This window comes from Roseococcus sp. SDR (assembly GCF_019083995.1).
In the GTDB taxonomy this organism is placed as follows: Bacteria; Pseudomonadota; Alphaproteobacteria; order Acetobacterales; family Acetobacteraceae; genus Roseococcus.
This window is the reverse complement of record NZ_JAHRCU010000006.1, coordinates 1-55,332: the sequence shown is the minus strand read 5'-3', so window position 1 is coordinate 55,332 and position 55,332 is coordinate 1. Positions and strand designations below refer to the sequence as shown.

The following is a 55,332-nucleotide window of genomic DNA, read 5'->3' as shown; positions in this document are numbered from 1 at the left end:
CTCGCGGTGCAGATGATCGCCTGAGGCCGCTTCACGCTTGCTTCACCATCCGCGTGGCAAGGTCCCGCTGGGGCCGGCCAGGCGCGGCCTGAAGCAGGAGGCTTGGGACAGGATGTCGCGCATCGCGGTCACGGGCTCGCTGCCCGGCTCGATCAACGAGAACACGCCCCTCTGGGACTGGATCGGTCATCTGCGCATCAGCATCGACCCCGCGCTGATCCGCTTCGTCGAGGTCTCCGGCTTCGGCGCGAACTTCTTCGATGTGTCGCTGAACCGCAGCACCGGCGTCCTCACCATCACGCCACTGGCACGCGCCGATCATGAATGGTTCGTGACCAACAACATCTCGGCGAACATCACCTTCGCGCTGCGCTTCTTCATGATGGATGGCAGCATCCTGGAGAGCAGCGGCAGCTACGCCGTCACGGTCCTCAACCTGGACGATACGCCGCCGCAGGGGCTGCGCTTCCTGACCGGCGGCACGGTCGCGGCGGGGGCGGCGGGGGCCACCATCGGGCGCCTCCAGGTCACCGATCCCGATACGAGCACGGGCTTCACCTTCACCATCCGCGAGGATGACGACTGGCTCTTCATGGTGGTGGGGGACACGCTGCGCCTGCGCCCCGGCCTTTCCATTCCGCTGGCCGACGGGCCGCAGCGCGAGCTGGTGATCACCGTCTCGGACGGGACCCAGTCCGCCGCCCTCACCCTCTCGATCGGCGTCACAGCGCTCGGCATCAACAATGGCGGCACGGTGGACCTGCTGGAGAGCCATGAATCGGCCAATGGCTTCCGCTGGGCCGCGCCGGGCAACCTCTTCTCCATGCGGATGAGCCATGAGATCGCCTCGATCCGAGACTTCGGCTCCATCATCCACCTGCAGATGCGCGACGGCAGCGGCGTGACGGTGGAGCAGCCCGCGGTGATCGACCTGATGGATGGCTACATCACCTTCTCCGGCGACGGGCTGCCCGGCCGGGTCTGGGCCATCTACGAGACGGTGCTGAACCGCGACCCGCGGCATGGCGAGATGGCGGCCGCCGTGGCGCGGCTCGCGGCCGGCGGGACCACCCAGGCCCTGGTGAGCGACCTGCTGGGCAGCGCGGAATTCGCGAGCCGCTTCGGCGCGCGCAGCAATACCGGCTTCGCCGAGCTGATGTACACCAACAGCGTCGGCTGGACGGATGCCGGCGGCATCAGCTTCCACGCCGGGCGCCTCGACCAGGGCCGCAGCCGCGTGGATCTGGTGGAGGATTTCGTGAAATGGCGCGTCGAATCGCTCGATCATGCCCGGCAGCGCGCGGAGAATGGCGGCATCTTCGTGCCGCGCGACTGGGTGGACCGCCTGGATGAGCTGACCGACCGTCAGCTCGACGCCATGGCCATCGGAAACTGGTGGGCGAACCAGATCCTCGCGGGCGACACCCGCATGCGCGACATGCCGGACGTGTTCAACCAGGTGATGGGCCCGCAGCCGCAACTCACGCTCTTCGGCAGCCAGCTCGAGCGCCTCTTCATGACGACCAGCGCCGCACCGGCCGCCTCGCGCTGGGCCGAGGCGCTGGGGGAGGAGCTGCTGAAGCGCGGCATGTCGCCCGCCGACTATCTGAGCGACTTCGTGCGTGGCCTCAATCTTGAGGAGACGCAGGCGCATATGCTCCCGCAGGGAATCGCCTTCCAGGCGGGCTGGTAGCGTTCGTCAGCGCGCCACGAGGTCCTTGTAGGCGTGCCAGGTGGCGTGGCCGATCAGCGGCAGTGCGATCACGAGGCCCAGGAAGAAGGGCACCAGCGCCAGGCCGGTGAAGACCACGATCAACCCGGCCCAGAGCGCCATGGCGCGCCAGTTCTCCATCACCGCCTGGATCGAGACCGTCACCGCCTCCAGGAAGCTGCAATCCGGCCGGTCGAGCAGCATGGGGACCGAGACGGCGGCGACCGAGAAGGTGACCGAGGCCAGGATGAAACCGAGGCCGGTGCCGATCACCAGGAAGGGAAACAGATCATCGCTGCGCAGCAGGGCGATGGGCAGCTCGGCGAGGGATGGCGCGAAGTTGATGCCGAAGAAGAGCGCGAAGAGCAGGCCCGCCACGCGCACCCAGAACAGGTGCAGCACCAGCAGCAGCACGCCGATCATGGCGATCTGCGTCGGGTTGCGGCGGAAACCGGCCATGGCCTCGGCCAGCGTGGTGCTCTCGCCGAGGGCGCGGCGACGGCTCGTCTCATAGAGGCCGGTGGCCAGCAGCGGGGCGAGGATGAAGAAGCCGGCCGTGGCGGGCAGGATGGCCCAGGCGGTGCCGACCTCGAACATGAGCCAGGCGAAGATCCAGCCGGCGAGAGCCAGCACCGCGCCATAGGAAAGGCTGACGGCCTTGTTCGCCATCATGTCCTGCCAGCCCAGCGTCAGCCAGGTCCAGGGGCGGTCGGTGCTGACATGGCGGATGCGACTCCGCCCGAAACCGGTGCCTTCGCCGATCGTTTCGGTGTTCATGCGTGACCTCCCGCGTTTTGCGCCGACCATAGCACCGCCCGATGCGGCCCGCGCAACTGAGCACCGCATTCCGCGCAACGCGCATTGATCCTGATCAAGGACGTTGCCCCCTTGGGATGCTTCCGTCCCGGCGTGGATAGGCAAGGCGCGCCGTTGCGCGCGCAAAAGGAAGGACAAGAACCGATGGCCCTGGCAGGTGCCGCCCCATCAGGCGCAATGGCTGTGCGCAGCCCTCCGGACTATGTCGAGGCGCCGATCCGCGCCTTTGCCATCGCCACCATGTTCTGGGGCGTGGTGGGCTTCCTGGTGGGCGTGGTCATCGCCTCCCAGCTCGCCTTTCCCCTGCTGAACCTGGACCTGGAATGGACCAGCTTCGGCCGGCTGCGCCCGGTGCATACCAGTGCCGTCATCTTCGCCTTCGGCGGCAACGCGCTGATCGGCACCAGCCTCTACATCGTGCAGCGCACCTGTCGCGCGCGGCTCTTCGGCGGCGAGGAGATGGGCTGGTTCATCTTCTGGGGCTACCAGTTCTTCATCGTCACGGCGGCGCTGGGCTACGTGCTGGGCGTCACGCAGGGCAAGGAATACGCGGAGCCCGAATGGTTCTCCGACCTGTTCCTGACGGTGCTCTGGGTGATCTACCTGGTGGCCTTCGGCGGCACGCTGGTGCGGCGCGAGGAGCCGCACATCTATGTCGCCAACTGGTTCCTGCTCGCCTTCATCATCACGGTGGCGGTGCTGCATATCGGCAACAACATCTCGCTGCCGCTGGCCTGGGGCAGCACCTTCTCCTACGCGGCACCCGCGGGCGTGCAGGGGGCGATGATCCAGTGGTGGTACGGCCACAACGCGGTGGGCTTCTTCCTGACCGCGGGCTTCCTGGGGATGATGTACTACTTCATCCCCAAGCAGGCGGACCGGCCGGTCTATTCCTACCGCCTCTCCATCGTGCATTTCTGGTCCATCATCTTCCTCTACATCTGGGCCGGCCCGCACCACCTGCACTACACCGCGCTGCCCGACTGGGCGCAGACGCTCGGCATGGTGTTCTCGGTGATGCTGTGGATGCCGAGCTGGGGCGGGATGATCAACGGAATCATGACGCTGAGCGGCGCCTGGGACAAGCTGCGCACCGACCCCGGCCTGCGCTTCTCGGTCACCGCCGTCGCCTTCTACGGCATGTCCACCTTCGAAGGCCCCGTCATGTCCATCAAGGCGGTGAACAGCCTGTCGCACTACACCGACTGGACGATCGGCCACGTGCATTCCGGCGCGCTCGGCTGGAACGGCTTCATCACCTTCGGCGCGCTCTACTGGCTGGTGCCGGTGCTGTGGCGCAAGCGCGCCATGTTCAGCGCGCGGCTGATCGAGTGGCACTTCTGGTTGGCGACGCTCGGCATCGTTCTCTACATCACGGCGATGTGGGTCTCGGGCATCATGCAGGGCCTCATGTGGCGCGCCTATGACGAGCTGGGCTTCCTGCAATACAGCTTCGTCGAGACCGTGGCGGCGATGCACCCCTACTACGTCATCCGCATGCTGGGCGGCCTGCTCTACCTGACCGGCGCGCTGCTGATGGCGTGGAACATGTTCAAGACCATCACGAGCGAAGAGCTGCGTGCGCCCGCCCCGGCGAGCGTGCCGGCCGGCGCCGTGGCCGCTGAGTGAAGGAGGCTCCCATGCTCAAGAAATTCTCCCATGGCATGATCGAGCGGAACGTCATCCTGCTCGGCGTGCTCACCCTGATCACCATTTCCATCGGCGGTCTCGCGCAGGTGGTGCCGCTCTTCACGGTGGAGAGCACGATCGAGCGCGTGCAGGGGGTGCGCCCCTACACGCCGCTCGAGCTGATGGGCCGCAACATCTATGTGCGCGAGGGCTGCTACGCCTGCCACAGCCAGATGGTGCGCCCCTTCCGCGACGAGGCGGAGCGCTACGGCCATTTCAGCCTCGCGGCCGAGAGCATGTATGACCGCCCCTTCCAGTGGGGCAGCAAGCGCACCGGCCCGGACCTGGCGCGCGTCGGCGGCAAGTATTCGGATGACTGGCAGGCGCAGCACCTGCGTGACCCGCGCTCGCTGGTGCCCGAGAGCATCATGCCGCCCTACAGCTTCCTCGACCGTCCGCTCGACTACCGGAACATCCAGTCGCACCTGCGCACGCAGCGGGCGCTGGGCGTGCCCTACAGCGAGGAGATGATCGCCAATGCGCGCTCGGACCTCGAGACGCAGGCGCGGCCGGATGCGGATGCGGCGGGCTTCTCGGGCCGCTACGCCCGGGCACGCCAGGGTGCCTTCGACGGCAACCCCGCCGTGATCACGGAGATGGATGCGCTGGTCGCCTATATGCAGATGCTGGGCACGCTGGTGCAGTTCCGCGACGTGACGCCCGAACAGCTGCGGCAGCAATGAGGAGGATGCGCGATGCATGAGTGGCAATCCCTCTTCAACTCGCTCTGGGTCGCCTGGTTCTTCCTGCTCTTCGGCGGGATCCTGATCTGGACGCTGCGCCCCTCCAAGCGGGCGGAATGGCAACAACGCGGAAGCATGATCTTCCAGGATGACGAAAGCAGGAGGCGCTGAGACATGCCCACCAAGATCGAAAAGGACAGCGTCTCCGGCCAGATGACCACGGGCCATGAGTGGGATGGGCTGAAGGAGCTGAACACGCCGCTGCCCAAGTGGTGGCTGTACACCTTCTATGCCTGCATCGCCTTCTCGCTGGTCTGGGTGGTGCTCTATCCCGCGCTGCCGATCAGCGGCGCGACCGGGCTGCTCGGCTGGACGGCGCGCGGCGCCTTGCCGGCCCAGCAGGCGGCGGAACGCGCGCGGATCGAACCGATGATGGCGCGGCTGCGCGCGGCGACGCCCGAGCAGATCGCGGCCGATCCGGAGCTGCGCGCCTTCGCCCTGGCCGGCGGGCGCGTCGCCTTCGCCAATAATTGCGCGGGCTGCCATGGCGCGGGCGGGCAGGGGGCGGCGGGCGGCTTCCCGAGCCTCGCCGATGATGACTGGATCTATGGCGGCAGCTTCGACGCCATCCAGCACACCATCCGGCACGGCGTGCGCGCGAATGAGAGCGATGACCAGCGCGGCGTGGCCATGCCGGCCTTCCAGGCGACCGGCATGCTCAATGCGGCGCAGGTGAGCGACACGGCGGAATTCGTGCTGAGCCTGACCGGCCGCAGCACCGATCCTGCCGCCGTGACGCGCGGCGAGGCGCTCTACGCCGAGAACTGCGCGAGCTGCCATGGCGATCGCGGCGAGGGCAATCGCGACCTCGGCGCGCCCAGGCTGAATGACCGCATCTGGCTCTATGGCGGCGAGAAGGCGGACATCATGCGCAGCATCGCCAATAGCCGCGCGGGCGTGATGCCCTCCTGGCAGGGCCGCCTCGACCCCGCCACCATCAACATGCTCACCGTCTATGTGCATGCGCTGGGCGGGGGGGAGTAAGGTTCCGCCATGTCCGTGATCCCGCCGCGCGCGCCGCAGCCCGAGGAGGCCTCGCTCTACGCCTCCCACCAGAAGGTCTATCCGCGCGCGGTGCAGGGCGCAGTGCGGCGGGTGAAATGGGCCGTGCTCATCCTGCTGCTGGGGCTCTACTACATCGTGCCCTGGCTGCGCTGGGATCGCGGGCCGAATGCGCCGAACCAGGCGGTGCTGGCGGATATGGCCAATGCCCGTCTCTTCTTCTTCTGGTTCGAGCTCTGGCCGCAGGAGATCTACTTCCTGACGGGGATCCTGGTGCTCGGTGCCATCGGCCTCTTCGCCGTGACGTCGCTGTTCGGCCGCATCTGGTGCGGCTTCACCTGCCCGCAGACGGTCTGGACCGATCTCTTCCTATGGATCGAGCGCAAGATCGAGGGTGACCGCAACGCCCGCATCAAGCTGGACCAGGGGCCGCGCAATGGCGCCTGGTGGCGGGCGAAGCTCTTCAAGCACGCGGCCTGGTTCGCCATCGCGATGGCCACGGGCGGCGCCTGGATCATGTATTTCAACGATGCGCCGACCGTCACCTGGGCGATGCTGACGGGCCAGGCAAGCCTCTCGGTCTATGGGTTCTTCGCGCTCTTCACGGCGACGACCTATGTGCTGGCGGGCGCGGCGCGGGAGCAGGTCTGCACCTATATGTGCCCCTGGCCGCGCTTCCAGGGCGCGATGCTGGACGAGAACAGCCTGGTCGTGACCTATCGCGACTGGCGGGGTGAGCCGCGTGGCAAGCCGAACGACCCGACCGCGGGCGATTGCGTGGATTGCAAGGCCTGCGTGCATGTCTGCCCCACGGGGATCGACATCCGCGACGGGCAGCAGCTGGAATGCATCGGCTGCGGGCTTTGCGTGGATGCCTGCGACGACGTGATGAAGAAGCTGGACCGCCCCACCGGGCTGATCGCCTTCGAGACCCTGAAGAACCTCGCCGCCAGCCAGGCCGCGACCAAGGGCATGGCGCCGGGGGCGGAGCGGCTGGCGCGCGGCATGGCGGTGCGCACGCGGCAGAAGGTCGTCCGCCCGCGCACGCTGGTCTATGCCGGCGTTCTCACCGCCGTGATCGTCGTGATGCTGGGCGCCTGGCTGATGCGCGAGACGCTGACGCTGACCGTGCTGCGTGACCGCGCGCCGCTCTATGTGCAGCTCTCCGACGGCGGGTTGCGCAACGGATACACGCTGAAGCTCGCGAACAAGCTGCGCGGCGAGCTCTCGCTGCCGATGGTGCTGGAAGGCCCGGCCGGCCTGCGCCTCACCGTGCAGGATGCCGCGCTGGATGCCGAAGGGCGCCCGCTGCTGACGACACGCGATGACGGCATCACGCAGTGGCGCGCCTTCGTGACCGCGCCCGAGGGGCTCCGGCTGCGCGGCAGCACACCCATCACCTTCCGTCTGCTCGATGCGCAGGGCCGCACAATCCTGCGCCATTCCACCGTCTTCTTGGGACCCGACCGATGAGAGACATCCAAGCGCATGACCCGAACCGCGGCCGCTGGATCCCCTGGGTCTTCGTCGGCGGCATGGCGGTGGTGGTGGCGGTGAACGCGGTGCTGATCACCCAGGCGATCGGCACCTTCACCGGCGTGACCGTGGGGCAGTCCTATGATCGCGGCCGCACCTACAATCATGTGCTGGCCGAGGCCGCGCGCCAGGATGCGCTGGGCTGGACGCTGAACACGCGGCTGGAAGGCGGCCGGCTGACGGTGAACGCGCGGGAGAACAGCGGCGCGTCGGTGCGCGGCGTGCTGGAGGGCCACATGCTGCGCCCGCTGGATGGCGAGCGCGTGGCCCTGCCGGACACCGCCGGGACGGGCCGCTTCACCATCGAGCTGCCGGAGTTGCGCGCCGGCCTCTGGGAGTTCCGCGGCCTGCTGGTCTCCGAGCAGGGTGCGCGGCACGACATCCGGCAGCGCTTCACGCTTCCATGAGCCATATCGGCCGCCCTGTCTGCGCGCATTGCGGCGCGCCGAGCGCCACCCGCTTCTGCTGCACGGGCTGCGAGGGCGCGCATGCGCTGGTGCAGGGGCTCGGCCTCGATGCCTTCTACCGCCGGCGCGAGGGGGCGGAGGGCATGCTCAAGCCGGAGGGGCCGCCGAGTGCCGATTTCACCGGCCTCGCGCAGCTCAACCGCGATGGCACGCACACGCTGGAGCTGATGGTGGCGGGGCTGACCTGCGGCGCCTGCATCTGGCTGGTGGAGCAGGCGCTGGCCGCCGAGCCCGACGTGACGCGGGCGCGGGCCAATCTCTCGACGCGGCGCCTCTCCGTGACCTGGCGGGGCGAGGCCTCGCGCGGGAATGATCTGGCGGCGGTGGTCGCGCGGCTGGGGTTCCGGGTGGCGCCCTTCTCGCCCGCCTGCCTGCGCGCGAGCGAGGATGCGGAGGGGCGCGAACTGACGCGCGCGCTCGGCATCGCCAGCTTCGGCGCGATGAATGTCATGCTCGTCTCCGTCGCCGTCTGGGCGGGCAGCGACATGGGGCCCGACACGCGCCACATGATGCATTGGCTGGCGGCGCTGATCGGCATGCCGACGGTGGCCTATGCGGGCATGCCGCTGTTCCGCTCGGCCTGGCGTGGGCTGCGCGCGGGGCGGCTGAACATGGATTGCGCCGTTTCGCTCGGCATCCTCGCCACCACGGCGATGTCGCTGAGCGAGACGATGCGCAATGGCGACTTCACCTGGTTCGATGGCGCGACGGCGCTGCTGGCGCTGATGCTGGCGGGGCGCGTGCTCGACCGCGCGGCGCGGCGGCGGGCGCGGCAGAGTGCGGCCGAATTGCTGGCCTTGCAGGAAGGCAGCGTCACCGTGCTGGGCGAGGCGCATCCGGTCCCGATGGAGCGCGTGCCGGTGGGGGCGCGCATCCTGGTGGCGAGCGGCGAGCGGTTGCGCCTGGATGCGGTGCTGGAGGATGAGACGGCGCTGCTCGACACCGCCGCCACCACGGGCGAGAGCCTGCCGCGATCCTTCGCGCGCGGTGAGGCGCTGGCGGCGGGCGGCGTGAACATGGGCGCCCCCTTCACGGCGCGCGTCACGGCCGCGGCGCGCGATGGCTCGCTGGCCGCCATGGCCCGCATGCTGGAGCGGGCGGAGCAGGCGCGCGGGCGCTACACCTCGCTCGCCGATCGCGCGGCGCGGATCTATGTGCCCGTCGCGCATGTGGTCGCATTCTGCACCTTCCTGGGCTGGTGGCTGCTGGCTGGCGTGACGTGGCAGGCGGCGCTGGTGCCGGCGGTGGCGGCGCTGATCATCACCTGCCCCTGCGGCCTGGCGATCGCCGTGCCGGCGGTGCAGGTCGTGGCCTCCGGCGCGCTGTTCCGGCGCGGGGTGCTGCTCTCCTCGCCGACCGGGCTGGAGCGGCTGGCGAGTGCCGATCATGTGGTGCTGGACAAGACCGGCACGTTGACGGAAGGCCGCCCGCGCCTGCTGCCCGGTGCTTGGAATGACGAGGATCTGCGGGTTGCCGCGAGCCTGGCCGCCACCAGCCGTCACCCCTTGGCGCGCGCGCTGACGCGGGCCTGCCCAGAGGTGGCGCCGGATGCGGGCGTGGTGGAGGTGCCGGGCGCGGGATTGGTGCGGGGCGAGACGCGGCTGGGTTCGGCCGCCTTCCTGGGCTTGGCCGAGGATGCCGGCATGGCGCTGCACCTGACGCGGCCGGGCCATGCGCCGGTCACCTTCCGCTTCGAGGATTCGCTGCGGGCCGATGCGGCCGCCGCCGTGCAGGCCTTCCAGCGCGCGGGGCTCGGCGTGGAGCTGCTCTCGGGCGATGCGCCCGAGGTGGTGGAGCGGCTGGCGCGGGAGGCGGGGATCAGCGTCTTCACCGCGCGCGCGACGCCCGAGGCCAAGGCGGCGCGGATCGCCGCGCTCACCGCGCAGGGCCGCCGGGTGCTGATGGTGGGCGACGGCATCAATGACGCGGCGGCGCTGGCGGCGGCGCATGTCTCGGCCGCACCCGCCGAGGGCACGGACCTCGCCCAGGCGGCGAGCGACTTCGTGCTGATGGGCGGCGGGCTGCTGCCGCTGGCCGAGGCGGTGGAGCGCGCGCGCCGGGCGCAGCTTGCGGCACGTCAAAACATCGCGCTGGCTTTCGGCTACAACATCATCGCGGTGCCGGTGGCGGTGGCGGGCTTCGCCACGCCGCTCATCGCGGCCCTGGTGATGGCGACCTCCTCGCTCGCCGTCATCGGCAACGCATTGCGGGTGGGACGATAGATGGACACGCTCGTTTGGCTGATTCCGCTGGCGCTGCTGCTGGGCGGCCTCGCCCTCATCGCCTTCATCTGGGCGATGCGCTCCGGCCAATACGAGGATCTGGACGGCGCGGCCGCCCGCATCCTCTTCGATGACGACCTCAAGAAAGGAGGCTGACCCCATGCCGATCTCTTCCGGCTTTTTCATCGCCCTGTATCTGGTCTTTGCGCTGGTCGGCCTGTTCGGCGCGGCGCGGGCGGATGGGTATCTCTATATCTTCTCGCTGCTGCTGATGGCCTTCGGGCTCTGGATGGCCTTCAGCGTCGTCAAGCGCCACTACGACGCGAAGGACGCGCATTGATGCGCTGAGAGGCTGATTCACCGCTTCGGCTGCGCCTCAGCGGATCAGACTCTGGGTCACGCGGCCTTCGCCGGCTGCACGATGCGCCCATCCTCCATCGCCACGATCCGGTCGGCTATGTCGAGGATGCGGGGGTCATGCGTGACCAGCAGGATGGGAACGCCGCGCGTCTTCGCGAGGTCCCGCAGGAGGCGCACCACTTCCTGGCCGCTGACCTTGTCCAGCGCGGCGGTGGGCTCATCGGCCAGGATCAGGCCGGGTTCGCCGGCCAGCGCGCGTGCCACGGCCACGCGCTGCCGCTGCCCGCCCGAGAGGCGTGAGGGCGGCTTTTCCGCGTGATCGGCGAGGCCGACCGCCGCCAGCATCTCGCCCGCGCGCGTGAGGCGCTCGGCCTCGCTCATGCCGCCATGCAGTTCGAGCGACATGGCGACATTCTGCCGCGCGGTGAGGAAGCCCAGCAGATTGTGGTTCTGGAAGATGAAGCCGATCCGCCCGCGCAGGCGCACGCGGTCGCTCTCCGATGCGCCCGCGAGTTCCTGCCCCAGCACGCGCGCCTTGCCCAACTGCATGGCCCGCAGCGCGCCGATCAGCGTCAGCAGCGTCGTCTTGCCCGAGCCGGATGGTCCCGTCAGCAGCACGATTTCCCCGGGCGAGATGGACAGATCCACCTCCCGCAGCACCTCCCGCCGCAGCGCGCCCTCGCCATAGGCGAAGGTGATCCCGGAAAGCTCAACAGGGTTCACAACGCACCTCGCAGCGAAACCACCCGAGCAGAACGGCCCGTGCCCTGCCCACTGGCCGCCCCCCGATGGGCGGCGTGGCTTCGCCACGCCAACCAGCCGACGCCCCCAGAAGCAGCGCCAACCGGGGCCCCCGCGGCGACGCAAAGCGGCGTCGTGGGGAACACGATCGGGGCCCCCGCGAAAGCGCGCAGCGATTTCGTGGGGAGCTTCAAAACATATCCGCCGGATTGGCGTCCCTCAGCTTGCGCATGGCGAGCAGGCCAGCGACGGCGCACATGGTGAAGATCATCAGGAACACCGTGACCGCGCGCTCGGGATACATGGCGAGCGGCAGGAAGGTCGCAGCCCCCACCCAGTTGTAGAGCCAGGCGGAAAGCAGCAGGCCCGGGATAAAGCCGATGATGGCGAGGATGAAGGCCTCGCTCATCACGACGCGCGAGAGATAGCCGTTGGAATAGCCCATGGCCTTGAGCGTGGCGTATTCCGAGATATGGCTCGCGATGTCGGAGAAGAGGATCTGGTAGACGATCACCATGCCCACCACGAGGCCCATCAGGCTGCCGAAGACGAAGATGAAGCCGATCGGCGTGCCGTTCTCCCAATAGGCGCGCTCATGCGCGACCAGCTCGGCATGGGTCATCACCATGACGTCGCCGGGCAGCAACTCGCGCAGGCGGGCCTGGACGGCGCGCGGGTCGGCACCCTCATGCAGCTTGAGGGCCACGAGGTCGGTGTTGGAGACGCGGCGTTCGAAGACGCGGCGGAAATTCGTCTCGCTGAGGACCACATTGCCATCCGCGCCGAAGCTGGGGCCGATCTCGACCAGGCCGACGAGGCGCATCTCGCGATGCCCCACCTGCACCTGGAAGGGGCCGCGCTCGGCGAAGAGCTGGCCGATGGGGCCGAATTCGGGGCGGGAGCGCACGTCGAAGGCGACGGTGTCCGGCTGCTTCAGCGCCTCGACCAGGGGTGCCAAGCCGGTGAAGCCGACCGCACCCGCCTCGGCATCCAGGCCGATGAGCTGCACGGCGCGGCGGCGGCCGGTCTCGGGGTTCCGCCAGGTGGCCTGGGCCAGGTAGATCGGCACGGCGACGGCGACATCGGGGTCGGCCAGCGTCTGGAAGGCGCGGGCGCGGGGCAGGGGCTCGGGGCGGAAGCTCGCATCCGTCATGGGGTGCATGAGGAAGAGGTCGGCCCGCATGGCGCCCAGCATGTTGGTCGCGCTGTCGAAGAGCGCGCCACGGAAGCCGAGCTGCATGAAAACCAGCACGCAGGCGAACATGACGCCGGCCATGGCGGCGAGCAGGCGGGATTTCTCGGCGCGCAGCTGCCGCCAGGCGAGGCGCAGCGGCAGCAGCAGGAAGGCGGCCGGGCCGGGCGCCACGCGCGGGCGGGGCGGAATGGGCTCGCCGGTCAGTTCCGGCGCCCAGGGGAGCAGGTTCTCGGTGCTGCTGATCTGGTTCATCGGGCGGCCACCGCGGGCTCCTGGGCGCGGATCGCGACCTGCACCTGCATGCCGGTGCGGCGGCGCAGCAGGGCCGCGCCGTCTTCGGAGAGGGTAAGGCGGACTTCCACGGTGCGGCTGTCCACCGCGGCCACCGGGTCTGTCCCCGCCTGGGTGGTGCGGCGCACCTGCCAGCCGATCTCGCGCAGCGTGGCCATGACGCGCTGGCGTTCGCCGGGGATGAGGATCTCGGCCGTCATGCCGGGGCGCAGGCGGGGCAGGTCGGTCTCGAAGACATCGGCCACCACGTCCATGCGGGTCAGGTCGGCCAGTTCCATCACGCCGTCATTGCCCACCTGGTCACCGGGGCGGGCGAAGATGCGCAGGATGGTGCCGGCGATGGGGGCGCGGACGCGGGCGAGTTCCGCATCGGCGCGGGCCTTGGCGAGGGCCGCTTCGGCGCCGGCGACGCGCGCCTCGGCGAGGCGGAGGTCCTCCTCGCGCGGGGTGGAGAGGGTCTGCAGATCGGCCTCGGCCTGGGCGCGCTCGGCGGAGAGGCGCAGCAGCAGGAAGCGGTTGCGCTCGGCCTGCGCCTCGGAACCGGCGCCGGAGGGGACGAGCCGGTCGGTGCGGTTGGCGTCGCGCCGGGCGATCTCCTCCTGGGCGGCGAGCGCGGCGATGCGGGCGCGCTGGGCGGCGATTTCGGTGGGCCGGCCCGCCTCGCGGACGCGGGCGAGTGCGGCGCGGAGTTCGGCGAGGCTCGCCTCGGCCTGCTGGGCGGCGGCGTCCTTCATCTCGGCATCGGCGAATTCGGCGAGGAGCTGGCCCTCGGTGACGAGATCGCCCTCGGTGACCAGCACGCGCGAGAGGCGCGTGACGGCCATGCCGCCCGGCTGGTTCAGCTTGCGGATGCGCGAGGCGGGCTCGACGCGGCCCAGCGCGCCGACGCCCAGCGGCACGGCGGGGGCGGTGACGATTGGGGCGGGGGCGGGCGGCGGCGCCTGGTTGGCATAGACATAGTAGCCCGCGCCGGCGGCGAGCAGGGCGACGCCGAGGAGGAGCTTGCCCTTCATGCGGCCTCTCCCCGCGCCAGGGTTTCGAGCGCGGCGCGGATGGCGGCCTGATCCTCCGGCGTCTGCTGGTACATGCCGAAGAGCTGGCCGAAGAAGAGGCCGTCGCTGGCGGCCATGATGGCCAGTGCATGGCCGGGGGGCAGCTTGTCGGCGCGCAGATGGTCGCGGATGCGGGCGAAGACGGCGCGGATGGGGGCGAGCATCGCCGGGTCATGGTGGAAGACGGCGAGGAAGACGGCGCCGGCGCGCTGATGCTCGTCGCAGATCTGCTCGGGGTGGTCGAAGACCCAGGAGAGGATGGCGCGGCTGGCGGGGGCCGGGCCGGTCTGGGCGGCGAGCACCGCCTGGAAGTCCCGCTCCACGGATTCCGCGAGGCGCGCGACCAGGCCGTGCAGCATCGCCTCCTTGGAGGCGAAGTGATAGAGCAGCCCGCCCTTGGAAATGCCGGCCGCGCGGGCCGCGGCCTCCAGCGTCAGGGCCGGCACGCCCTTGGCCTGCACGATCCGCTCGGCGGCGTCGAGGATGCGGGTGCGGACATCCGGGAGGGGCGCCGCCTGGGGGGCGTCATCGGGCATGGGCTGACAACTATACCGTCTGGACGGTTTGTCAAGAAATCACTGTACCGGCCAGACGGTTGGTGCGCCTTTCCGCTCGCCATCGCAACGAAACGGGCCTGAAGTGACGCGAGAAAAACGGGGGAGGGCAGGATGTTGCGTCGCGTGATCTGGGCTTTGGCGTTGCTGCCGGGGCGCCGCCCGCGGGGCAGCCGGCGCTGAGCATCCGCAACGGCGCGCCGCATGTGATCAACAATGTCTATGTCTCGCTGACCTCGCAGCAGAATTGGGGGCGGGACCAGCTCGGCCAGACCGAGGCGCTGCGGGCGGGTGCCACGCGCGCCTTCACCCTGCCGGCGGGTGGATGCCTGTCGCGAGCAGAACCTGGAATTGCCGCTGGCGGCGCAGCCCCTGCGGCGCTGAGGGTCGCAGGTTCCCGCCTCAAGGGCCCTGGTTCAGGCCCGCGCGCAAGGCGCGGCCTTCGTCGCTTTCCGGGTCGATCAGCCCTTCGCGGAGGAAGAGGTCGATCAGCACCAGGTTCACGTTGAACTTGATGCTCTCGGTCTCGCGCAGCGCCTCCAGCAGGCGCGGCGCGGGCCAGAGCTCGAAGGCCTCCACCTCGTCATCATTGGGCCGGGGGGTGAAGCTCTCGGGCAGGTCGAGGTCGAAGACGTGCAACACGTCCCGCCGGAGGCCTTCCTCGGCGGTCAGGATGTAGGAGATGCGGGCGGTGCGGCGGGCCGCCGCGACGAGCTCGGCGGGCAGCGAGGCTTCCTCGCCCGCCTCCTTCATCAGGCATTCCTCGGCATCCAGCCCGGCCGGGATGCCGCCGGCGACGAGATTGTCGAGCTGGCCCGGCGCCACGGCCTTGCTGCGGGAGCGGATGCCGACCCAGACGTGAAGGCCGTCGCTTCGGCGGACCAGGCCGTTCAGGTGCACGCCCTGCCCGATCACGCCGAATTGCGGGATCATGCCCCGGTCGAGCGTGCCGAGCACGGGGCCTTCCGCGGTGGCGCGGATGTCGAAGAGCTCGCCCCGCACGCGGCCGAAGCCCTGCCGGGCCAGCACGCGGGCGGCGGCGGCGAGCGCATCGCTGCGCTGCGCCGCGCCGCGCAGGCGCCCGGCCATGGCGACGCCGCGCCCGTCGAAGTGGAAGTCGCGCGGCAGGAAGGTCAGCGCCTGGGCGAGGTCGGCCGTCACCCAGCCCACCTGTTCCTCGCCGAAGCGGAAGGGCAGGAGATGCGCGGGGGAGGGCGTGTTGTTGCAGGCCTCGATGTGGCGATACAGCGGTTTGCTCATCGCTGGCATGTGGCAGGGACGAGGCCGGGCGGGAAGCCCGTGGTTCCCAAAACGCGCGGCACGCGCCACATGATGGACCATGAGCGCGAAGCAGCCGACGAACCATCTCCGCACCGTGCGGACCATCCTCCCCTATCTCTGGCCGGAGGGGGAGCGCGAGCTGAAGATCCGCGTGGTGCTGGCGGTGCTCTGCCTGATCGCGGCCAAGGCGGCCAATGTGCTGGTGCCGATCATCTATGCCCGCGCGGTGGATGCGCTGGCGCCGAAGGAGGGGGTGGGGGCGATGCTCGCCATCCCGGTGGCGCTGGTCATTGGCTACGGGCTGCTGCGCGTCATGGCCTCGGCGCTGGCGGAATTGCGCAACGCGGTCTTCGCCAAGGTGCAGGCGCGGGCGGCGCGGCGTGTGGCGCTCAGCGTGTTCCGCCACATGCATGCGCTCTCGATGCGGTTCCACATGGACCGGGCGACGGGCGGGCTCTCGCGCGTGATCGAGCGCGGCACGCGGGGCATCGCCGTCGTGCTGAACTTCATGCTGTTCAACATCCTGCCGACCATCGTGGAGATCTTCCTGGTCGCCGCGATCCTGTGGTGGATGTTCGCGCTGAGTTTCGCGCTGACCATCCTGATCACCATCGGCGGCTACATCACCTTCACGCTGCTCTTCACCAATTGGCGCCTCGCCTTCCGCCGCGTGATGAACGACACGGACCAGGAGGCGAACACCAAGGCGGTGGACAGCCTGCTGAACTACGAGACGGTGAAGTATTTCAACAATGAGCGGCATGAGGCGCGGCGCTATGATGAGAGCCTGACGCGCTACGAGGGCGCCTATGTGCGCTCCGAGACCACGCTGAACATGCTCAATGCCGGCCAGGCGACGATCATGGCGGCGGGCCTCACCATCGTCATGCTGCTGGCCGGGCGCGGGATCGCGGCGGGCGAGATGACGGTGGGCGATTTCGTCATGGTGAACGCCTATCTCATCCAGCTCTATCTGCCGCTGAACATCCTCGGTTTCGCCTATCGCGAGATCAAGCAGGGCCTGACCGACATGGAGGAGATGTTTCTTCTGTTGGACGTGCCGGCTGAGATCGCGGATGCGCCCCATGCGGCCGACCTCGTCGTGCGCGAGGGCGCCGTGGTGTTCGACGATGTGCGCTTCGCCTATCGGCCGGACCGCGAGATCCTGAAGGGTGTCAGCTTCGAGGTGCCGCCGGGGCGCATGCTCGCCATCGTGGGTCCCACGGGCGCGGGGAAATCCACCATCTCGCGCCTGTTGTTCCGCTTCTATGACGTGACGGGCGGCGCGGTGCGCATTGACGGGCAGGATGTGCGCAGCGTGACGCAGGACAGCGTGCGCCGCGCCATCGGCGTGGTGCCGCAGGATACGGTGCTGTTCAACGACACCATCCGCTACAACATCGCCTATGGCCGGCCCGGCGCCACGGATGCGGAGGTGGAGGAGGCCGCGAAGCTCGCCCAGGTGCATGACTTCGTGCTGAAGATGCCCGAGGGCTACAGGACGCGGGTGGGCGAGCGGGGCCTCAAGCTCTCGGGCGGCGAGAAGCAGCGCGTCGCCATCGCGCGGACCATCCTGAAGGACCCGCGCATCCTCATCCTGGACGAGGCGACCAGCGCGCTGGACACGCGGACGGAGCAGGAGATCCAGGCGGCGCTGCGCGACGTCTCGCGCGGGCGGACCACGCTGGTCATCGCGCACCGGCTTTCCACCGTGGTGGAGGCGGATGAGATCATCGTGCTGGAGGAAGGGCGCATCGCCGAACGCGGCACGCATGCGGCGCTGATCGCGGCCGATGGGCTCTATGCCGAGATGTGGCGGCGGCAGTCGGAAGCCGTGGCGGCGGCGGAAGCCGCGGCGCTGGCGCAGGCCCAGGCGGAATTCGGCAGCGGCGTCAGCGCGCGGGCGGCGGGCGAAAGGGGCTGAGCGCTGCCCGCCGGCCCGCATGACAAAGCCTTAATCTCGGCACTCTTCCCTGGCCGCGCTTTCGGCCCCATCTGGCTCGAAAGACTGGAGTTGCCGGACAATGCAAGCTGCGCACGGGGATGCCCCCGAGGATCTGAGCCACGCGGGCTCGGTGGTGGACAAGGCGATCGAGTACATGCTCGAGCAGCAGATCGCGCCCATTTCCGCTGCTTCCGCCCTGTTGGGCGGCGCGCTGGGGTTGCTCTCTCGCAGCATGGATGACCGCTCGATCGCCGGCGTGCTCCGCCAGGCGCTGGCGAGTGTGGAAGCGGGCGAGCTGCGCCAGCTGCCGACGCTGCCGAAGGGCTGAATCGCCCGCAGGGCATGGCGCGCGCGCTTGACTCGTGCGCCCGGCTGCCGCAAAAGCCGCGCTCCGATTTACCGCCGCGCCCGGGGGAACCCTTGCGCGCCCAGTTTGCAGGATCATCACCATGGCTCGCCGCTGCGGCATCACCGGCAAGGGCGTTCAGTCTGGCAACAATGTCAGCCACGCGAACAACAAGACCCGTCGGCGCTTCCTGCCCAACCTGCAGGAAACCTCCTTCTATTCCGACGTGCTGGCGACTTCGATCCAGCTGCGGCTGACCACCGCGGGCATCCGCACCATCGAGCACAATGGCGGCATTGACGCCTTCCTGCTCACCACCAAGCCGCGCAACCTGCCGCCCGAGGCCGCGGTGCTGAAGCGCCGCATCCTGCGCGCCCAGGCGAAGAAGGCCGCCGCGGCCTGAGTTGCCGGGCCGGGGCGGCGCCCCAGGCCTTGAGGTTCACAATGCCGCGAATCGAGCATCTGCCCGATTCGCGGCATTTGTGTTTCCGGGGGCGGCCGGTTCGGCATCTGGGTGAGACGCCGGTAAATCGTTATGTTTCCGGATCATAAAGGCCGGGTTCCAGACTCAGGCTTGTTTTTCGGGATTCGTCGCAGGGTCGTTTTAACCGGGTGTTAACCGAATCGGGCGAGAATCGTTCGCATGATGACCGACCCCCTCCCCGAAGTCCTCACCTCCGCCCTCCCCGCCGCCCTGGCCGTCCTCGCGGCCGCGGGTGGGCTGGCTGCCATCGCCGGGCTGGGCCGGGCGTCGCGCCTGGCGGCGGAACTCACCACGCTGCGCAGCCTGGCCGAGAGCCGGCGCCGCAGCTTCGGCCTGCTCTCGCGCGATCTGAACAGCCTGGGCCTGGGCCTGCTGGGCCGCGCCCAGCTTCTCGCCACGCAGTCCGGGGGAGAGGAAGCCGGCCGCGCCTTCGAGGGGGAGGCGCGGCATCTTCTCGCCCTGGCGGATGCCGCCGCCGAGGAGGCGGGCGGCGCCGTTCCCGCGCGCGGGCTGCAGGAGGAGCGCTTCCCGCTGGCCCCCATCCTGCGCGAGGCGGTGGCCATCGCCAGCGCCCAGCTGGGCCCCGGCAAGCGGCACTGGCGCATCTCGCCCGCGATCGAGAACCTGGCCGTGACGGCGGACCGGCGCGCTCTGCGCGGCGCTCTGGTGCAGGTGCTGGGCCGGGCCGCCCGCGCGACGGCCGAGGCCGACGTGATCGACATCCGGGCCGATCTCCGGCCGCATGCCGCCTCCATCATTGTCGAGGATGAGGGGGTGGGCCTCGCCATCGAGGATCTGGCGCCCATCGCCCATGATGGCGCGTCGGACCGCTCACGCGGGCTCGGCTTCGGGCTTTCCCTGGCGCGCTCGCTGCTGCGGGCCCATGGCGGCGAGCTGGTGATCGAGGCGGCGCCGGGCATCGGGGCGCGCGCCTTCCTTTCCCTGCCGCCGGAGCGGATGGCGGCCGTCGCCTGAGGCTACCAGCGACGGTACGGGCCGCCGCGCCAGGGCCGGTGGTAATAGCCGCGCGGCGGGCCGTAATAGACCGGCGGCGCGTAGAAGCGCGGCGGCGGCGGCGGCACGAAGACCACCGGTGGCGGCACGAAGAGCGGGCGCGGCGGCGCGTAATAGACCGGCGGCGGCGGGGCATAGGCGTAGCCCGGCTTGTCCCAGTACTGCGCCTGGGCGCCGCCCGGCAGCAACGTGCCGAAAGCCAGGGCGCCGGCCATGAAAAGCTTGTGGAACGGACGCATCGGAGAGACCTCCTTCACTCGTCACATGGAACCAAGCCACCATGGCCGAAGCATGGCGGCTTCATGGCCGCGTCGTCAGCGCCAATAGGGGCCGCGATAAGGGCCACGATAGGGCCCGCCATAATAGCGCGGCGGCGGCGCGTAGACGCGCGGGGGTGGGGCGTAATAGCGCGGCGGCGGCGCGACATAGACCCGCGGCGGGGGCGGCGCGACATAATAGCGCGGGACCGGCGCGTAGTAGCGCGGTGCGGGGGCCACATAGGCAGGGCCGACATAGCCGCCGCCATAAACCGGGGCGCAGGCGGCCAGCGACACCACCGCCCCCAGCATCACGCCCGGCTTGAGCCATCGCATGGCAAGTTCCTCCGCCGTAGCGGGGGCCACGGCCAACATGGGATGTGGGGCGACCGGACGGCGTGTCTTGCGGCGTCCGGTTGCGACCAGGCCTGATCAGGCACCCGGCTCATGGCGGAAGCAAGGCGAAAGCGGGGTGATTTCGGGCCCCTCATGCCAAGCGCGGCAAGTCCCGAATTCCGGCCCGCGGCTTATGCCCTGACGCCAAGCCGAGCGGACGCGCCGCGCCCGGCGTTTGAGGGCACAGAGGTGAAACCTGTGTGCGATGGATCTCAGAAACCGCCTGGGGGCACCCTCATCCGCGGTGGCTCCGGCCGCATCGCGGCGCGCAGCAGCGTGTCCAGTTCCGAGAGGAAGCGCGATCGGTCCTGCTGGGTCATGCCGGCCGGCCCGCCGGTGCGCGCGCCGGTGGAGCGCAGATGCTCCGCCACGGCACGGCCGGCCAAGGCATTGCCGATATTCTCGGTGGTCCAGCGATGGCCCTTGGCGTTGAGCGCGCGGGCGCCCTTCTCCAGGCAGCGCGCGGCGAGCGGGATGTCCTGCGTCACGCAGACATCCTGGGCGGTGATGCGCTCGGCGATCCAGTCATCCGCCACATCCGCGCCCTCGGTGACGATGACGCGGTGGATGAGCGGGCTCTCGGGCAGCAGGATTCCACGCGCGCCGTTGGAGACGACATGCGTGTGGACCTGCAGCCGCGCGGCCACCCGGAACGCTTCCTCGCGCACCGGGCAGGCATCGGCATCAATGTAGAGCGCGGTCACGCCCCTTCAGATTCCCGGGGTCCAAACACGCGCGCGAAGATGGTCTCGACATGGCGGAAGTCGAGCTGCGGGTCCATGACGCGGGAGAGCGTGGCCGCATCCATCACCGCCGCCACCTCGGGCCGCGCCAGCAGGTTTTCCGCGAAGCTCTTCACATCGGGCTGGCCGAGCTTGAGCCAGGTCGCCATCGCGGCCTGCTGGACGGCGGCGTAGCTGTCCTCGCGCGAGAGGCCGGCCTGGGTCAGCGCCAGCAGCACTTTTTGCGAATGCACGACGCCGCCGAGGCCTTCCAGGTTCTCCGTCATGCGCACCGGATAGACCGTCAGCTTCTCCATCATGCCGGCGAGGCGCATCAGCGCGAAGTCGAGCGCGATGGTGGCGTCAGGCCCGATCACGCGCTCCACGCTCGAATGGCTGATGTCGCGCTCGTGCCAGAGGGTGATGTTCTCGAGCGCGGGCATGGCATAGCCGCGCACCAGGCGCGCGAGGCCGGTGATGTTCTCGGAGAGCACCGGGTTGCGCTTGTGCGGCATGGAGCTGCTGCCCTTCTGCCCGGCGTGGAAGAACTCCTCCGCCTCGCGCACTTCGGAGCGCTGCAGATGGCGCACTTCGGTCGCCAGCCGCTCGATGGCGCCGGCGACGACGGCGAGTGTCGCGAAGAAGGCCGCGTGGCGGTCGCGCGGGATGACCTGCGTGCTGACCGGCTCGATGGCGAGGCCGAGGGACTTCGCCACATGCGCCTCCACGCGCGGGTCCACGCTGGCGAAGGTGCCGACAGGACCGGAGATGGCGCAGGTGGCGACTTCCGCGCGGGCGGCGATCAGGCGCTCGCGGTTGCGGGCGAATTCGCAGTAATGGCCGGCGAGCTTCAGGCCGAAGCTGGTGGGCTCGGCATGGATGCCGTGGCTGCGGCCGATGGTGGGGGTGAACTTGTGCTCCATGGCGCGCATTCGCAACGCCGCCATGACGGCTTCGACATCCGCGATGAGCAAATCTGCCGCGCGTGTCATCTGGACGGCGAGGCAGGTGTCGAGCACATCGCTGCTGGTGAGGCCCTGGTGCATGTAGCGCGCATCCTCGCCGATGCCCTCGCCAAGCCAGGTGAGGAAGGCGATCACGTCATGCCGCGTGACGCGCTCGATCTCATCGATCCGCTCGACATCGGCTGGGCCCATCGCGGCCACGCGGGGCGCGCCGCCCTTGCGGATGGAAACGGCCGCACTGGCCGGGATCGTGCCGATCTCGGCCATGGCTTCGGCGGCCAGCGCCTCGATCTCGAACCAGATGCGATACCGCGTCTCGGGCGACCAGATCTCGGCCATGGCGGGGCGGGAGTAACGGGGGACCATCGGAGCCTCTCAACAACGCTGGGCGGTGTTTGCCGCCTGCCGCCAATCCGGACAAGCGGGCTTGGCGCAGGGCGCGTCCTCTGCCACAAAGCCGGGAATGCCAAGGAAATCCTTGGATTACAGATAATTTATGTGGAAGGCCTCGCCCATGCCGGATTGGTTTGTACCACTCATGCAGGTCCTGATGATCGACATTGTCCTCGCGGGGGACAATGCGATCGTGGTCGGCATGGCCGCCGCCGGCCTGCCGCCCGACCAGCGCAAGAAGGCCGTGCTCTGGGGCATCGCCGCCGCGACGCTGATGCGCATCGCCTTTGCCAGCATCACGGTGCAGCTGCTCGCCATCACGGGCATCACGCTGGCGGGCGGCGTGCTGCTCGCCTGGGTGTGCTGGAAGATGTATCGCGAGCTGCGCGAGGGCGGCAGCCATGAGGCGCCGCCCGAGGGCTTCGACGAGACGACGACCAATCCCGACGGCTCGCCGAAGAAGACCATGCGCCAGGCCATCACGCAGATCCTGATCGCCGATGTGTCCATGAGCCTCGACAACGTGCTGGCCGTGGCCGGTGCGGCGAAGGACCATCCTTACGTTCTCATTGTCGGCCTCGCCATCTCGGTCATCCTGATGGGCGTGGCGGCGACCTTCATCGCGAACCTGCTGAACAAGCATCGCTGGATCGCCTGGGTCGGCCTGCTCATCATCGTCTATGTCGCGGGCGACATGATCTGGTCTGGCACGCATGAGGTGGCGGACAAGGTGCCCGGCTCCTACGCCTTCCTTCTGCTGCCGCTCGGCTATCTTGCCCTGCCGGGCGTCTTCCCGGCCTGGATCTGGGCCGGCGCGACGCTGCTGCATGTGGCGGTGATCGCGGCCTTGGCGGCGCTGATCGTCGAGGCGGTGCTGCGCGCCCGGCGCAGCGGCGCCCCGGCCGAGGGGCACGCGCATCCGAAGCACGAATGATGGCTGCGGAATGACGCGGATGGCATGAAGTGGGAATGACCATTCCGCAAAGACAGGCATAGGTCGGGCAGTCTAGTTTTCGTGCAATCCCCGTTGAGGAAAGCACGAAAACATGGATTTCGCCGCCTTCATGGCCGATTGGAACTGGGTCGTCCTGACCGAGATCCTCGGCGTCAATCTCATCCTCTCCGGCGACAACGCCGTGCTGATCGCACTCGCCGCGGCGGGCTTGCCCGCCGAGCAGCGCTCCAAGGCCATTCTCTTCGGCATGGTGCTGGCGGTGGTCCTGCGCATCGTGCTCAGCCTGGGCGCCGTCTATCTCCTCGCAATTCCCGGCATCATGCTGGCCGGCGGCCTGGTGCTGCTCTGGATCGCCTATGGCTTCTTCAAGGAGCTGCGGCACAAGGACAAGGAAGAGGCCGCCGGCCATGAGGCCGAGGTCGAGCCCAAGACCATGGCCGTGGCGCTGCGGCAGATCGTCATCGCCGATGTCTCCATGAGCCTCGACAACGTGCTGGCCGTGGCCGGGGCGGCGCATGGCAACATGTCCATGCTGATGATCGGCCTGCTCATCTCCATCCTGCTGATGGGTGTCGCCGCCACGCTGATCGCGCGGCTGCTCGAGAGCTTTCCGGTCGTCGCCTATATCGGCGTCGCGCTCATCGTCTACATCGGCGTCGAGATGGTCTATGAGGATGTCCATCGCTTCATGAGCGGGGGTGCAGCGCATGGTGAGTATCGCGAGGCACCGACGCCACTGGTACGGATGGGTTGATGCGCAAACTCTCTCTCCTGATGCTAGCGGGCCTCGCGGCCTGCGCGACCGAGGGCGCCGATGCGCCGGGGACCGCGCCCGCGGTGCCCGTCGTCTCCGCGCCGCAACGCCTGGCCGAGCGCCTGCCGGCGCAGGCGGGCAGCTTCCAGCGCGGCACGACGGCGAATATCGACCAGCCGCTGCCGGGCGTCGAAGTGCCCTATGCGACCTCCGGGCGCACGGCGGCGGGCTTCGTCCAGGTGCTGCGTCCGCCTTCCGTCACGCCGCCGGATGGGCCGGGCAGCCTGGTGGTGCAGGATGAGTATCAGCGCGTGGTGGCGGCGGCGCAGCGTGGCTCCGGCCCGCACCGCCGGCTGCGCCTGGTGCAGGAGAGCGAACAGCCGCCGGGCGCGCCGCTGTTCCGCTGCGCCGACCTCGAGGGCGCCTATGGCCGCACGGCGGTGACCAGCACCACCTGCGTGGGCGCCGCGGGCGGGCAATTGCTGCGGCTGCGCGTCTCCATGCCGCGGCGTGACCCGCCGGCGGCCGATCCGCGCGCCTTCATCCGCGACATCACCGAGGCGCTGCGCCGCGGCGGCTGATCGGGACGCCCGATCTTCCGGATCGAAAGCGCCAAATGGCGGTGGGCCGGATTTCGGCGATGATGTCTCCACCGGGGCCATGGTGGCCCCTCCACGGAGAGATCATCCCATGCCGAGCCCCCGCACCCTTCTCGCCGCCGCCACCGGCCTCGCCCTGGCCGGCCTGCTGCCGATGCAGGAGGCCTCCGCCCAGGTGGCGCGCTACTGCGGCGGCACGCTGAACGCCGTCGCCTTCTACACGAACATCAATTCGGACGGCCGCAGCTCCACCGCCGTGCATTTCGTGCAGCTGCAGAACATGGGTGCCCCGCGGCATATCCGCATCGCCTTCTTCAGCAGCGAGCCCGGGCTGACGCGCGGCGGCGGGAACTACCCGGTACATGCGGGTGTGGCACCGGCCTCGACCAGCGACATCGCCATCGCCAACCAGGGCTTCATCACCGTGCAGCTGGCGACGCAGCGGCTGAACAACCCGTCGGGCACCGGGGCCATCCCGGCCACCGACCCGCAGACCGGCCTGCCGCACTTCACCATGGTGACCTGCGCGCCCTGACGAGAGCAGATCCCGATCGGAGGGCCTCATCCGATCGGGTGAAGATGCTCGCAGAAAAGTCTCCGCGGCCCTACCAGCTCCTGATCCGCTCATAGAGCGGCTTCAGGAGGAAGGGGCTGAGGAACAACGGAAACTGGCAGAGCACGCAGAAGAGCAGGATGCCAGGATCGGTGTTGGCCGGCAGCACGGCGAGGTAGAGCGCCATGTTGCGGTTGCCAGCCAGCAGCCCGGCGGAAAGCGCCAGCTTCTGCCCGAAGCCGGTGAAGGCGAGCGCCGTCACGGCGTTCATCGCCAGCATGCCGCCGAAGGCCATGGCGACGCCGGTGAGGATGAAGCCCGGCTCGCGCAGCAGCCGGTCCAGCACGCCATCCATCACGCCGAAGCCGTAGAACACCACCAGCAGCACCACGGCGCCATCCACCGCACGGCCCCAATGGTCGAGCTTCGCGGGCGCCACGACGCGGCGGATCACCATGGAGATCAGCAGCGGCAGCAGGACGACGAGGCCGAGGCGCAGCATCAGCCCGGTCATGGAGATCGCCAGATCAATGCCCAGCAGGCCGAGGGCCAGCGGCGGCGCCGTCAGCGGGATCAGCAGGATGGAGAGCACGGCGACGACGAAGGCGATCTCGCCATCCAGCCCCACCATGCGGGCGAAGGCGGGGGATGAGGTGGCGGCGCAACCCGTCGCGACGATGACGAGGCCATTCGCCAGCGGCCCGTGGATGCCCAGTGCGGTGAGCAGCGCCCAGGCGAGCAGAGGTGTCGCGATCAGCAGCCAGGCGAGCAGGGCGGCGACCAGCAGCGGGCGGCGCAGATAGGCGATGACCTGCGCCGGGTCCACCCGCAGCAGAACCAGCACCATCAGGATGAAGACCACGGGCGTGATCACGTCCCGGAAGAGGGCGGCGAGCGGGGGCAGGAACAGCCCCGCGAAGATGCTGCCGGCCAGCAGCGCCGCCCCGTGCAGGGCGGACCATTCCAGGAAGCGGCGCGTCAGATCCAAGGGGCAGGCCGTGGTTGGTGGCGTTCGCCGGATGTTCTATAGCCCTTGGCGTGTCCCTGCCATCCACCCCCTCGCCCGAATATCTCGCCCGGCTGAACCCGGAGCAACGCGCCGCCGTCGAGACGCTGGACGGGCCGCTGCTGGTGCTGGCCGGCGCCGGCACCGGCAAGACGCGCGTGCTGACCACGCGATTCGCGCATCTCTTGATGACGGGCCGCGCCCAGCCGCATCAGGTGCTGGCCGTGACCTTCACCAACAAGGCGGCGCGCGAGATGCGCGAGCGGCTGGGGGCGATCCTCAACCGGCCGGTGGAGGGGCTGTGGCTCGGCACCTTCCATGCGCTGGCGGCGCGCATGCTGCGGCGCCATGCGGAGCTGGTGGGGCTGACCGCGAGCTTCACCATCCTCGACACGGATGACCAGACGCGGCTGCTGAAGCAGGTGATGGAAGCGGAAGGCGTGGACCTCAAGCGCTGGCCGCCCAACGGGCTGATGGGCATCATCCAGCGCTGGAAGGATCGCGGGCTGACGCCGGACCGCATCCCGGTGGCGGAGAGTTCGGACTACGCCAACAACCGCGCGGAGAAGCTCTACGCCGCCTACCAGGCGCGGCTGATCGCGCTCAACGCCTGCGACTTCGGCGACCTGCTGCTGCATGTGACCGAGATCCTGCGGACCAATCCTGAAGTGCTGGCGAGCTACCATCGCCTGTTCCGCTACATCCTGGTGGATGAGTATCAGGACACGAACCTGGTGCAGTATCTCTGGCTCCGGCTGCTCGCGCAGGGGCACAAGAACATCTGCTGCGTGGGCGATGATGACCAGTCCATCTATTCCTGGCGCGGCGCCGAGATCGAGAACATCCTGCGCTTCGAGCGGGATTTTCCGGGGGCGCAGGTGGTGCGGCTGGAGAGCAATTACCGCTCGACGCGGCCCATCCTCGCCGCCGCCGCGGGGCTGATCGCGCGCAATGAGGGGCGGCTCGGCAAGACGTTGCGGCCGGGGCGCGCGGATGCGTCCGGCGAGCGCGTGCGCGTGGTTTCCCTTTGGGACAGCGAGGAGGAGGCCCGCATGGTGGGCGGGCGCATCGAGGAGGCGCGGCGGGATGGCGTGCAACTGGGCGAGATCGCGGTGCTCGTGCGCGCCGGTTTCCAGACCCGCGCCTTCGAGGAGCGGCTGATCACGCTGGCCATCCCGTACCGCGTCTTCGGCGGGGCCAAGTTCTACGAGCGGGCCGAGATCCGCGATGCCATCGCCTATTTCCGCGCGATGTCGCAGCCGGCGGATGACCTGGCCTTCGAGCGCATCGTGAATACGCCCAAGCGCGGGCTGGGGGATACGGCGCTGGCTTCGCTGCACAAGCTGGCGCGGGAGCAGCAGATGCCGCTGCGCATCGCGGCCGAACGGCTGTGCCAGACGGATGCGCTGCGGCCGCGCCCACGTGCCGCGCTGCGCGAATTGCTGGAGAACCTGACGCGCTGGAATGCGGGCCTTGAGAAGGAGGGCCATGTCGTCATCGCCGCCCAGGTGCTGGAGGAGAGCGGCTATATCGAGATGTGGAAGAATGACCGCAGCATCGAATCCGCCGGCCGCCTCGACAATCTGAAGGAGCTGGTGCGCGCGATGGGCGATTTCGCGACGCTCGGCGCCTTCCTGGAGCACATCGCCCTGGTCATGGAGAATGACGACAATGCGGAGGGCCAGAAGGTCAGCATCATGACGCTGCATGCGGCGAAGGGGCTGGAATTCGACATGGTCTTCCTGCCGGGCTGGGAGGAGGGGCTGTTCCCCTCGCAGCGCAGCCTGGATGAGGGGGGCGCGAAGTCGCTGGAGGAGGAGCGGCGTCTCGCCTATGTCGGCATCACGCGGGCGCGGAAGCATTGCGTGATCAGCCATGCGGCGAACCGGCGCATCTACGGCAATTGGGTCAGCTCCATCCCCTCGCGCTTCCTGGACGAGCTGCCGGAGGGCGAGGTGCTGCGCGAGGGCGGCGTGACGCAGCAGCCCCGCATGCCCTCCAGCGTGTTCTCGGCCGGCCTGCCGCTCAGTTCGCAGCGCCGGCCGCGCGTGATCGAGGCCGGCGCCTGGGAGGTGGACCAGCGGCCGGAGCGCGAGCGCGCCTTCGCACGCGGCGCGCGCGTCTTCCATCAGAAATTCGGCTATGGCCGCGTGCTGGACGTGGATGACGACAAGCTGGAGATCGAGTTCGAGAAGGCGGGCGTGAAGCGCGTGCTGGACCGCTTCGTGGAGCCGGCCTGAGCGGGGCTTTGCGCGGAGCCTGATTGGCCGCCGCGGACCGCGCTCACCCCGGCCCGCCCGTCTTCTTCTGCCCGGCCACCCAGGTCTCGCTCACCTTGATGGCGGCGATCCTCGTCGCGTCCACGGTCAGCGGGTTGTCCTCCAGGATCGTGAAGTCGGCCTCCTTGCCGGCTTCCAGCGTGCCCAGGCGATCGGCGAGGCCGAGCTGGCGGGCGGCGTCCACCGTCACCGCCTCCAGCGCGCGGCGCACGGGCACGGCCTGGTCGGCGCCGATGACGGAATTGTCCACCTCGCAGATGCGCGTCACCGCCGTCTGCACCAGGCGCAGCGGGCCGAGGGGCGAGCAGGGGCTGTCGGTGTGGAGCGTGAAGCGCACGCCCTCCTTCGCGCAGGCGCCGGCAGGGTCGGTGAAGGCGGCGCGGGCGGGGCCGAAGATCTGGTCGCGATAGGCGGCGCCATAGAGCGTCACGTGGTTCATCAGGAAGCTGGGTTCGACATTGAGGCGCTTCATGCGCTGGATCTGGTCCTGGCGGACCATCGTCGAGTGCTCGATGCGGTTGATGCCGGTGGCGGTGGAATTGCCGTAGGCGGCCTCGATCGCGTCGAGCGCGAAATCAATGGTCTTGTCGCCGTTGCAATGGATCAGCACGGGCAGGCCGGCCGCCTTCACCGCCGCCACCATCTGCTTCATCTGGTCGGCGTTGAAATTGGGCGTGCCGGTCGCGGTGGTGTTCAGATAGGGCTGCGTCTGGCCGCCGGTGAGCGTCTGGTTCGAGCCGTCGCCCACGATCTTCACGCCGTAGAGCATGAGGAGCGAGTTGGGCAGCTGCGCCGCGCGCGCGCCGAGGCCGAGATGGCGATAGGGGGCGAAGCCCGCCATGTCCTCGTACATCAGGCTCGCGCTGAGGCGCAGCGGGGCGGTGGCCGAGATCTGGGCGAAGGCCTCGATCCACTCGGACTTCATCGTGCCCGGCTCGTGCAGCAGCGTGTTGCCCGTGGCCGCCGCCGCCTGCATGTAGCGGTTGACCGCCTGCGTCGCGAGCCGCGGCGTGATGCGCGGCAGGCCGACCTGGACGATCTTCAGCATGGCGCTGATCTCATAGACGCGGCCATCCAGCCTGCCATCCGGGCCACGGCCGAAATGCCCGCCGCCGGGCAGCGTGCCGATATCCTCGGGGATGTTCGCGGCCGTGAGCGCGGCGCTGTTCACCGCCGCGTCATGGCCATTGGTGTACCAGACGAAGATGGGCTTGGTGGTGGAGATGCCGTCCAGCTCCGTGCGCGAGAGATCGCCGCCCTGGAGCAGGTTGTCGAAGTTGGAGACCAGCACCCATTGGCCCTCCGGCGTGGCGGCGGCGAGCTGGCGGAGATTGGCCATCAGGTCCGCGCGGGTGCGGTTGCGCAGATAGCCGATGTCGGTCAGCAGCTCGAGATAGAGCGAGGAGAGGGCGGTGTGGTTGTGCGGGTCGATCAGCCCCGGCAGCAGCGTGCGGCCCTGCAGGTTCACGATCCGCGTGTCGCGCGTGGCGAGCGGCATGACATCGGCCGCGGCGCCGATGCGCGTGATGCGGCCGCCGCTGACGGCGATGGCCTCGGGCATCGCCTCGCCGGCCATGGTCACGATCCGGCCGCCGCGGAAGATGGTCTCCGCACCCGTCGGGGCGGCGGCGGCGGGCGCGCTGCCCTGGGCCTGGCCGGTGCCGGGCAGGCCGGCCGCGCCGGCGGTCGCCCCCGCGACGGCGACGGCCATGAACTCGCGGCGGTTCGGCCGGCGCGCCACGCCGGCATAGCCGCCGGGCTGCGCGAAGAGCGAGGGGTGGGCGATGAGCGAGCTGACGCAGGCGCGGCACATGGCGGTGCTCCTTCGACCGTTCTGGCGTTGGGGCTTGAGGCTAGGTCTTGCGGCGCGCGCCGCGCAACCGTCGCCTGCGATGCGTCGCATGACGGGCGCGTCAGGAAGGCGCCGGCACCGCGTGTCATGGGCAGGATACCGCGCGGCGGCATATGTCCGCCGCTTCATGCACCGGCAAAACTCCACAAAGCCGAGCGCCCGGTTGGGCCTCGCGGCAAACCGGTGTAGCGAGGACGCTCCTTCTGTCCCTGGAATGCCCATGAAGAAACAGCCCGCGCCGCTCGAGACCCTGGTGCTGGACCAGCTGCCGGATGACGCGATGCCGGCCTATGAGGCGGCGCTGGTCTCCGTCAGCGCCACCGTCGCGCTGTTCCTGGATGAGGAGACGGGGAACTGGCGCATCGAGGCGGTGCGCGAGGCGCTGGCCGACCAGAACGCCTTGCAGGCCGCGCTGGCGTTGGCTGCGGGGCTGACGGGGCATGAGGCGGTGTTGAGCCGGCATGCGACGGAATCCGAGGGCTGGCTCGCCCGCACGGTGGAGGCCTTCCCCGAGCAGGAGATCGGCCGCCGCTTCCTGATCCGGCCGACGCATGTGGAACCGCGCCCGACCTATGGGCGCATCGCGCTGACGCTGGATGCGGGGCTGGCCTTCGGCTCGGGCGAGCATGCCTCGACCCAGGGCTGCCTGATGGCGCTGGAGGGCCTGCCGCGCAAGGCAAGGCGCGTGCTGGATGTGGGGACGGGCAGCGGCATCCTGGCGATGGGTGCGGCCAAGCTCTGGCATGTCGGCGCCTTGGCGAGCGACATCGACCCGTGGTCGGTGCGCGTGACGCGGGAGAATGCGGTGCTGAACGGGCTGGCGCCCCGACTCAAGGCCGTGCTGGCGACGGGCTATGCCCACCAGGCCATCACGCGCGGCGCGCCCTATGACCTGATCTTCGCGAATATCCTGGCGCGGCCGCTTTGCGCCATGGCGAAGGACCTGGCCGCGCATCTGCGCCCCGGCGGGCGGGCCATCCTGGCCGGCTTGCTCGGCAAGCAGGTGCGGATGGTGCTGTCGGCGCATCGCCATGCGGGGCTGGTGCTGGAGCGGCGGATCAGCCTCGACCCCTGGGCGACGCTGGTGCTGCGGAAGCCGGGGTGAGGGGGCCACGCGCATGACGACCCGGACCCACACCGTCACCTGGGAGAGCCTGGACGGCCCCTCGCCCTATGCCGGGCTGCCGGGGCTGGAGGCGATGCAACGTTCCATCGCGGATGGCATCCAGCGCAGCCCGATGTTCGCCCTGATGGGCATCCGCCTGGTGCGCGCGGAGGAGGGCCTCGCCGTCATGGAGGGCGAGATCGGCGAGCAGTTCTACAACGGCATCGGCATCGCCCATGGCGGCTATGCGGCGACCATCCTGGATGCGGCGCTGTGGAACGCGGTGCGCACGGTGATGGAGGCCGGAAAGGCCCACACCACGCTCGACCTCAAGGTGAATTATGCCCGCCCGCTGACAGTGGCGAGCGGCCGCGTCTCCTGCGAGGGGCGCGTGGTGCATCGCGGCGGCCGCACCGCCATCGCGGAGGCACGGCTGACGGGGGATGGCGGTGCCAAGCTCTACGCCCATGGCACCTCCACGCTGATGATCCTGTAGTTCGCTGGGCGGCTGATTCACGCCTTTGGCAAAGCGCCAAAGGCGATCAGACGCCGGCCCGCGTCAGCCACTTCTTCGCCACCCGGCACGCCACAGTATAGGCCGGGTTGAAGACGTTGCCGACGTCATACTCCACCACCATGCCCATCAGATGCGCCGCCGCGCGGGGATCGAGGCCGTAATCCTCGCCCAGCCAGCGCTGCATCTCCGTCGTCGCGTGCTGCAGCGCCTGGTCCAGCGGGCGGGCATTGCCGATGGTGATGATCTCCTCGGCCGTTTCGGCGCGGGGCCAGGTGATCCTGCGCTTCAGGACGGAGAGGCGGACCTCCATCTCGAAGGAGGTCTCGATGCCCGTGCCGGTGATCTCGCCATCGCCCTGCGCGGCATGGCCATCGCCCAGGTAGAAGAGCGCGCCGGGGACCGCGACGGGGAACCACATGGTCGTGCCCGGGGCGCAGCGGCGATAATCCATGTTGCCGCCATGCGGGCCGCTGGTCGCGGTCGAGATCGCCTCCCCGCCCGCGGGTGCCACGCCGAAGCAGCCGATCATCGGCGCCAGCGGGGGCGTGAAGCCGGCGAGCGCGGCGGGCGCGTCCTGCAGGCGGACCGTGCCCTCATTGGCGTTGATCTCCCAGATCGCGCGCTCCTGCTTCGGGCGCTCCAGGATGGCGGCGGGGTCGAGCACGGTCAGCGCGAGCGGCGAATAGGTCCAGCCGGTGCGGCGGTTGGGGGTGAGGCGCAGGATCTCCACGGCCAGCGTGTCGCCGGGCTCCGCACCTTCCACGAAGAAGGGGCCGGTCATCGGGTTGGGGCGGCTTGCCACCGGCTTTTCGTGCGCGTCGAGGCCGGAGGCGTCCACCGTCTCGGCCACCACGATGTCGCCATCCGCCACGCGCAGGCAGGGTTCGGCGGTGCCGAGGGTGTTGTGGTAGCGGGTCGGGCGGAAGATGTGGCGGGCCATGGGCTCCTCGGGTGCTGTGCCCGGCGAGGCTAGGCCATGTGCGGCCCGGCGGGAACGTCGCTCACGGCTCGGTGTCCGGGCCTTCCCAGCGGAACAGCTCGCGCCCCGCCTTGCAGCGGCGCAAGGCCTGGCGGAAGCGGTCCTGCTCCTTGCGGCCGATGATCACGCGCAGGCTGCGGTGCAGCTCGGGCATGGCGGGGGGCGATCCGCGATCCGCCACGCCGTTCTCCAGGCCAAGTGGGACGGAGCGGGCCTCGCCCAGGCCGAAGAAGGCGAAGCCGCAGATCGCATGCGCCGGCGCCAGGCGCAGCAGCAGCGCCATGTGGTCGGCCATGGTCGGCTTGAAGCGGATGCGCTTGCCGAAATGCCCGGGGATGTGCTGCCCGTTCAGCGCCAGCGCGCTGTCGGCGTCGAAATAGGCGTGCTGGATGAGGACGAAGTTGCGTGCGGCCAGGATCATGCGCGCGACGGCCTGCTCGAAATCCGCGCGGTCGCCGATTTCGGGCAGCAGGTCGAAGGCGGTGGCGGCCAGCGCGGTGTTGCGGCCCTCGTAGCGCAGCAGGTCTCCGGTTTCCGCCGGGAGGCCGGCGGCGCGGCACCGGGCGACCGCCTCCGCCGAGATGTCGATGCCGAGGCCACGGCCGCCGAGCAATTGCCGCGCCGCCTCGATGGACGCGCCCGTGCCGCACCCGAAGTCGATGAAGTTGAGAAAACCCGCCGGGGGCGGCGGCTCGCTGGAATCCGCGGTGGCATCGGGCATGCGTGAGCCAGTCCGTTGACAGGCTTCATTCTATAGCATGTTGCGATGCGTGATGAAACGCGCCGTGCGAATGTCATGAATGTGCAAAATCCGGACAGCGGAGCGGACATGCCTCAGGGCCACGCCGCGGCCGGGTGGTCGTCCGGCTCGCCCGCTCAGAAATGCTCGGCGCGGAGCACCTGGCAATCGGTGATGTTCACGATGGCGGGGCGGGCGCCGAGCAGTTCCTCCCGCGCCTCGATCACGCGCTCGGCCACGGCCGCGCCGCAGATGCAGATGATGACGACGTTATCCAGCACGCCCGAGAGGTCGCCGCCGCGGCGCACGCCCTGGCGGCCGCGCCCGGCGAGGACGGGCAACTGCGTCCAGCCGGTGGCGCCGAGGCGGTCCAGCAGGTCCGTCACCTCGGCGGCGCGGACGGCCTCCACCACGATTTCGATGCGCTTGCGCTGATGCGTCATGTTCCCACCCCGGCGAGGCGAATCCACAGCGGGATGCCCACCAGGATATTGAAGGGGAAGGAGATGGCGACGGAAAGGGTGACGTAGATGCCCGCATCGGCGCGCGGCAAGGCAAGGCGCATGGCGGCCGGCACCGCGATGTAGCTGGCCGAGCCGGCGAGCACCGCCAGCAGCGCCACGCCGCCGGTGGACAGCCCGATGAACTGGCCGGTGACGAGGCCGGCCGCCCCGCCGATCAGCGGCATGAGCAGGCCGAAGCCGATCAGCACGGGCGGCAACCCCTTGCCGCTGGCGCGAAGCTGGCGGACGGCCATCAGCCCCATCTCCAGCAGGAAGAGGCAGAGGGCGCCGGGGAAGAGCGCCTCGGTGAAGGGGGCGAGTTGCCGCTTGCCGGGCTCGCCGGCCAGGTAGCCGATCAGGAAGCTGCCCATGAGCAGCACGACCGGGCCGTTCAGCAGCACCTCGCGCGCGAGTTTCCGGGCGTTGAGCTTGGGGGCGTCGGCGCTGCCGCCCAGGCGCGCCAGCAACAGGGCGGTCAGGATGGCGGGCGTTTCCATCACGGCCAGCACGGCGGGCATGAAGCCCTCCTGCGGGACGCCCAGGGTGACCAGCGTGCCCGAGGCGGCGGCGAAGGTGACCACGCTGACCGAGCCGTAATGGCCGGAGACCGCGGCGGCCGTCTCGCGGTCCAGCTTCGTGCCCAGGCGCAGCAGCAGGAAGGCGGGCAGCGGCAGCAGGAAGGAGAGCAGGATGCCGGCGATGAGCGCGGCCCAGAGCCCCTCGGAGGCGCCGGGCATGGCGAGTGCGGCGCCGCCCTTCAGCCCGATGGCGACCATCAGATAGAGCGAGAGGCTGCGCGCCAGCGCCTCCGGCACGGAAAGCTCGGCGCGCACGGCGCCGGCTCCGAAGCCGAGGGCGAAGAACATGACGGGGGGCGGGATCAGGGCAAGGAAGCTCGACACGCGCTGCGTCTAGAGCAAAGCGTGCGGGCGGGGAAACGCCGGGCGTTAAATTCTTGCATTTTCTTCATCTTGGTGCATATCGGGTCGGAATCGAAAAGGTTGACCCTGGAGCAAGGCGCGGCGGAGCATGCTGGCCGGGCCCCATGCTCAAGGTTTGAGGGTCCGCCACGACACCGGAGGAAACCATGCCCGATGCGGGCCTCTCGCTCTCACCTGAAGCCATGCGCCAGCGGGCGCTGGAGACCCTGGCCTCGCTGGTGGGGGGCACCTTCTGGGAGAAGATGCGCATCGAGGCCGCGGCGCGGATCATCGTGACCGCGCGGCGCGTGGCGCTGCTGGCTGAAACCGGCGGGCTGGAGGGGTCGCCTCCGGCGGGCGTCATCCTGCCCATCGCCGCGCGCTGGGATGCGGTGGCGATGACCGCCAATGAGTATGCCGAGACGCTGGAGACGGCGGAGGTCGTCGCCATCCTGGAGGAGGCGCCCGCCTGGTCCGAGGCGATCTGGGCGCAGACCGGGCTCGCCGAGGCCGAGAAAGCCAGGCTGCTGCAACGGGTGTGACGGCCCCGGCCCACCGGGCCGGACCGCGCGTCACCCCGCCGGCAGCACCCGCCCCCGGCATTCGCCGAAGCCGATGGACACGAATCCCTCGCGCCGGGCGATGGCGCGCAGGATCACCTCGTCGCCATCCTCCAGGAAGCGGCGCTCCTCCCCGGAGGCGAGGGTCAGCGGTTCGCGCCCGCCCTGCGTGGCTTCCAGCAGGCTCGCATAGCCCTCCCGCCCAGGGCCGGAGATGGTGCCGGAGCCGAAGAGGTCGCCCGGGTTCAGGTTGCAGCCATTCGAGCTGTGATGCGCCACCATCTGTGCCACGGTCCAGTACATGTGGCGCGCATGGCTGTCGGCGATGCGGTGCGGCGGCAGGCCCCGCGCCGTGAGGCCGGGCGTGACCAGCCAGGCCTCGAGGGCGAGGCCGAGGCCGCCCGCGGCTTGGTCCGCCGCGTCCAGCAGATAGGGCAGGGGGGCGGGGTCGCCATTCGGGCGGGGCGGCTGGGGGATGCGGAAGGGCTCCAGCGCCTCGGGGGTGATGATCCAGGGGCTGATGCTGGTGGCGAAGCTCTTGCCCAGGAAGGGGCCGAGCGGCTGGTACTCCCAGGCCTGGATGTCGCGCGCCGACCAGTCGTTCAGCAGGCAGAAGCCGGCGATGTGATCGGCCGCCTCGGCGATCGGGATGGGCGCGCCCTGGGCATTGCCGGGCCCGATCCAGATGCCCAGCTCCAGCTCGTAATCCAGCTTCTCGCAGGGGCCGAAGGCGGGGCCGTCCGGCCGGGGCAACTGGCCCGTGGGGCGGCGGAAGGGCGTGCCGGAGGGCAGGATGGAGGAGGCACGGCCGTGATAGGCGATGGGCACGTGCTTGTAGTTCGGCAGCAGCGGGTTGTCCGGCCGGAACAGCTTGCCCACCGCCGTCGCGTGATGGATCCCCACATAGAAATCCGTGTAGTCGCCGATGCGGGCGGGCACATGCAGCGTGCAGGCGGCCGCATCATGCAGCCGCGCGGCGAGGCGGGATTGCGCCCCGCTGCCCGCTGAAAGCTCCTCCGAGAGGCGGGCGCGCAGCGCGCGGCGGAAGGTGGCCCCCTGCGCCAGCAAGGCGTTCAGCGTGCCGTCGGGCAGCGCCTCCTCCAGCTCCAGGATCGCGTCGCCGATGGCGACACCGGCGCGGGGCGCGCCGCCGCCGGGCGGCGTGAAGAGGCCGAGCGGCAGGTTCTGGATCGGGAAGTCCGGGTGGCCGTTGGCCGAGGCGACCCAGCTCAGGCGGGCAGGGTCATGGGTGGCATCGGGCATGGGCGTCTCCTCCGGCGGGGCTGCGAGTCTGGCGGGCTTCGCGGCGCGCGGCTACCCGGGAAGGATGCCCGCGGGCGCGCGGGCCAGGGGCAGGTGGATCTCGGCCACCGCCCCGCCCTCCGGGTGGTTGCGGAGCGTGATCGTGCCGCCGAAGCCGGTGATCGTGCCATGCGCGATGGACAGGCCGAGGCCGGTGCCCTTGCCCACCGGCTTGGTGGTGAAGAAGGGCTCGAAGCTGCGTTCCAGCGCCGCGCGCGGCAGACCCATGCCGTGGTCGCGCAGGCGCAGCACCACCGCGGCGCCGTCCGGCTTCACCGCGGCCGAGATGCGGACCAGGCGCTCCTCGCCGGGCACCTCCTCCATGGCATCGCGCGCATTGATCAGCAGGTTCACCAGCACCTGCTCCAGCCCGACGAGGCTGCCGCGCACCGGGGGCAGGCCGGGGGGCAGGTCCGTCTCGATCCGCACGTCGGAGGCCGCCATGGTGCCGCCCGCGATGGAGAGCGCGCCGGCCACCGCCTCGGCCCAGTCCACCGCCGTCTCGCCGCCCGGGTCCACGCGGGCGAAGAGGCGGAAATGGTCGATCACGCTGCGCATGCGCAGCGCCTGGCGGGCGATCTCGTCCAGCCTCCGCCCGGCGGAGGCGAGGTGCGCGGCGTCGCCCCGGCCGAGCTCCAGCGCCGCAAGGTCCGCGGCGAGGGTGATGGCGGCGCAGGGCTGGTTCAGCTCGTGCGCCACGCCTGCCGCCATCTCGCCCAGCGTCGCCAGCCGCGCGGCAGAGAGCGCCTGCGCCTTGAGCTGGCGCTCGGCCGTGATGTCGGTGATCAGGCCCACCACCTCGACGCGGCCATCCTCCAGCGTGCTGACGACACGGCAATCGTCGCGCACCCAGATCGGGCCTTCGGCGCCGTGGATGCGGTATTCCATGCTGCCGTGCCCGGCCTCGCGCACCTGCAGGAAGAAGCCGCGCCGCTCGGGGCGGAACTCGGCCTCGATGATGGCCCCGTAGGAGCCGGCGGCGGCGAAGCGTTCCACCGGCCAGCCCGTGATGCGGGCGATGGCGGGCGAGAGGTGCAGCCGCGTCACCTCGCCCCCTGTCGAGAGGTGGCCGCGATAGGCGGCGCCCGGAAGCGCGTTCAGCAGGCGGCTGGTCTCGGCGCGCGAGGCTTCGGCCGCCTCCATGGCGGCACGGGCGGCGAGGCGGGCGCGCAGCTCGACCAGCAGCATGCCGCCGACCGCCAGGGCGCAGAGCCCCAGCAGCAGCAGCACATGGAGATCCTTCGCGTGCCGGGCCGAATCCTGCATCGCGGCCTCGGCGTCCACGGCGAAGGTCACGGCCAGCGGCCATCCGGCCAGCTGCCGCCAGGCCAGGAAGATCTCCCGCCCCGAGAGCGGGCCGATGGTGATCATCTGGCCGACCGGCTGGCCCCTGATGCGCAGCAGGTCCGGTCCGCCGCGCAGCGCGCCGAGGCGTTGGTCCGTCTCGCGGCTGCGGGCGAGGATCACGCCGTCCTCCCGCAGCAGGTTGACCGTCACGCCTGCCGCGAATTGCAGCTCGCCCAGGCTGGCGGAGAGCAGGATGGGGTCCACCGAGACGACGGAGACGCCGGCGAAGCTGCCATCCGCCTCACGGATGGCGCTGCTGATGTTCAGGCTCCAGCGGCCCGAGGCGCGGCCGATCAGCGGCGCGCTGACGAAGACGCCGCGCGCCCCCTCCAGCTGCGCGCGGAAATGCTCGCGGTCGGAGAGGTCCACGGGGGTGAAGCCGGGCGTGGTGGACCAGGCGAGGCGGCCATCCGTGCCGATCAGTGCCACCTGCAGGATGCCGAAGCGCTCGCGCCGCGCGACCTCGGTCAGCATGCCCTCGATGACGCGGCGTTCCGGCGCGCCGGCCTCGGTGTGGCTGAGCGCGAGCGAGGCCGTGAGGCTGTGCAGGAGGGTGACGGCGTCGAGCGTCTGGCGCAGTCCATGCGTCGCGGCCTGGGCGCCCGCCGAGACGAGGCGCAGGCTCTCGGCCTCGGCCGCCTGGCGCAGCCGTGCCGTCTCGCCCCGCACCAGCAGGAAGCCGAAAGCGGCCGGCACGAGCAGGCCGGCCAGCAGCAGCGCATAGGCCCGTCCGCGCCGGTGGCGGCTGGCGGCCGCCGTCACTGTCGGAGGGCGAGCCGGATCGCCATGCGGCCCGGACCGCCATTCCAGGAGGTGACCTGCCCGCCATGCTGCTCGGCGATGCGGCGTGCGATGGCGAAATGCAGCGATTCCTGCGTGCGCGCATGGGCCGAGCCGGCCAGGGGGAAGGCGATGCCGGGGGGCGGCGTATCCAGGCCGTCGGCCGGGCCGGCCAGCAGGGTGACCAGCGCCCAGCCGGCGCCGGCTTCCTCATGCGGTTCGAGCAGGGCGAGCACGTCGCCGCCCTCGGCGCACCAGTCCGCGGCCGCGAGCACGCATTGCTCGACGGCGCGGCGCAGGCGGGACGGGGTGCCGGTCGCGGCGAGCTCGGGCAGGACGGGCGTGGCGCCCAGGCGCAGGCGCTTCGCATCCGCCAGCGGGCGGGCCGCCGCCACTGCCGCCCGCAGCGCGGGCGCCAAGGGCACGGCGGCGGGCTCCTCGTCGCTCGCCGGGCGCTCGATGCGATGGAGTTCCTCGACCAGCTCCACCGCCTGGACCACACGCTGCACCCCGCCGCGCAGCAGGTCATGATACTCGGCCTCATCCCCCCGCGAGAGGCCGCCATGGGCCAGCAGCTCCGCCCCGCCCGAGATGGCGATGAGCGGCGTGCGCAGCGCGTGGGAGATGGCGGCCATGTCGCGCTCGATCGCGGCGGTGGCGGCGGCGGGGGCGGATTGCGCGGCCAGCCGTGCGCCCAATTCGCGCATCTGGCCCTGCAGGGCGGCGCGTTCCTGCTCCATGCGGGCCAGGCGGTCGCTCACCGCCGCGCGCTCGCTCGCTAGCGCGCGCTGGGTGACGACGCGGCCCATGGCCTTGGTGACGGCCTGCACCGCCTCGGCCAGGCGGAAGGGCTTGCGGAGGAAATCGGCGACGCCGGTGCGGACGGCGGCCGTCGCGTCCTCGATCGTCGCGTGGCCGGTGATGATGATGACTTCGACCGCCGCGCTGGCGGGGCGCTGGGAGAGGATGCGCTGGGCCAGGCCGAGGCCGTCGCCGCCGGGCATGCGGATATCGGTCACCACCACGCCGATCGCGGGGTCGGCATCCAGGCGGGCCAGCGCGTCGGTCGCGTTGTGGACGAAGCCGGTGCACATGCCGTGCGCGGCGAGGCCCTGGGCGAGCTGCTCGGCCACCACCGGCTCGTCATCCACGACGAGAACGCCGATCGCCGTGCCATCGGCCCAGGTCACGGAGCCCGGGTTGGTGGCGTGCGACATGGGCTCCCCCTCCTACGGGCTTGTTCTGGCGGTGGCCTGAGAGATCCTCACCACCGGGCAATCAATCACAGCGGGGGGCATGAGTCACGCCACGCGCCATCTGCCCAGTGCGGATGATCCGTGTTAAACCTTCCGATCCCAGGGGATTGACCGCGCGTGTCTGCCCTCTCATCCATGCCGCCGACGGCACCGCGCCAGCCACGGGGCCTTGGCGCGACGGGCCTGGCGCTGCTGGCGCTGCTGCCCCTGCTGCTGCTGGCCGGCCTGGCGGTGACCGAGGCGGTGCGCGGCTTTCGCAACGCCGAGAACGAGAGGCTGCGCGACGCAGCGGCGCTGGTCGCGGCGGCGGTGGATGCGCGGCTGGCCGCCTATGCCGCGGCGATGACCACGCTTTCGATGGCGCCCTCGGTCCTGCGCGACGACGATCATGCGAGCTTCCATCGCCGCGCCGTCGCCACGGCGCAACTGCTGCATGGCGATGTCGCGCTGCTCGGCCCGCCCCCCGATTTCGCGTTGCTGGCGGCGAGCAACGTTCCGCTCCACACCCCGCTGCCGCGGCATTCGCGGCCCGCGGAGCGGGAGACGCTGGAGCGCGCGGCGGCGCGCGCGGTGGCGGAGCGGCGGCCGGTGATCTCCGACCTGTTCCTCAACCATGCCAACCAGCAGAGCCTCGCCGTGGTGACGCCGGTGATGAGCGGTGAGCGCGTGGCCTTCCTGGTGGTGCTCCGCTTCGCGCCGGAGAACCTGCTGCAGGCCATCATCCCCTTCGCGGGCGCGGAGGGGGAGTTCGTCACCGTCACGGACAGCCGGGGGCGGATCGCGATGCACACGCGGGGCGCCATGGGCCCGCCGCTCGGCACGCCGGGCCCGCCCGAGTTGATGGCCAGCACGGTGGGGCGGCAGCGCGGCATCACCACCGCCGCGCGGGTGGATGGGCAGGCGACCACCTTCGCCTATGAGCGCCTGACCGAGGTGCCGGACTGGATGGTCTTCGTCGGCCGCACCCGGGCGGGGCAGGTGGCGGCGGCCAGCGTCATCATCGGCTGGGCGCTGGCCGCGGTGATGGCGCTGGGCCTGGCCATCGGCCTGCTGGGCCTCGCGCATCGGCGCGAGGCGCTGCGCATGGCGCAACAGGAGGCGGCGGCGCTGCGCGCGGGGCGCGACGAGATCGAACGCCTGCTGGGCGGGCTGCCGGCCGTGGTCTTCCTGCGCGACTTCACGCCCGATGGCCGTTCGCGCGTGATCTACCGCGCGGGCGACATCCAGGCGGTGACAGGATGGCCGGAGGAGCGGCTGCGCGACCAGGAGGATTGGAGCCCGCTCTACGCCCCCGGCATTTCCCATGCGCCGTTCTTCGCCGAGGTGATGCACCACGGCAGCGCGACGCAGGACTGGCAGATGATCCAGCCCGATGGCAGCCTCCGCGCCATGCGCACCCAGGCCCGCCGCCTCACGCTGCGCCCCGATGGCAGCGGCGACCTGGTGGGTTATCTGCTGAATGTGGAGGCCGAGCTGAAGGCCGCCGCGCGCGCGGCGGCGGCGGGGCGCCTCGCCTCGCTGGGCGAGATGGCGGCGGGCATCGCGCATGAACTCAAGCAGCCGCTGCAATCCGTCTCGCTGCTCGCGGAGAATGCGCAGATCTCGGCCGCGCATGGCGAGCCGGTCGGGGAGCGGCTGGACCGCATCGTCGAGCAGGTCTCCCATGCCAGCGACATCATCGAGAATCTGCGCCGCTTCGCGCGCGGCACGCCCGAGGGGGCGGCGGTGCGGCCGGTGGACCTCGCGCATGTCGTGCGGCAGACGCTGGCGCTGGCCGATGCCGCGCTGCGCGAGGCCGCGGTGCGGGTGGAGGTGGCGCTGGGCGAGCCCGCGCCGGTGGTGATGGGCCATGCCGTCGGCATCGAGCAGACTCTGCTGAACCTGCTGGTCAATGCGCGCGACGCCATGCGGGACCGGCCCCTGGGCATGACGCGGCGCATCCGCATCTCGGCGGAGCCGCTGGGGCATGAGCGCGTGGCGCTCATCGTGGCCGATACCGGCGGCGGCATTCCGGCCGATGTGCTGGCGCGCATCTTCGAGCCCTTCGTGACCACCAAGGGACCGGAGAGCGGCACGGGCCTCGGCCTTTCCATCTCGCACGGGCTGATCAAGGCGATGGGCGGGACGATCGAGGCACGCAACGGGCCCGAGGGCGCGATCTTCACACTCTGTCTACCGGCCGCAGCGCCTGTGCTGCGGCCGGTTTCTTGACGCCCTCAAACGCCGGGCGCGGCCTTCGGCCGCTGTGCGGCCGGTTTGTTGGCGCCCTCAGGCGCCGGGCGCGGCCTCCGGCCGCTTGGCTTCGCCGCGCCGCGGGTGCGCTGGGCCATTAGCCCGGTTGGGCGGCGCCGCGCGCCTTGCGCGCGGATGTCTCCGCCCTCAGGCGCCGGGCGCGGCCTCCGGCCGCTTGGCTTCGCCGCGCCGCGGGTGCGCTGGGCCATTAGCCCGGTTGGGCGGCGCCGCGCGCCTTGCGCGCGGATGTCTCCGCCCTCAAACGCCGGGCGCGGCCTCCGGCCGCTTGGCTTCGCCGTGCCGCGGGTGCGCTGGGCCCATGGCGCTGTTGGGCGGCGCCGCGCGCCTTGCGCGCGGATGTCTCCGCCCTCAGGGTTTTGACGGGTCGAAGTTGCGCTTCAGCGCGGCGCCGTAGCTCGGATAATCCTGCTGCAATTGCGCGATGCCGGCGGCGAAGGCCGTCACGCGCTGCGGGAAGCGCGTCTCGAACATGAAGGCCAGCGTGCCGGTCAGCTTGTGCGGCTTGAGCTCGACGCGGCTCGCGGCCTCGAAGGCGTCCATGTCGGGGCCGTGCGGCAGCATGGTGTTGTGCAGCGAGAAGCCGCCCGGCGCGAAGCCGCCGCCGGTCTTCGCGTCATACACGCCATAGATCAGGCCCATGAACTCGCTCATCACGTTCATGTGGTACCAGGGCGGGCGGAAGGTGTTTTCCGCCACCATCCAGCGCTCGGGGAAGATCACGAAATCGATGTTCGCCGTGCCCGGCGTCTCGGAGGCCGAGGTGAGCACGGTGAAGATGCTGGGGTCCGCATGGTCGAACAGCAGGGGCCCGACGGGCGAGTAGCGCCGGAGGTCGTATTTGTAGGGCGCGTAATTGCCGTGCCAGGCGACGACATCGAGCGGCGAATGCGCGATCTCCGTCGCCCAGAGGTTGCCGCCCCACTTCACCATCAGCTTCGTGGGCGCGTCGCGATCCTCATAGGCCGCGACGGGTGTGAGGAAATCGCGCGGATTGGCCAGGCAATTGGCGCCGATCGGGCCGCGCTCGGGGAGCGTCAGCCCGCCGCCGTAATTCTCGCAGACATAGCCGCGCGCGGGCCCGTCGGGCAGCTCGGCGCGGAACTTCACGCCGCGCGGCAGCACGGCGATCTCGCCCGGAGCGACCTCGATCACGCCGAATTCGGTGACGAGGCGAAGCGCGCCCTGCTGGGGGACGATGAGCATCTCGCCATCGGCGTTGTAGAAGACCTCATCCGTCATGGAGCGGGTGGCGAGATAGACATGCGCGGCCATGCCCGCCATCGCGCCCGCATCGCCGGCCGTCGTGATGGTGTGCATGCCCTCGATGAAGGAGAGGCTGGCGGCGGGGATGGGCAGCGGATCCCAGCGCAGCGGCGCGGGCGGCATGGGCGGTTCGGCCGCCGGCGCGGTGCGCCAGTGGCGCGCATCCATCGGCTGGAAGCGGCCCCAATGCGCCACGGTCGGGCGGATGCGGTAGAGCCAGGAGCGCTCATTCGTCGCGCGCGGCGCGGTGAAGGGCGAGCCGGAGAGCTGCTCGGCATAGAGGCCATAGGCGCAGCGCTGGGGGGAGTTGCGGCCGATGGGGAGCGCGCCGGGCAGCGCCTCCGTCTCGAAGCCGTTGCCGAAGCCGCTCATGTAGCCGTTTGCCATGGCGGTCAGCTCCGCTGCGCGGCGGTCAGCCGCTGGAGGGTGGCGAGGTCCACCGCGCCGGGGATGAGGGTGGTGCCGGCGATCAGCGCGGGCGTCCCCTGGATGTTGAGCGCGCGGGCGAGGCCGAGGTTGCGCTCGATGCGGGCGGTGGTGGCGGCGTCGTCCATGTCGCGGCGCAGCCGGGCCCAGTCGAGGCGCAGGCGATCGGCCTCGCGGCGCAGCACGGGTTCGGTCGGTTCCTCGCGCAGGCGCATCAGCGCGTCATAGAGCGCGCCATACTGGTTCTGGCGCTGGGCCGCGATCAGCGCGCGGGAGGCGGCGATGGAATTGGGGCCGAGGATCGGCAGGTCCTTCATCACCACGCGCACGTCGCGCTCGCGCTGGATCAGCTGCTCCATGGTGGGATGGAGCTGCTTGCAGTAGCCGCAGCGCGCGTCGAAGAACTCGACGATGGTGACGCGGCCCTGGGGGTTGCCCTTCACCGCGTCCTGCGCGTCGCGGAACAGGGCATCGGCATTCTGCGCGATGGCGCGGGTCTGGGCGTTGGCGCGCTCGGTCTCCTCGGCGAGTTCGAGGCTGGCGAGGGCGTCGCGCAGGATGGAGGGGTCCTGGCGGAGCGATTCGCGCAGGATCTGCAACACCTCGGCCCGCTGCTCGGCCGTCAGGCCCCCCATCTGGCCCTGCGCGGCGGCCGCGCCCGGGACCAGGGCGGCGAGGGCCAGCAGGCCGCGCCGCTTCGTCGTTTCTGTCATGCCCGTTCCGGCTCCTCTTCCGGCGCATGATATAGCCGATCCGGGCGGCGGCGTCGCGCCCGGGGTCACGAAGCCGGGGTGAAAAAACCGGCCCGGCGTTGCTTGGGGGGGCGAAGGCGTCTATCCCAGGTGACCCGCCGGCAGGGTCCGGCAGCTTGAGGAACAGAGCCTCCATCGCATGAGCAACACCGCGCGGCCCCTCACCCGTCCGATCCGTTTGCTTGCCCTGATGCTGGGCGGCCTCACGCTCGCCGGCTGCCAGGCGACGCGCAACGTGACCAATTCGCTGCTGGGCGGCCCCTCCGTGCCGGCGGGCACGCCGGGGCATGTGAGCGGCTTCCTGGGCGGCGTGGCGGGCGAGGAGCCGGTGGCGGTCGCCGTCGCGCGGGACATCCTCTCGGCCGGCGGCAATGCGGCGGATGCGGCGGTGGCGGCGGCCTTCACCATGACGGTGACGCTGCCTTCGCGCGTCGGCCTGGGCGGCGGCGGCGCCTGCATCCTCTATGACGCGCGCCGCAACGACCCCGAGGCGCTGGTCTTCCTGCCCGGCGCGCGCGCCGGCATCCCGCCCAATGCCGACCGACCGGCCGCCGTGCCGCTGATGGCGCGCGGGCTGTTCGCCGTGCAGGCGCGCATGCCGCGCAGCCGGCCCTTCGAGGAACTCATCGCGCCGGCCGAGCAGCTGGCCCGCTTCGGCGCGCCCATGTCGCGCGCGCTCTACAATGACCTGGTGGCGGTCTCGGCCCCGCTCTTTGCCGACCCGCAGGCGCGTGCGGTGTTCGCGACGCCGGATGGCCGCCCCATCGCGGTGGGCGACCGGTTCCAGAACCCGGCGCTGGGCGGCACGCTGACGGCGCTGCGCGTGGCCGGCGTGGGCGATCTGCACCAGGGTGCCCTGGCGCGGCGCATCGAGGAGGCGACGGGCCAGATCGGCGTGGGCACGATCAGCGTGGGCGAGATGCGCGCGGCCCTGCCCGAGGTGGTGCGGCCCGTCTTCGTCAATGCGCGCGGGGGCGACCGGATCGCCTTCCTGCCGCCGCCGGCCGATGGCGGGCTGGCCGCCGCCGCGGCTTTCCAGGCGCTGCAGGCGAATCAGAGGCTGGAAGAGGCGCAGGCGCGCTCACTGGCCGTCGCCGCCGCCTGGCGCCAGCGCGGGGGCGATCCTCAGGCGCTGCTCGCCGATGCCGGGCTGCCCGGTGGGCTGCCGGGCAACCTGCCGGCCAGCGCGGGGCTGATGGTGTTCGACCGCGAGGGCAATGCGGTGAGCTGCGCCTTCACCATGAACAACCTCTTCGGCACGGGGCGCATCGCGCCGGGCATGGGCTTCCTGATGGCGGCCGCGCCGAATATCGGCCGCGTGCAGCCGCCGCTGCTCTCTGCCGCCGTGGGCTGGAACCCCAATCTCCGCGCCTTCCGCATGGCGGCGGCGGGCTCGGGCCAGGAAGGGGCGCCGATGGCGGTGGCCGGGCCGATGGCGGCGCAGATGCTGCGCGATGCCGGGGCCGAGGCGGCGGTGCAGATCGTGCCCGAGCCGGGGCGCGCGCAGCTGGGGATGTGCCCGCGCTACCTGCCGGGCTGGCCCTCGCTCTGCACCACGCTGTCCGATCCGCGCGGGACGGGTGTCGCGATGGGCGCCACCGACCGGTGAGCCTGAAAATCGGCCGGGGGGCGGAGGCGCCGCCCTTCCTGGTGATGGATGTGATCGCGGCGGCCAATGCGCGCGCCGCGAGCCTGGCCCCGGGCGCGCCGGGGATTCTCCGCATGGAGGTGGGGCAGCCAGGGACGGCCGCACCGGCCGGGGCGGTGGCCGCCGCCATGACCGCGCTGCAATCAGGCGCGCCGCTGGGCTATACCGAAGCCTTCGGGCTGCCCGATCTGCGCGAGCGGATTTCGCGCCATTACCTCGATCATTACGGGCTTTCCGTGCCGGCTTCGCGCATCGCGGTGACGGTGGGGGCGTCGGGCGCCTTTCCCTTGGCCTTCCTGGCGGCCTTCGACCGGGGCGACCGGGTGGCGATGGCAGCCCCCTTCTACCCGCCCTATGCGAATATCCTGACCGCGCTGGGCATGGAGCCGGTGCTGCTGGAATGCGGGCCGGAGACGCGCTTCCAGCCGAGCCTCGCCATGCTGGAGACGCTCGACCCGCTGCCGGATGGTCTCGTGATCGCAAGCCCCTGCAACCCGGCCGGGACCATGCTGGCGCCGGAGGAACTGGCCGCGATCGCGCGCTGGTGCCATGCGAAGGGGGTGCGGCTGATCTCGGACGAGATCTATCACGGGCTCTCCTGGGGGAGTGTCCCGGAAAGCAGCGCCGCGGCGTTTTCCGAGAGTGCCGTCATCGTCAACAGCTTCAGCAAATACTGGTGCATGACGGGCTGGCGCATCGGCTGGCTGGTGCTGCCGGAGGATCTGGTGCGGCCGGTGGAGTGCCTGGCGCAGAACATGTTCATCTCGGCGCCGCATGTGGCGCAGGTGGCCGCAAGGGCGGCGATGGATTGCGTGGCGGAATTGGAGGCGAAGAAGGCCGCCTATGCCCGCAGCCGCGCGCGCCTGCTGGAAGGGCTGCCGGGGGCCGGGTTCGACCGGATCGCGGCGGCGGATGGGGCGTTCTACCTGTGGTGCGACGTCTCGCACCTGACGAATGACAGCGTGGAATTCGCGGCGCGGATGCTGGAGGGTGCCGGCATCGCGGCGACGCCCGGCGTGGATTTCGACCGCACGCGCGGCGCGCGGTTTTTGCGCTTCAGCTATTGCGGGGATGAGGCCGCGATGGCGGAAGCCCCGGGCCGCCTGTCCGGCTGGCTCGGGCGATAGCCGGGGTCCGGGGCCTCTCGGCCCCGGCGGGTCCAGGGCGGAGCCCTGGATTCTTCAATCCGCGTATTGCCCCGCCGCGACGATGAGCGGACGCAGCCGCGTGATTTCGCTCGCCAGGAAGCTCGCGTGGAAATCCGGGTTCACTTCGTTCTCGGCGGCCACGGTGGTGAGTGTTTCGGCGTAGCGGGCGCGCAGGCGTTCCTCGCGCAGGGCGGCGCGCATGGCCTGGGCGAGGCGCATCTGGATTTCGGGCGGCGTGCCGGCGGCGGCGTAGAGGCCGTGCCAGGCGGACATGATGAGGTCCACGCCCTGTTCCCGCGCGGTGGGCAGGTCGAGGCCCGGGATGCGCTCGGGCAGGGTCACGGCGAAGCCCTTGATGCGGTTGTCGCGCACGAAGGGGGCGGCGACGGTCGCCTGTTCGCAGCTGATGTCGAGGCGGCCGGCCATCATCTCGGTCATGGCCGGCGCCGAGCCGCGGAAGACGATGGTGGTGGCGCTGCGCCCGGCCGCGTGCTGCAGCAGCATGCCGCAAAGCTGGTTGGAGCCGCCGAGGCCGCTATGGCCGAGGTTCAGCGCATCGCCGCGCTCGCGGAGCTGCGCGATGTAGCCACGCAGGTCATTCGCCGGGAAATCCGGGCGGGCCACCAGCGTCATGCCGGTGTGGGAGACGAGGCCGAGCGGCGCCAGGCCGCGCTCGATGGAGAAGGGGAGCTGGCGGTAGAGGGTGGCGGCGGCGGCCAGGCCGATATGGTGGATCAGCAGCGTGTGGCCATCGGGGCGGGAGGCCGCCACGCGGGCCGCGGCGATGGTGCCGCCCGCGCCGGTCACGTTCTCGGCTGCGACGGGCTGGCCGAGTTCCTTGGACATGCCCTCGGCCATGAGGCGGGCGATCATGTCGGTCGGGCCGCCCGCGGCGAAGGGGATCAGGATGGTCAGCGGGCGGTTGGGGAAGCTGCCTTGCGCCAGCGCGGGCGTGGCGAGCAAAGGCAGGGCCAGCGTGGCGCGGCGGGTCAGCATGAACGTGTTCCTCGAAAGTGGATTATTGGTTATCCGCACGGATAGCCTCGACCACCGCCGCCGTCACGTCCTTTGTGGTCGCCGTGCCGCCGAGATCGGGCGTCAGCACGCCCTTGGCGGTGGCCATCTCGATCGCGCGCATCAGGCGGGCGGCGGCGGGTTTCTCGCCGAGGTGCTCCAGCATCATGCAGGCGGTCCAGAAGGTGGCGATGGGATTGGCGATGCCCTTGCCCGTGATGTCGAAGGCCGAGCCATGGATGGGCTCGAACATCGAAGGACGATGGCGGGAGGGGTCGAGATTCGCGGTGGGCGCCACGCCGAGCGAGCCGGCCAGCGCGCCGGCCAGGTCGCTCAGGATGTCGGCGTGGAGGTTGGTGGCGACCACGGTGTCGATGCTGGCGGGCTTGCGGACCATGCGGGCGGCCATGGCGTCCACCAGCTCCTTCTCCATGGTCACATCGGGGAAGTCCTTCGCCACCTCGGCGGCGATCTCGTCCCAGAAGACCATGCCGTGGCGCTGCGCGTTGGACTTGGTGACGACGGTCAGCAGCTTGCGCGGGCGGGACTGCGCGATCTGGAAGGCGGTGCGCATGATCCGCTCGACGCCCGTGCGGGTGAAGATCGAGGTCTCGGTGGCGATCTCGATCGAATGGCCGCGATGGGCGCGGCCGCCATGGCCGGCATATTCGCCCTCGCTGTTCTCACGGACGATCACCCAGTCCAGGCCGCCGGGGGCCAGGTGGCGGAGCGGGGATTCGAGGCCGGGGAGGACGCGGGTGGGGCGGATATTCGCGTATTGGTCGAAGCCCTGGCAGATGTTGAGGCGCAGGCCCCAGAGGGTGAGGCTGTCGGGCAGATGCGGGTCACCCACGGCGCCGAAATAGATCGCGTCGAAGGCTTCGAGGGTCTTCAGCCCGTCCTCGGGCATCATGCGGCCGGTGGCGCGGTAGAAATCGCTGCCCCAGGGGAATTCCTCCACCTCCAGCTGGAAATCGCCCGCGCGGTCGGTCAGCGCGCGCAGGACTTCGAGGCCCGCGGGGATGACTTCCTGGCCGATGCCGTCCCCCGGAATGGCGGCGATCTTGTGCGTGCGCATGGTCGGTTTCCTTCTGCTGGGGATACTGGTATGGAAGGTGGTATGGAAGTCAAGCCCCCGCCCTTGCGCGTCACCGCCGCCGCTCCGCCGCCGGCGCGGGAAAAGCTGGCGGATGCGGCCTATGCCGCGCTGAAGGCCAGCATCCTGGAGGGGCTGCTGCCGCCCGGCGTGGAGACGGCGGAGCAGGCCATCGCGGACCAGCTCGGCATGAGCCGGACGCCGGTGCATGAGGCTGCGCTGCGCTTGCAGCATGAGGGGATGCTGCAGGTGCTGCCGCGCAAGGGCGTGCGCGTTCTGCCGCTCGACCCCGAGGACCTGCGCCAGACCTATGAGGTGCTGATCGCGCTGGAGGGCGCGGCGGCGGCGCTGCTGGCGGCCCAGGCACACCCGGCCGCGCTGGCCGCGATGGAGCGCGCCACGGCGGAGATGGGCCAGGCGCTGGCCGCCGGCGACCGCGCGGCCTGGGCGGCGGCGGATGATCGCTTCCATCGGGCGCTGGTGGAGGGCTGCGGCAACCCCAAGCTCGCGCGCCTGGCCGCGACGGCGACGGACCAGGCGCAGCGCGCCCGGGCGCTCACGGCGGCCCGCCGGCCGGAGCCCGTGCTTTCGGCCGAGGAGCATGGTGCCATTCTGGCCGCGCTGCGCGCCGGCGATTCCGAAGCCGCACGGGCCGCCACGGCCCGGCATCGCGCGCGGGCGAGTGCCGAGATCCTGTCAGTGTTGAGGGGGTGAATGAGAAAGGGCCTCCGGCGGCCGGGGCCTCAGGCCCCGGACCCCATTCCATGGAAGGGGTCTGGGGGCCGTGCCCCCAGCCGCCGGAGGCCTGTTCTTCTCCCGCTTTCCCGCCATGATGGCGCAAAGGACACGCCCATGACCCATTGGACCGACACCACCGCCACCCAGGCTTTGCGCGACCTCTACGCCGCCGGCGTGCGCGCGGCCGATCCGCTGGCCGTGCTGGCCGCGCATCTGCCGGAGGTGCCGAGGCAGGGCCGCGTCATCGTGGTGGGCGTGGGCAAGGCCGCGGCGAAGATGGCGCAGGCGGTCGAGGCGGCCTGGGCGGATGTGCCGCTGACCGGCCTGGTCATCGCGCCGCATGGCGCGGGGCTGCCGCTGCAGCGGATCGCGCTGCGCTACGGCAAGCACCCGACGCCGGATGCCGGGGGCGCCGCGGCGGCGGCCGAGATGCTGGCGATGGTCCAGGGGCTGACGCCGGACGACCTCGTGCTGGCGCTGATCTCGGGCGGCGGTTCCTCGCTCTCCACCCTGCCGGCGCCGGGGCTTTCGCTGGAAGACCTGATCGCGACCAACCAGGCGCTGCTCGCCTCGGGCGCGGTGATCGGCGAGATGAACTGCATCCGCAAGCATCTCTCGGCCTTTTCGGGCGGAAGGCTGGCGGCGGCGGCGCATCCGGCGCGGGTGGTGACGCTCGCGATCTCCGACGTGCCGGGGGATGACCCGGAGGTGATCGCCTCCGGCCCCACGGTCGCGGACCCGACGAGCTTCGCCGAGGCGCGGGCGATCGTCGCCCGCTACGGGATGGAATTGCCGCCTTCCGTGGCGGCGCATCTGGCGGCGGGTGCGGAGGAATCGCCCAAGCCGGGAGATGCGCGCCTCAAGCGGGCCGAGTTCCGGATGATCGCCACACCCATGATGGCGCTGCAGGCCATGGCCGAGGCGGCGCGGGGCATGGGCCTCACCCCCCTCATCCTGGGCGATGCGCTGGAGGGCGAGGCGCGGCATGTCGGCACGGTGCTGGGCGGCATGGCGCGCAGCGTGGCGGCGCATGGCCTGCCGATCCCGGCGCCCTGCCTGCTGCTCTCGGGGGGCGAATGCACGGTGACGCTGGCCAAGGGCACGCAGGGGGCGGGCGGGCGCAACACGGAATGCCTGCTGGGCATCACGCTGGCGCTGAACGCCGCGCCGGGCATCTGGGCGATGTGTGCCGATACGGACGGGATCGACGGCAAGTCGGAGCATGCCGGCGCCATCGCCGGGCCGGGCACGCTGGCGGCGGCGCGGGCCAAGGGGCTCGACCCGCAGGGGCTGCTGGCGGCGCATCGCAGCCTCGATGTCTTCGCCGCGGCCGAGGGGCTGCTGACGCCCGGGCCGACCCTGACCAATGTGAATGATGTGCGGGCGATCCTGGTGACTTAGCAACGCTAAGCAACGAAAGCGTCATTGGCGTCGGGTCTTAACTTGTGTAAGTTAAGCCCATGCGTGACCCCACCCTCGAGGATATCCTCGCCCGCCGCGGCGCCGTCACCCGGATCGCCGCCGCGCTGAACATCTCCACCGCCGCCGTCAGCCAATGGAAGCGCATCCCGCCGGATCGCGTGGCCGACATCGCGCGTCTCTTCAACCTGCCGCCTGAGCGGCTGGCCGCGCCGGGCGCCAAGCCCGCCCCGGCCCCCGAAGGAATGCCCCGCATGGCCCCCCGCATCGCGCTGCGCCGCCACCGCCGCACCAAGATCATCGCCACCCTTGGCCCGGCCAGCGCCACGGTGGAGATGATCGAGAAGCTGTTCCGCCAGGGCGCGGATGTGTTCCGGCTCAATTTCAGCCATGGCAGCCATGAGGACCACGCCGCGCGCATCGCCATGATCCGCGAGGTGGAGCGCAAGACCGGCCGGCCCATCGGCATCCTGGCCGATGTGCAGGGGCCCAAGCTGCGCGTCGGCAAGTTCGCGGCCGGGCGGGTGCAGCTCGCCACCGGGGCACGCTTCCGCCTCGACCTCAACCCGACGCCGGGCGATGTGAAGCGCGTCAACCTGCCGCACCCCGAGATCATCAGCGCGGCGCGGATCGGCACGACGCTGCTGCTGGATGACGGCAAGCTGAAGCTGCGCGTGGTGCGCCAGGTGGAGAACGACCATCTGGAGACCGAGGTCGTCGTCGGTGGCGCGCTGTCCGATCGCAAGGGCGTGAACGTGCCCGATGTGGCCCTGCCCATCCCGGCGCTGACCGAGAAGGACCGGGCGGATCTCGATTTCGTGCTGCCGCTCGGCATCGAATATATCGGCCTCTCCTTCGTGCAGCGGCCGGAGGATGTGGCCGAAGCCAAGGCGATCGCCGATGGCCGCGCCTGGATCATGGTGAAGATGGAGAAGCCCCAGGCGGTCGAGAACCTGGATGGCATCCTGGAGCTCTGCGACTGCGTGATGGTGGCGCGCGGCGATCTCGGCGTGGAGATGCCGCCGGAGGAGGTGCCGCTGGTGCAGAAGCGCATCGTCCGCGCCGCCCGGCAGCTCGGCAAGCCGGTGGTGGTGGCCACCCAGATGCTGGAGAGCATGATCACCGCCCCCTCGCCCACGCGGGCCGAGGCAAGCGACGTCTCCAACGCCGTGTTCGACGGCGCGGATGCGGTGATGCTCTCGGCCGAGACGGCGGCCGGGCAATACCCGCTGGAAGCCGTGAACATCATGGACCGCATCGTCGGCCGGGTGGAGCAGGACCCGGGCTGGCGCGCCCAGACGGACGCGAACCGCCCGGCGCCCGAGCCCTCCAGCGCCGGCGCCATCGCGGCCGCCGCCGCGCAGGTGGCGCATACGGTGCATGCCCAGGTGATCGCGACCTTCACCAGCACCGCCTCCACCACGCTGCGCGTGGCGCGGGAGCGGCCGGACTGCCCCATCCTCGGCCTGACGCCCGAGCTCAGCTCGGCCCGGCGGCTCGGCGTGGTCTGGGGGGTGCATCCGCTGGTGGTGCAGGACATCCATTCCATGACGGAGATGGTGGCCCGCGCCAGCCGGGCCGCGCAGCAGGAGGGTTTCGCGCGTCTCGGCGAGGAACTGGTGGTGACAGCGGGCGTGCCCTTTGGCACACCGGGCACGACCAATGCGCTCAGGGTGGCCACGGTGAAGTGAGCCGCCCCAACGGAGACGAGCCTGATGACGCGTATCTTCCTGGCCGCCGGCCTCGCCCTCTCGCTGGCTGCCGCGCCTGCCCAGGCGCAGCGCAGCGGCACCTATGACGTCACGGGCACGAATCCGGATGGCACCGCCTATACCGGCACGCTGGTGCTGGAGCAGATCGGCCTGCTCAGCTTCCGCCTGCAATGGACCATCGGGCCGGATGTGATCGAGGGGGTGGGGATGGTGAGCGGCCTGAGCTTCGCGACCGCCTTCAGCCTGGGCCAGGGCAGCACCCCGAGCATGGGCGTCTATGAGCTGCGCCCGAACGGGCAGCTGGTGGGCCAATGGACCACGATCGGTGCCTTCGCCGCCGGGACCGAGACCGCAACGCCGAGGTGATTTTGCCGCGTGCTTGGCTTCGCCGCGCGACGGGTGCGCCGGGCCATCAGGTCAGTTGGGCGGCGCCGGCCGCCGTGCGGCCGGATGGGATTGTGAACGCCCTCAGGCGCGTCGCGCCGGAGGCGCGCCTTCGGCACGACGCGCGCGCTCCGCGTGCTTGGCTTCGCCGCGCGACGGGTGCGCTGGCGGTCGGGGTGGTCTGGGCGCGCCGGCCGCCGTGCGGCCGGATTCTCCGGGGGCGGGTCGCGCCTTGAGGGCGGTGCGGACGGCCCGTCCTACCCCACGGACCAGCCCGGCTTGCGCTTCTCGCGGAAGGCGGCGATGCCTTCCGTCGCCTCGGGGCCGGCTGCGGTGCGGCCGAAGGCGGCGGCGCCGGCTTCGGCATAGCCCTCGGGCGAGAGCGGGCCCAAGGCCGCGAGCAGCTTCTTCGTCTCGGCCAGCGCGCCGGGGGCACCCTCCAGCACCTGTGCGATGCTGGCCTCGACCAGGGCGTCGAGGCCAGCGCGATCGGCCGCCACCTCATGCACCAGGCCACGGCGGGCGGCTTCGGCTGCGGTGATCACGCCGCCTTCCAGCACCATCCGCGCCGCATTGGGGCGGCCCATGCGGCGGGCAAGCCAGGGGAGGATCTGGGCGGGCACCAGGCCGCGCCGCGCTTCGGGGGCCGCGAATCGCGCATCGGCGCTGGCAAAGGCGATGTCGGCGCTGCAGAGGAAGCCCAGGCCGCCGGCATGCGCGGCGCCCTCGACGGCCGCGATCACCACCTGCGGCAGGAGGGAGAACTCCTCATAGCGCGCGCCCAGGCGGCGGTTGCGGGCCTGCATGGCGGCCAGCCGCTCCTCCGGCGTGCCGGTGACGACCTCCGTGAGGTCGAGCCCCGCGCAGAAATGGCCGCCCGCGCCGCGCAGCACGACCACGCGCGCCGTGGCATGGCCGCGCAGCTCGTCCAGCAATTCGTCCAGCGCCTCGCCCATCCCGCCGCCGATGGCGTTGCGGCGGGCGGGGCGGTTCAGCGTGACGTGAACCACCGGGCCCTCGCGGCGGACGAGGACCGGAGGTTCGGCCTGGCTCACCGCTTCCACCAGCCGCCACGACGCGGTGCGGCGGCGGCCACTTCCTCGACCGTCTTGGGGAGGATGGCCGGGCCGATCACCGGCTCAGGCGGGGCGGGTGCCGGCTCGGGGGCCGGTTCCGGCATGGGCTCGGCGGCGGCGGCCGGGGCGGGCTCGGGGGCCGGGGCCACGGGCTCGGCGGGTGCTTCCGCGGCGGGCGCCTCGGCGACCGGTGCGGCCTCCGCCGGCTCAGGCGC

55 protein-coding genes (1 of these 55 only partly in view) are annotated in these 55,332 nt (G+C 70.8%); 30 read left to right on the top strand and 25 right to left on the bottom strand.

Annotated elements, in window-relative coordinates; all coding sequences use genetic code 11:
* Nucleotides 1-24 carry the end of a sulfite exporter TauE/SafE family protein gene (locus KTR66_RS08515; RefSeq protein WP_213612155.1) on the top strand. Its footprint begins 708 nt before the window's first position, so the window shows 24 of its 732 coding nt (coding positions 709-732); the start codon falls outside the window, past its left edge; it ends in the stop codon at nt 22-24.
* Between the two features lie 88 nt (nt 25-112).
* Nucleotides 113-1,693 (top strand): DUF4214 domain-containing protein, encoded by a 1,581-nt coding sequence (locus tag KTR66_RS08510; RefSeq protein WP_213612154.1) that lies wholly within the window; start codon nt 113-115, stop codon nt 1,691-1,693.
* 6 nt (nt 1,694-1,699) lie between these two features.
* Here the strand turns inward: KTR66_RS08510 and KTR66_RS08505 are convergent, their stop codons facing one another.
* The gene (locus KTR66_RS08505) at nt 1,700-2,488 is read right to left on the bottom strand and encodes a DUF2189 domain-containing protein (RefSeq protein WP_213612153.1); all 789 of its coding nucleotides are present in this window, start codon (nt 2,486-2,488) and stop codon (nt 1,700-1,702) included.
* 216 nt (nt 2,489-2,704) lie between these two features.
* Between KTR66_RS08505 and ccoN the strand changes: the two genes are divergently transcribed.
* Genes ccoN through KTR66_RS08460 form a run of 9 tightly spaced genes read left to right on the top strand, consistent with a single transcriptional unit; the run spans nt 2,705 to nt 10,526 of the window.
* A complete protein-coding gene (gene ccoN / locus KTR66_RS08500) occupies nt 2,705-4,156 on the top strand; it encodes a cytochrome-c oxidase, cbb3-type subunit I (RefSeq protein WP_213612152.1) in 1,452 nt (483 codons plus the stop codon).
* Between the two features lie 11 nt (nt 4,157-4,167).
* Nucleotides 4,168-4,899 carry a cytochrome-c oxidase, cbb3-type subunit II gene (gene ccoO, locus KTR66_RS08495; protein WP_213612151.1) on the top strand — a complete coding sequence of 244 codons (732 nt, stop codon included), beginning with the start codon at nt 4,168-4,170 and terminating at the stop codon, nt 4,897-4,899.
* A 12-nt stretch (nt 4,900-4,911) separates the two neighbouring features.
* Nucleotides 4,912-5,070, top strand: coding sequence for a cbb3-type cytochrome c oxidase subunit 3 (locus KTR66_RS08490; RefSeq protein WP_213612150.1), 159 nt, complete (start codon nt 4,912-4,914; stop codon nt 5,068-5,070).
* A gap of 3 nt (nt 5,071-5,073) precedes the next feature.
* Entirely contained in the window at nt 5,074-5,943 is an 870-nt protein-coding gene (gene ccoP / locus KTR66_RS08485; RefSeq protein WP_213612149.1) for a cytochrome-c oxidase, cbb3-type subunit III, read from the top strand.
* Between the two features lie 9 nt (nt 5,944-5,952).
* Complete coding sequence (gene ccoG / locus KTR66_RS08480) at nt 5,953-7,434, top strand: cytochrome c oxidase accessory protein CcoG (RefSeq protein ID WP_213612148.1); 1,482 nt, start codon at nt 5,953-5,955, stop codon at nt 7,432-7,434.
* Nucleotides 7,431-7,904 carry a FixH family protein gene (locus tag KTR66_RS08475; RefSeq protein ID WP_213612147.1) on the top strand — a complete coding sequence of 158 codons (474 nt, stop codon included), beginning with the start codon at nt 7,431-7,433 and terminating at the stop codon, nt 7,902-7,904. The genes ccoG and KTR66_RS08475 overlap by 4 nt, the downstream gene beginning before the upstream one ends.
* Nucleotides 7,901-10,186, top strand: coding sequence for a copper-translocating P-type ATPase (locus KTR66_RS08470; protein ID WP_213612146.1), 2,286 nt, complete (start codon nt 7,901-7,903; stop codon nt 10,184-10,186). Before KTR66_RS08475 ends, KTR66_RS08470 begins: the two co-directional genes overlap by 4 nt.
* Nucleotides 10,187-10,342, top strand: coding sequence for a cbb3-type cytochrome oxidase assembly protein CcoS (ccoS, locus tag KTR66_RS08465; RefSeq protein WP_213612145.1), 156 nt, complete (start codon nt 10,187-10,189; stop codon nt 10,340-10,342).
* A gap of 4 nt (nt 10,343-10,346) precedes the next feature.
* A complete protein-coding gene (locus KTR66_RS08460; RefSeq protein ID WP_213612144.1) occupies nt 10,347-10,526 on the top strand; it encodes a hypothetical protein in 180 nt (59 codons plus the stop codon).
* Nucleotides 10,527-10,582: 56 nt separating this feature from the next.
* On the opposite strand, the gene KTR66_RS08455 is transcribed toward KTR66_RS08460, so the two are convergent.
* The 5 genes from KTR66_RS08455 to KTR66_RS08435 form a co-directional block, all read right to left on the bottom strand.
* Entirely contained in the window at nt 10,583-11,269 is a 687-nt protein-coding gene (locus KTR66_RS08455; protein ID WP_213612143.1) for an ATP-binding cassette domain-containing protein, read from the bottom strand.
* 208 nt (nt 11,270-11,477) lie between these two features.
* Nucleotides 11,478-12,734 carry an ABC transporter permease DevC gene (gene devC, locus KTR66_RS08450; protein ID WP_213612142.1) on the bottom strand — a complete coding sequence of 419 codons (1,257 nt, stop codon included), beginning with the start codon at nt 12,732-12,734 and terminating at the stop codon, nt 11,478-11,480.
* Entirely contained in the window at nt 12,731-13,786 is a 1,056-nt protein-coding gene (locus KTR66_RS08445) for an HlyD family efflux transporter periplasmic adaptor subunit (RefSeq protein ID WP_213612141.1), read from the bottom strand. Before KTR66_RS08445 ends, devC begins: the two co-directional genes overlap by 4 nt.
* Nucleotides 13,783-14,361, bottom strand: coding sequence for a TetR/AcrR family transcriptional regulator (locus KTR66_RS08440; RefSeq protein WP_213612140.1), 579 nt, complete (start codon nt 14,359-14,361; stop codon nt 13,783-13,785). The genes KTR66_RS08445 and KTR66_RS08440 overlap by 4 nt, the downstream gene beginning before the upstream one ends.
* A 420-nt stretch (nt 14,362-14,781) precedes the next feature.
* On the bottom strand, nt 14,782-15,639 hold the full coding sequence (locus tag KTR66_RS08435; protein WP_213612139.1) for an NUDIX hydrolase family protein: 858 nt from the start codon (nt 15,637-15,639) through the stop codon (nt 14,782-14,784).
* A gap of 79 nt (nt 15,640-15,718) precedes the next feature.
* On the opposite strand from KTR66_RS08435, the gene KTR66_RS08430 reads away from it, so the two are divergent.
* From KTR66_RS08430 to KTR66_RS08415, 4 genes are all read left to right on the top strand, one after another.
* Nucleotides 15,719-17,584, top strand: a complete 1,866-nt coding sequence (locus tag KTR66_RS08430) for an ABC transporter ATP-binding protein/permease (RefSeq protein ID WP_213612138.1) — start codon at nt 15,719-15,721, stop codon at nt 17,582-17,584.
* 100 nt (nt 17,585-17,684) lie between these two features.
* The gene (locus KTR66_RS08425) at nt 17,685-17,933 is read left to right on the top strand and encodes a hypothetical protein (RefSeq protein ID WP_213612137.1); all 249 of its coding nucleotides are present in this window, start codon (nt 17,685-17,687) and stop codon (nt 17,931-17,933) included.
* A 121-nt stretch (nt 17,934-18,054) separates the two neighbouring features.
* On the top strand, nt 18,055-18,354 hold the full coding sequence (gene rpmB, locus KTR66_RS08420; protein WP_213612136.1) for a 50S ribosomal protein L28: 300 nt from the start codon (nt 18,055-18,057) through the stop codon (nt 18,352-18,354).
* A 243-nt stretch (nt 18,355-18,597) separates the two neighbouring features.
* Nucleotides 18,598-19,410 (top strand): sensor histidine kinase KdpD, encoded by an 813-nt coding sequence (locus tag KTR66_RS08415; RefSeq protein WP_213612135.1) that lies wholly within the window; start codon nt 18,598-18,600, stop codon nt 19,408-19,410.
* Nucleotides 19,411-19,412: 2 nt separating this feature from the next.
* On the opposite strand, the gene KTR66_RS08410 is transcribed toward KTR66_RS08415, so the two are convergent.
* The 4 genes from KTR66_RS08410 to purB form a co-directional block, all read right to left on the bottom strand.
* Nucleotides 19,413-19,688, bottom strand: coding sequence for a hypothetical protein (locus tag KTR66_RS08410; protein ID WP_213612134.1), 276 nt, complete (start codon nt 19,686-19,688; stop codon nt 19,413-19,415).
* Between the two features lie 75 nt (nt 19,689-19,763).
* Entirely contained in the window at nt 19,764-20,042 is a 279-nt protein-coding gene (locus KTR66_RS08405) for a hypothetical protein (protein ID WP_213612133.1), read from the bottom strand.
* Between the two features lie 272 nt (nt 20,043-20,314).
* A complete protein-coding gene (locus KTR66_RS08400; RefSeq protein WP_213612132.1) occupies nt 20,315-20,806 on the bottom strand; it encodes a YaiI/YqxD family protein in 492 nt (163 codons plus the stop codon).
* On the bottom strand, nt 20,803-22,155 hold the full coding sequence (purB, locus tag KTR66_RS08395) for an adenylosuccinate lyase (protein WP_213612131.1): 1,353 nt from the start codon (nt 22,153-22,155) through the stop codon (nt 20,803-20,805). The genes KTR66_RS08400 and purB overlap by 4 nt, the downstream gene beginning before the upstream one ends.
* Nucleotides 22,156-22,303: 148 nt before the next feature.
* Between purB and KTR66_RS08390 the strand changes: the two genes are divergently transcribed.
* From KTR66_RS08390 to KTR66_RS08375, 4 genes are all read left to right on the top strand, one after another.
* Nucleotides 22,304-23,116, top strand: a complete 813-nt coding sequence (locus KTR66_RS08390) for a TerC family protein (protein ID WP_371819059.1) — start codon at nt 22,304-22,306, stop codon at nt 23,114-23,116.
* A 112-nt stretch (nt 23,117-23,228) separates the two neighbouring features.
* A complete protein-coding gene (locus tag KTR66_RS08385; RefSeq protein WP_213612129.1) occupies nt 23,229-23,891 on the top strand; it encodes a TerC family protein in 663 nt (220 codons plus the stop codon).
* Nucleotides 23,891-24,472, top strand: a complete 582-nt coding sequence (locus KTR66_RS08380; protein WP_213612128.1) for a hypothetical protein — start codon at nt 23,891-23,893, stop codon at nt 24,470-24,472. Before KTR66_RS08385 ends, KTR66_RS08380 begins: the two co-directional genes overlap by 1 nt.
* A 109-nt stretch (nt 24,473-24,581) precedes the next feature.
* Nucleotides 24,582-25,025, top strand: coding sequence for a hypothetical protein (locus KTR66_RS08375; RefSeq protein WP_213612127.1), 444 nt, complete (start codon nt 24,582-24,584; stop codon nt 25,023-25,025).
* 70 nt (nt 25,026-25,095) lie between these two features.
* Here the strand turns inward: KTR66_RS08375 and KTR66_RS08370 are convergent, their stop codons facing one another.
* Entirely contained in the window at nt 25,096-26,031 is a 936-nt protein-coding gene (locus tag KTR66_RS08370; RefSeq protein ID WP_249731962.1) for a hypothetical protein, read from the bottom strand.
* Nucleotides 26,032-26,081: 50 nt separating this feature from the next.
* Between KTR66_RS08370 and KTR66_RS08365 the strand changes: the two genes are divergently transcribed.
* Complete coding sequence (locus KTR66_RS08365) at nt 26,082-28,289, top strand: ATP-dependent helicase (protein ID WP_371819058.1); 2,208 nt, start codon at nt 26,082-26,084, stop codon at nt 28,287-28,289.
* A 43-nt stretch (nt 28,290-28,332) separates the two neighbouring features.
* Here KTR66_RS08365 and KTR66_RS08360 read toward each other — a convergent pair whose 3' ends face one another.
* Nucleotides 28,333-30,141: an amidohydrolase gene (locus tag KTR66_RS08360; RefSeq protein ID WP_213612126.1), complete on the bottom strand. Its 1,809-nt coding sequence runs from the start codon at nt 30,139-30,141 to the stop codon at nt 28,333-28,335.
* A 253-nt stretch (nt 30,142-30,394) separates the two neighbouring features.
* Between KTR66_RS08360 and KTR66_RS08355 the strand changes: the two genes are divergently transcribed.
* Together KTR66_RS08355 and KTR66_RS08350 are read left to right on the top strand one after the other, a co-directional pair.
* Nucleotides 30,395-31,285, top strand: a complete 891-nt coding sequence (locus KTR66_RS08355; protein ID WP_213612125.1) for a 50S ribosomal protein L11 methyltransferase — start codon at nt 30,395-30,397, stop codon at nt 31,283-31,285.
* 13 nt (nt 31,286-31,298) lie between these two features.
* Nucleotides 31,299-31,781: a PaaI family thioesterase gene (locus KTR66_RS08350; RefSeq protein WP_213612124.1), complete on the top strand. Its 483-nt coding sequence runs from the start codon at nt 31,299-31,301 to the stop codon at nt 31,779-31,781.
* A 46-nt stretch (nt 31,782-31,827) separates the two neighbouring features.
* Here KTR66_RS08350 and KTR66_RS08345 read toward each other — a convergent pair whose 3' ends face one another.
* The 4 genes from KTR66_RS08345 to KTR66_RS08330 form a co-directional block, all read right to left on the bottom strand.
* Nucleotides 31,828-32,742 carry an acetamidase/formamidase family protein gene (locus tag KTR66_RS08345; protein ID WP_213612123.1) on the bottom strand — a complete coding sequence of 305 codons (915 nt, stop codon included), beginning with the start codon at nt 32,740-32,742 and terminating at the stop codon, nt 31,828-31,830.
* Between the two features lie 61 nt (nt 32,743-32,803).
* Complete coding sequence (locus KTR66_RS08340) at nt 32,804-33,502, bottom strand: class I SAM-dependent methyltransferase (protein WP_213612122.1); 699 nt, start codon at nt 33,500-33,502, stop codon at nt 32,804-32,806.
* A gap of 155 nt (nt 33,503-33,657) precedes the next feature.
* On the bottom strand, nt 33,658-33,963 hold the full coding sequence (locus KTR66_RS08335) for a P-II family nitrogen regulator (protein ID WP_213612121.1): 306 nt from the start codon (nt 33,961-33,963) through the stop codon (nt 33,658-33,660).
* Nucleotides 33,960-34,925, bottom strand: a complete 966-nt coding sequence (locus KTR66_RS08330) for a sodium-dependent bicarbonate transport family permease (protein ID WP_371819057.1) — start codon at nt 34,923-34,925, stop codon at nt 33,960-33,962. Before KTR66_RS08330 ends, KTR66_RS08335 begins: the two co-directional genes overlap by 4 nt.
* Nucleotides 34,926-35,110: 185 nt before the next feature.
* On the opposite strand from KTR66_RS08330, the gene KTR66_RS08325 reads away from it, so the two are divergent.
* Nucleotides 35,111-35,485, top strand: coding sequence for a hypothetical protein (locus KTR66_RS08325; protein WP_213612120.1), 375 nt, complete (start codon nt 35,111-35,113; stop codon nt 35,483-35,485).
* A 30-nt stretch (nt 35,486-35,515) separates the two neighbouring features.
* Here KTR66_RS08325 and fahA read toward each other — a convergent pair whose 3' ends face one another.
* Genes fahA through KTR66_RS08310 form a run of 3 tightly spaced genes read right to left on the bottom strand, consistent with a single transcriptional unit; the run spans nt 35,516 to nt 40,149 of the window.
* Nucleotides 35,516-36,766, bottom strand: coding sequence for a fumarylacetoacetase (fahA, locus tag KTR66_RS08320; protein WP_213612119.1), 1,251 nt, complete (start codon nt 36,764-36,766; stop codon nt 35,516-35,518).
* A 51-nt stretch (nt 36,767-36,817) separates the two neighbouring features.
* Nucleotides 36,818-38,914 (bottom strand): ATP-binding protein, encoded by a 2,097-nt coding sequence (locus KTR66_RS25255; protein WP_213612118.1) that lies wholly within the window; start codon nt 38,912-38,914, stop codon nt 36,818-36,820.
* Nucleotides 38,911-40,149: a hybrid sensor histidine kinase/response regulator gene (locus KTR66_RS08310; RefSeq protein WP_213612117.1), complete on the bottom strand. Its 1,239-nt coding sequence runs from the start codon at nt 40,147-40,149 to the stop codon at nt 38,911-38,913. The genes KTR66_RS25255 and KTR66_RS08310 overlap by 4 nt, the downstream gene beginning before the upstream one ends.
* 156 nt (nt 40,150-40,305) lie before the next feature.
* On the opposite strand from KTR66_RS08310, the gene KTR66_RS25250 reads away from it, so the two are divergent.
* Nucleotides 40,306-42,399 carry an ATP-binding protein gene (locus KTR66_RS25250; protein ID WP_213612116.1) on the top strand — a complete coding sequence of 698 codons (2,094 nt, stop codon included), beginning with the start codon at nt 40,306-40,308 and terminating at the stop codon, nt 42,397-42,399.
* Between the two features lie 390 nt (nt 42,400-42,789).
* Here KTR66_RS25250 and hmgA read toward each other — a convergent pair whose 3' ends face one another.
* Both hmgA and KTR66_RS08295 read right to left on the bottom strand, forming a co-directional pair.
* Nucleotides 42,790-44,091 carry a homogentisate 1,2-dioxygenase gene (hmgA, locus tag KTR66_RS08300; RefSeq protein WP_213612115.1) on the bottom strand — a complete coding sequence of 434 codons (1,302 nt, stop codon included), beginning with the start codon at nt 44,089-44,091 and terminating at the stop codon, nt 42,790-42,792.
* A 5-nt stretch (nt 44,092-44,096) separates the two neighbouring features.
* The gene (locus KTR66_RS08295; protein ID WP_213612114.1) at nt 44,097-44,843 is read right to left on the bottom strand and encodes a DsbA family protein; all 747 of its coding nucleotides are present in this window, start codon (nt 44,841-44,843) and stop codon (nt 44,097-44,099) included.
* Between the two features lie 178 nt (nt 44,844-45,021).
* Here KTR66_RS08295 and KTR66_RS08290 point away from each other — a divergent pair, with 178 nt between their 5' ends.
* A complete protein-coding gene (locus KTR66_RS08290) occupies nt 45,022-46,491 on the top strand; it encodes a gamma-glutamyltransferase (protein ID WP_213612113.1) in 1,470 nt (489 codons plus the stop codon).
* On the top strand, nt 46,488-47,657 hold the full coding sequence (locus tag KTR66_RS08285; RefSeq protein ID WP_213612112.1) for an aminotransferase class I/II-fold pyridoxal phosphate-dependent enzyme: 1,170 nt from the start codon (nt 46,488-46,490) through the stop codon (nt 47,655-47,657). The genes KTR66_RS08290 and KTR66_RS08285 overlap by 4 nt, the downstream gene beginning before the upstream one ends.
* Nucleotides 47,658-47,711: 54 nt before the next feature.
* Here KTR66_RS08285 and KTR66_RS08280 read toward each other — a convergent pair whose 3' ends face one another.
* Complete coding sequence (locus tag KTR66_RS08280; RefSeq protein ID WP_213612111.1) at nt 47,712-48,674, bottom strand: tripartite tricarboxylate transporter substrate binding protein; 963 nt, start codon at nt 48,672-48,674, stop codon at nt 47,712-47,714.
* 22 nt (nt 48,675-48,696) lie between these two features.
* Complete coding sequence (locus KTR66_RS08275) at nt 48,697-49,770, bottom strand: tartrate dehydrogenase (protein ID WP_213612110.1); 1,074 nt, start codon at nt 49,768-49,770, stop codon at nt 48,697-48,699.
* 42 nt (nt 49,771-49,812) lie between these two features.
* Between KTR66_RS08275 and KTR66_RS08270 the strand changes: the two genes are divergently transcribed.
* From KTR66_RS08270 to KTR66_RS08255, 4 genes are all read left to right on the top strand, one after another.
* A complete protein-coding gene (locus tag KTR66_RS08270; protein WP_213612109.1) occupies nt 49,813-50,502 on the top strand; it encodes a GntR family transcriptional regulator in 690 nt (229 codons plus the stop codon).
* Nucleotides 50,503-50,640: 138 nt separating this feature from the next.
* Nucleotides 50,641-51,927 carry a glycerate kinase gene (locus KTR66_RS08265; protein ID WP_213612108.1) on the top strand — a complete coding sequence of 429 codons (1,287 nt, stop codon included), beginning with the start codon at nt 50,641-50,643 and terminating at the stop codon, nt 51,925-51,927.
* A 59-nt stretch (nt 51,928-51,986) separates the two neighbouring features.
* The gene (gene pyk, locus KTR66_RS08260; RefSeq protein WP_213612107.1) at nt 51,987-53,636 is read left to right on the top strand and encodes a pyruvate kinase; all 1,650 of its coding nucleotides are present in this window, start codon (nt 51,987-51,989) and stop codon (nt 53,634-53,636) included.
* A 24-nt stretch (nt 53,637-53,660) separates the two neighbouring features.
* Nucleotides 53,661-54,023, top strand: coding sequence for a hypothetical protein (locus KTR66_RS08255; protein ID WP_213612106.1), 363 nt, complete (start codon nt 53,661-53,663; stop codon nt 54,021-54,023).
* A 275-nt stretch (nt 54,024-54,298) separates the two neighbouring features.
* On the opposite strand, the gene KTR66_RS08250 is transcribed toward KTR66_RS08255, so the two are convergent.
* Nucleotides 54,299-55,096, bottom strand: a complete 798-nt coding sequence (locus KTR66_RS08250; RefSeq protein ID WP_213612105.1) for an enoyl-CoA hydratase-related protein — start codon at nt 55,094-55,096, stop codon at nt 54,299-54,301.
* A partial coding sequence (locus tag KTR66_RS08245; RefSeq protein WP_213612104.1) for a hypothetical protein occupies nt 55,093-55,332 on the bottom strand: 240 nt, incomplete at its 5' end. The genes KTR66_RS08250 and KTR66_RS08245, both read right to left, overlap by 4 nt.

Bases quoted from the DNA above. Each gene is read 5' to 3' on its own strand.
- KTR66_RS08510 (WP_213612154.1), top strand. From the start codon at position 113: ATGTCGCGCATCGCGGTCACGGGCTCGCTGCCCGGCTCGATCAACGAG.
- KTR66_RS08505 (WP_213612153.1), bottom strand. From the start codon at position 2,488: ATGAACACCGAAACGATCGGCGAAGGCACCGGTTTCGGGCGGAGTCGC.
- ccoN (WP_213612152.1), top strand. From the start codon at position 2,705: ATGGCTGTGCGCAGCCCTCCGGACTATGTCGAGGCGCCGATCCGCGCC.
- ccoO (WP_213612151.1), top strand. From the start codon at position 4,168: ATGCTCAAGAAATTCTCCCATGGCATGATCGAGCGGAACGTCATCCTG.
- KTR66_RS08490 (WP_213612150.1), top strand. From the start codon at position 4,912: ATGCATGAGTGGCAATCCCTCTTCAACTCGCTCTGGGTCGCCTGGTTC.
- ccoP (WP_213612149.1), top strand. From the start codon at position 5,074: ATGCCCACCAAGATCGAAAAGGACAGCGTCTCCGGCCAGATGACCACG.
- ccoG (WP_213612148.1), top strand. From the start codon at position 5,953: ATGTCCGTGATCCCGCCGCGCGCGCCGCAGCCCGAGGAGGCCTCGCTC.
- KTR66_RS08475 (WP_213612147.1), top strand. From the start codon at position 7,431: ATGAGAGACATCCAAGCGCATGACCCGAACCGCGGCCGCTGGATCCCC.
- KTR66_RS08470 (WP_213612146.1), top strand. From the start codon at position 7,901: ATGAGCCATATCGGCCGCCCTGTCTGCGCGCATTGCGGCGCGCCGAGC.
- ccoS (WP_213612145.1), top strand. From the start codon at position 10,187: ATGGACACGCTCGTTTGGCTGATTCCGCTGGCGCTGCTGCTGGGCGGC.
- KTR66_RS08460 (WP_213612144.1), top strand. From the start codon at position 10,347: ATGCCGATCTCTTCCGGCTTTTTCATCGCCCTGTATCTGGTCTTTGCG.
- devC (WP_213612142.1), bottom strand. From the start codon at position 12,734: ATGAACCAGATCAGCAGCACCGAGAACCTGCTCCCCTGGGCGCCGGAA.
- KTR66_RS08445 (WP_213612141.1), bottom strand. From the start codon at position 13,786: ATGAAGGGCAAGCTCCTCCTCGGCGTCGCCCTGCTCGCCGCCGGCGCG.
- KTR66_RS08440 (WP_213612140.1), bottom strand. From the start codon at position 14,361: ATGCCCGATGACGCCCCCCAGGCGGCGCCCCTCCCGGATGTCCGCACC.
- KTR66_RS08435 (WP_213612139.1), bottom strand. From the start codon at position 15,639: ATGAGCAAACCGCTGTATCGCCACATCGAGGCCTGCAACAACACGCCC.
- KTR66_RS08430 (WP_213612138.1), top strand. From the start codon at position 15,719: ATGAGCGCGAAGCAGCCGACGAACCATCTCCGCACCGTGCGGACCATC.
- KTR66_RS08425 (WP_213612137.1), top strand. From the start codon at position 17,685: ATGCAAGCTGCGCACGGGGATGCCCCCGAGGATCTGAGCCACGCGGGC.
- rpmB (WP_213612136.1), top strand. From the start codon at position 18,055: ATGGCTCGCCGCTGCGGCATCACCGGCAAGGGCGTTCAGTCTGGCAAC.
- KTR66_RS08415 (WP_213612135.1), top strand. From the start codon at position 18,598: ATGACCGACCCCCTCCCCGAAGTCCTCACCTCCGCCCTCCCCGCCGCC.
- KTR66_RS08410 (WP_213612134.1), bottom strand. From the start codon at position 19,688: ATGCGTCCGTTCCACAAGCTTTTCATGGCCGGCGCCCTGGCTTTCGGC.
- KTR66_RS08405 (WP_213612133.1), bottom strand. From the start codon at position 20,042: ATGCGATGGCTCAAGCCGGGCGTGATGCTGGGGGCGGTGGTGTCGCTG.
- purB (WP_213612131.1), bottom strand. From the start codon at position 22,155: ATGGTCCCCCGTTACTCCCGCCCCGCCATGGCCGAGATCTGGTCGCCC.
- KTR66_RS08390 (WP_371819059.1), top strand. From the start codon at position 22,304: ATGCCGGATTGGTTTGTACCACTCATGCAGGTCCTGATGATCGACATT.
- KTR66_RS08385 (WP_213612129.1), top strand. From the start codon at position 23,229: ATGGATTTCGCCGCCTTCATGGCCGATTGGAACTGGGTCGTCCTGACC.
- KTR66_RS08380 (WP_213612128.1), top strand. From the start codon at position 23,891: ATGCGCAAACTCTCTCTCCTGATGCTAGCGGGCCTCGCGGCCTGCGCG.
- KTR66_RS08375 (WP_213612127.1), top strand. From the start codon at position 24,582: ATGCCGAGCCCCCGCACCCTTCTCGCCGCCGCCACCGGCCTCGCCCTG.
- KTR66_RS08360 (WP_213612126.1), bottom strand. From the start codon at position 30,141: ATGTGCCGCGCCTGCGTCAGCTCGCTCATCGCCCACCCCTCGCTCTTC.
- KTR66_RS08355 (WP_213612125.1), top strand. From the start codon at position 30,395: ATGCCCATGAAGAAACAGCCCGCGCCGCTCGAGACCCTGGTGCTGGAC.
- KTR66_RS08350 (WP_213612124.1), top strand. From the start codon at position 31,299: ATGACGACCCGGACCCACACCGTCACCTGGGAGAGCCTGGACGGCCCC.
- KTR66_RS08345 (WP_213612123.1), bottom strand. From the start codon at position 32,742: ATGGCCCGCCACATCTTCCGCCCGACCCGCTACCACAACACCCTCGGC.
- KTR66_RS08340 (WP_213612122.1), bottom strand. From the start codon at position 33,502: ATGCCCGATGCCACCGCGGATTCCAGCGAGCCGCCGCCCCCGGCGGGT.
- KTR66_RS08335 (WP_213612121.1), bottom strand. From the start codon at position 33,963: ATGACGCATCAGCGCAAGCGCATCGAAATCGTGGTGGAGGCCGTCCGC.
- KTR66_RS08325 (WP_213612120.1), top strand. From the start codon at position 35,111: ATGCCCGATGCGGGCCTCTCGCTCTCACCTGAAGCCATGCGCCAGCGG.
- fahA (WP_213612119.1), bottom strand. From the start codon at position 36,766: ATGCCCGATGCCACCCATGACCCTGCCCGCCTGAGCTGGGTCGCCTCG.
- KTR66_RS08310 (WP_213612117.1), bottom strand. From the start codon at position 40,149: ATGTCGCACGCCACCAACCCGGGCTCCGTGACCTGGGCCGATGGCACG.
- hmgA (WP_213612115.1), bottom strand. From the start codon at position 44,091: ATGGCAAACGGCTACATGAGCGGCTTCGGCAACGGCTTCGAGACGGAG.
- KTR66_RS08295 (WP_213612114.1), bottom strand. From the start codon at position 44,843: ATGACAGAAACGACGAAGCGGCGCGGCCTGCTGGCCCTCGCCGCCCTG.
- KTR66_RS08290 (WP_213612113.1), top strand. From the start codon at position 45,022: ATGAGCAACACCGCGCGGCCCCTCACCCGTCCGATCCGTTTGCTTGCC.
- KTR66_RS08280 (WP_213612111.1), bottom strand. From the start codon at position 48,674: ATGCTGACCCGCCGCGCCACGCTGGCCCTGCCTTTGCTCGCCACGCCC.
- KTR66_RS08275 (WP_213612110.1), bottom strand. From the start codon at position 49,770: ATGCGCACGCACAAGATCGCCGCCATTCCGGGGGACGGCATCGGCCAG.
- KTR66_RS08270 (WP_213612109.1), top strand. From the start codon at position 49,813: ATGGAAGTCAAGCCCCCGCCCTTGCGCGTCACCGCCGCCGCTCCGCCG.
- KTR66_RS08265 (WP_213612108.1), top strand. From the start codon at position 50,641: ATGACCCATTGGACCGACACCACCGCCACCCAGGCTTTGCGCGACCTC.
- pyk (WP_213612107.1), top strand. From the start codon at position 51,987: ATGCGTGACCCCACCCTCGAGGATATCCTCGCCCGCCGCGGCGCCGTC.
- KTR66_RS08255 (WP_213612106.1), top strand. From the start codon at position 53,661: ATGACGCGTATCTTCCTGGCCGCCGGCCTCGCCCTCTCGCTGGCTGCC.